This window comes from Nonomuraea sp. NPDC049419 (assembly GCF_040676995.1).
Classification (GTDB): domain Bacteria; phylum Actinomycetota; class Actinomycetes; order Streptosporangiales; family Streptosporangiaceae; genus Nonomuraea; species Nonomuraea salmonea.
Window position 1 is genome coordinate 1 of record NZ_JBFAQB010000023.1, and the last position, 53,905, is coordinate 53,905.

At 72.7% G+C, this 53,905-nt stretch carries 58 protein-coding genes (1 of these 58 cut by a window edge); 28 read left to right on the forward strand and 30 right to left on the reverse strand.

What is annotated here, in order from left to right; all coding sequences use genetic code 11:
* The first annotated feature begins 225 nt into the window (after positions 1-225).
* Entirely contained in the window at positions 226-1,641 is a 1,416-nt protein-coding gene (locus AB0K12_RS40990; RefSeq protein ID WP_364573346.1) for a serine/threonine-protein kinase, read from the forward strand.
* A 7-nt stretch (positions 1,642-1,648) separates the two neighbouring features.
* Here AB0K12_RS40990 and AB0K12_RS40995 read toward each other — a convergent pair whose 3' ends face one another.
* On the reverse strand, positions 1,649-2,413 hold the full coding sequence (locus AB0K12_RS40995) for an SDR family NAD(P)-dependent oxidoreductase (protein ID WP_364573348.1): 765 nt from the start codon (positions 2,411-2,413) through the stop codon (positions 1,649-1,651).
* Positions 2,414-2,513: 100 nt separating this feature from the next.
* Between AB0K12_RS40995 and AB0K12_RS41000 the strand changes: the two genes are divergently transcribed.
* Positions 2,514-3,359: a helix-turn-helix transcriptional regulator gene (locus AB0K12_RS41000; RefSeq protein WP_364573350.1), complete on the forward strand. Its 846-nt coding sequence runs from the start codon at positions 2,514-2,516 to the stop codon at positions 3,357-3,359.
* A 48-nt stretch (positions 3,360-3,407) separates the two neighbouring features.
* Here the strand turns inward: AB0K12_RS41000 and AB0K12_RS41005 are convergent, their stop codons facing one another.
* The gene (locus AB0K12_RS41005) at positions 3,408-3,863 is read right to left on the reverse strand and encodes an ester cyclase (protein WP_364573352.1); all 456 of its coding nucleotides are present in this window, start codon (positions 3,861-3,863) and stop codon (positions 3,408-3,410) included.
* Between the two features lie 215 nt (positions 3,864-4,078).
* On the opposite strand from AB0K12_RS41005, the gene AB0K12_RS41010 reads away from it, so the two are divergent.
* Both AB0K12_RS41010 and AB0K12_RS41015 read left to right on the forward strand, forming a co-directional pair.
* On the forward strand, positions 4,079-4,447 hold the full coding sequence (locus AB0K12_RS41010; protein ID WP_364573354.1) for a hypothetical protein: 369 nt from the start codon (positions 4,079-4,081) through the stop codon (positions 4,445-4,447).
* A 79-nt stretch (positions 4,448-4,526) separates the two neighbouring features.
* On the forward strand, positions 4,527-5,018 hold the full coding sequence (locus tag AB0K12_RS41015) for a DUF6789 family protein (RefSeq protein WP_364573356.1): 492 nt from the start codon (positions 4,527-4,529) through the stop codon (positions 5,016-5,018).
* A gap of 108 nt (positions 5,019-5,126) precedes the next feature.
* Here the strand turns inward: AB0K12_RS41015 and AB0K12_RS41020 are convergent, their stop codons facing one another.
* From AB0K12_RS41020 to AB0K12_RS41030, 3 genes are all read right to left on the reverse strand, one after another.
* Positions 5,127-6,746: a RecQ family ATP-dependent DNA helicase gene (locus AB0K12_RS41020; RefSeq protein WP_364573358.1), complete on the reverse strand. Its 1,620-nt coding sequence runs from the start codon at positions 6,744-6,746 to the stop codon at positions 5,127-5,129.
* Between the two features lie 82 nt (positions 6,747-6,828).
* Positions 6,829-7,272, reverse strand: coding sequence for a DUF4383 domain-containing protein (locus tag AB0K12_RS41025; RefSeq protein ID WP_364573360.1), 444 nt, complete (start codon positions 7,270-7,272; stop codon positions 6,829-6,831).
* Positions 7,273-7,343: 71 nt separating this feature from the next.
* Entirely contained in the window at positions 7,344-8,690 is a 1,347-nt protein-coding gene (locus tag AB0K12_RS41030; protein WP_364573362.1) for a potassium transporter TrkG, read from the reverse strand.
* A 184-nt stretch (positions 8,691-8,874) separates the two neighbouring features.
* On the opposite strand from AB0K12_RS41030, the gene AB0K12_RS41035 reads away from it, so the two are divergent.
* Positions 8,875-9,396 carry a hypothetical protein gene (locus AB0K12_RS41035; protein ID WP_364573364.1) on the forward strand — a complete coding sequence of 174 codons (522 nt, stop codon included), beginning with the start codon at positions 8,875-8,877 and terminating at the stop codon, positions 9,394-9,396.
* A 16-nt stretch (positions 9,397-9,412) separates the two neighbouring features.
* On the opposite strand, the gene AB0K12_RS41040 is transcribed toward AB0K12_RS41035, so the two are convergent.
* Positions 9,413-9,868: an Lrp/AsnC family transcriptional regulator gene (locus tag AB0K12_RS41040; protein ID WP_364573366.1), complete on the reverse strand. Its 456-nt coding sequence runs from the start codon at positions 9,866-9,868 to the stop codon at positions 9,413-9,415.
* A 111-nt stretch (positions 9,869-9,979) separates the two neighbouring features.
* Between AB0K12_RS41040 and AB0K12_RS41045 the strand changes: the two genes are divergently transcribed.
* A complete protein-coding gene (locus tag AB0K12_RS41045) occupies positions 9,980-10,453 on the forward strand; it encodes a DUF2000 domain-containing protein (RefSeq protein ID WP_364573368.1) in 474 nt (157 codons plus the stop codon).
* A 4-nt stretch (positions 10,454-10,457) separates the two neighbouring features.
* Here the strand turns inward: AB0K12_RS41045 and AB0K12_RS41050 are convergent, their stop codons facing one another.
* Positions 10,458-11,318 (reverse strand): helix-turn-helix transcriptional regulator, encoded by an 861-nt coding sequence (locus tag AB0K12_RS41050; protein ID WP_364573370.1) that lies wholly within the window; start codon positions 11,316-11,318, stop codon positions 10,458-10,460.
* Between the two features lie 187 nt (positions 11,319-11,505).
* Between AB0K12_RS41050 and AB0K12_RS41055 the strand changes: the two genes are divergently transcribed.
* Entirely contained in the window at positions 11,506-12,534 is a 1,029-nt protein-coding gene (locus tag AB0K12_RS41055; RefSeq protein ID WP_364573372.1) for an alcohol dehydrogenase, read from the forward strand.
* Between the two features lie 82 nt (positions 12,535-12,616).
* A complete protein-coding gene (locus AB0K12_RS41060; protein ID WP_364573374.1) occupies positions 12,617-13,501 on the forward strand; it encodes a hypothetical protein in 885 nt (294 codons plus the stop codon).
* Here AB0K12_RS41060 and AB0K12_RS41065 read toward each other — a convergent pair.
* Genes AB0K12_RS41065 through AB0K12_RS41090 form a run of 6 tightly spaced genes read right to left on the reverse strand, consistent with a single transcriptional unit; the run spans position 13,441 to position 18,728 of the window.
* Positions 13,441-14,352 (reverse strand): hypothetical protein, encoded by a 912-nt coding sequence (locus AB0K12_RS41065; protein ID WP_364573376.1) that lies wholly within the window; start codon positions 14,350-14,352, stop codon positions 13,441-13,443. The genes AB0K12_RS41060 and AB0K12_RS41065 overlap by 61 nt on opposite strands.
* Positions 14,349-14,822, reverse strand: coding sequence for a hypothetical protein (locus AB0K12_RS41070; RefSeq protein WP_364573378.1), 474 nt, complete (start codon positions 14,820-14,822; stop codon positions 14,349-14,351). The genes AB0K12_RS41065 and AB0K12_RS41070 overlap by 4 nt, the downstream gene beginning before the upstream one ends.
* Before the next feature lie 3 nt (positions 14,823-14,825).
* On the reverse strand, positions 14,826-16,037 hold the full coding sequence (locus AB0K12_RS41075; RefSeq protein ID WP_364573380.1) for a macrolide family glycosyltransferase: 1,212 nt from the start codon (positions 16,035-16,037) through the stop codon (positions 14,826-14,828).
* The gene (locus tag AB0K12_RS41080; protein ID WP_364573384.1) at positions 16,034-17,044 is read right to left on the reverse strand and encodes a patatin-like phospholipase family protein; all 1,011 of its coding nucleotides are present in this window, start codon (positions 17,042-17,044) and stop codon (positions 16,034-16,036) included. Before AB0K12_RS41080 ends, AB0K12_RS41075 begins: the two co-directional genes overlap by 4 nt.
* 48 nt (positions 17,045-17,092) lie before the next feature.
* The gene (locus AB0K12_RS41085; protein WP_364573386.1) at positions 17,093-17,932 is read right to left on the reverse strand and encodes an aldo/keto reductase; all 840 of its coding nucleotides are present in this window, start codon (positions 17,930-17,932) and stop codon (positions 17,093-17,095) included.
* Complete coding sequence (locus AB0K12_RS41090) at positions 17,904-18,728, reverse strand: nitroreductase (RefSeq protein WP_364573388.1); 825 nt, start codon at positions 18,726-18,728, stop codon at positions 17,904-17,906. Before AB0K12_RS41090 ends, AB0K12_RS41085 begins: the two co-directional genes overlap by 29 nt.
* Before the next feature lie 138 nt (positions 18,729-18,866).
* On the opposite strand from AB0K12_RS41090, the gene AB0K12_RS41095 reads away from it, so the two are divergent.
* From AB0K12_RS41095 to AB0K12_RS41105, 3 genes are all read left to right on the forward strand, one after another.
* Positions 18,867-19,340, forward strand: coding sequence for a MarR family winged helix-turn-helix transcriptional regulator (locus AB0K12_RS41095; RefSeq protein WP_345385348.1), 474 nt, complete (start codon positions 18,867-18,869; stop codon positions 19,338-19,340).
* A gap of 76 nt (positions 19,341-19,416) precedes the next feature.
* On the forward strand, positions 19,417-19,617 hold the full coding sequence (locus AB0K12_RS41100) for a hypothetical protein (protein ID WP_364573391.1): 201 nt from the start codon (positions 19,417-19,419) through the stop codon (positions 19,615-19,617).
* A gap of 427 nt (positions 19,618-20,044) precedes the next feature.
* Positions 20,045-20,602, forward strand: a complete 558-nt coding sequence (locus AB0K12_RS41105; protein ID WP_364573393.1) for a hypothetical protein — start codon at positions 20,045-20,047, stop codon at positions 20,600-20,602.
* A gap of 27 nt (positions 20,603-20,629) precedes the next feature.
* Here AB0K12_RS41105 and AB0K12_RS41110 read toward each other — a convergent pair whose 3' ends face one another.
* Positions 20,630-21,964, reverse strand: coding sequence for a cytochrome b N-terminal domain-containing protein (locus AB0K12_RS41110; protein WP_364573395.1), 1,335 nt, complete (start codon positions 21,962-21,964; stop codon positions 20,630-20,632).
* A gap of 205 nt (positions 21,965-22,169) precedes the next feature.
* Here AB0K12_RS41110 and AB0K12_RS41115 point away from each other — a divergent pair, with 205 nt between their 5' ends.
* Positions 22,170-24,050 carry an ABC transporter ATP-binding protein gene (locus tag AB0K12_RS41115; RefSeq protein ID WP_364573397.1) on the forward strand — a complete coding sequence of 627 codons (1,881 nt, stop codon included), beginning with the start codon at positions 22,170-22,172 and terminating at the stop codon, positions 24,048-24,050.
* Here AB0K12_RS41115 and AB0K12_RS41120 read toward each other — a convergent pair.
* Both AB0K12_RS41120 and AB0K12_RS41125 read right to left on the reverse strand, forming a co-directional pair.
* A complete protein-coding gene (locus AB0K12_RS41120) occupies positions 23,996-24,268 on the reverse strand; it encodes a hypothetical protein (RefSeq protein ID WP_364573399.1) in 273 nt (90 codons plus the stop codon). The genes AB0K12_RS41115 and AB0K12_RS41120 overlap by 55 nt on opposite strands.
* Positions 24,269-24,276: 8 nt before the next feature.
* Positions 24,277-25,302, reverse strand: a complete 1,026-nt coding sequence (locus AB0K12_RS41125) for a hypothetical protein (RefSeq protein ID WP_364573401.1) — start codon at positions 25,300-25,302, stop codon at positions 24,277-24,279.
* Between the two features lie 97 nt (positions 25,303-25,399).
* On the opposite strand from AB0K12_RS41125, the gene AB0K12_RS41130 reads away from it, so the two are divergent.
* The 4 genes from AB0K12_RS41130 to AB0K12_RS41145 all read left to right on the forward strand — a co-directional run bounded on the left by AB0K12_RS41130 (position 25,400) and on the right by AB0K12_RS41145 (position 29,415).
* A complete protein-coding gene (locus AB0K12_RS41130) occupies positions 25,400-26,011 on the forward strand; it encodes a helix-turn-helix domain-containing protein (RefSeq protein ID WP_364573403.1) in 612 nt (203 codons plus the stop codon).
* Positions 26,012-26,188: 177 nt separating this feature from the next.
* On the forward strand, positions 26,189-27,100 hold the full coding sequence (locus AB0K12_RS41135; RefSeq protein ID WP_364573405.1) for a sugar ABC transporter permease: 912 nt from the start codon (positions 26,189-26,191) through the stop codon (positions 27,098-27,100).
* Positions 27,101-27,112: 12 nt separating this feature from the next.
* Entirely contained in the window at positions 27,113-28,054 is a 942-nt protein-coding gene (locus tag AB0K12_RS41140; protein ID WP_364573407.1) for a carbohydrate ABC transporter permease, read from the forward strand.
* On the forward strand, positions 28,054-29,415 hold the full coding sequence (locus AB0K12_RS41145) for a sugar ABC transporter substrate-binding protein (protein WP_364573409.1): 1,362 nt from the start codon (positions 28,054-28,056) through the stop codon (positions 29,413-29,415). The genes AB0K12_RS41140 and AB0K12_RS41145 overlap by 1 nt, the downstream gene beginning before the upstream one ends.
* A 13-nt stretch (positions 29,416-29,428) precedes the next feature.
* Here the strand turns inward: AB0K12_RS41145 and AB0K12_RS41150 are convergent, their stop codons facing one another.
* Complete coding sequence (locus AB0K12_RS41150) at positions 29,429-29,755, reverse strand: sensory rhodopsin transducer (protein WP_364573411.1); 327 nt, start codon at positions 29,753-29,755, stop codon at positions 29,429-29,431.
* A gap of 158 nt (positions 29,756-29,913) precedes the next feature.
* On the opposite strand from AB0K12_RS41150, the gene AB0K12_RS41155 reads away from it, so the two are divergent.
* On the forward strand, positions 29,914-30,849 hold the full coding sequence (locus AB0K12_RS41155) for a zinc-binding dehydrogenase (RefSeq protein WP_364573413.1): 936 nt from the start codon (positions 29,914-29,916) through the stop codon (positions 30,847-30,849).
* Positions 30,850-30,897: 48 nt separating this feature from the next.
* Here AB0K12_RS41155 and AB0K12_RS41160 read toward each other — a convergent pair whose 3' ends face one another.
* A complete protein-coding gene (locus AB0K12_RS41160) occupies positions 30,898-31,698 on the reverse strand; it encodes an SDR family NAD(P)-dependent oxidoreductase (protein WP_364573415.1) in 801 nt (266 codons plus the stop codon).
* Positions 31,688-31,951 carry a hypothetical protein gene (locus tag AB0K12_RS41165; protein ID WP_364573417.1) on the reverse strand — a complete coding sequence of 88 codons (264 nt, stop codon included), beginning with the start codon at positions 31,949-31,951 and terminating at the stop codon, positions 31,688-31,690. The genes AB0K12_RS41160 and AB0K12_RS41165 overlap by 11 nt, the downstream gene beginning before the upstream one ends.
* A 109-nt stretch (positions 31,952-32,060) precedes the next feature.
* Here AB0K12_RS41165 and AB0K12_RS41170 point away from each other — a divergent pair, with 109 nt between their 5' ends.
* Positions 32,061-32,468 (forward strand): four-helix bundle copper-binding protein, encoded by a 408-nt coding sequence (locus AB0K12_RS41170; protein ID WP_364573419.1) that lies wholly within the window; start codon positions 32,061-32,063, stop codon positions 32,466-32,468.
* 7 nt (positions 32,469-32,475) lie between these two features.
* On the opposite strand, the gene AB0K12_RS41175 is transcribed toward AB0K12_RS41170, so the two are convergent.
* The gene (locus AB0K12_RS41175) at positions 32,476-32,886 is read right to left on the reverse strand and encodes an ATP-binding protein (RefSeq protein WP_364573604.1); all 411 of its coding nucleotides are present in this window, start codon (positions 32,884-32,886) and stop codon (positions 32,476-32,478) included.
* A 148-nt stretch (positions 32,887-33,034) separates the two neighbouring features.
* The gene (locus AB0K12_RS41180; RefSeq protein WP_364573421.1) at positions 33,035-33,478 is read right to left on the reverse strand and encodes a helix-turn-helix domain-containing protein; all 444 of its coding nucleotides are present in this window, start codon (positions 33,476-33,478) and stop codon (positions 33,035-33,037) included.
* A gap of 62 nt (positions 33,479-33,540) precedes the next feature.
* Here AB0K12_RS41180 and AB0K12_RS41185 point away from each other — a divergent pair, with 62 nt between their 5' ends.
* From AB0K12_RS41185 to AB0K12_RS41195, 3 genes are all read left to right on the forward strand, one after another.
* Positions 33,541-34,782, forward strand: a complete 1,242-nt coding sequence (locus AB0K12_RS41185; protein ID WP_364573423.1) for an MFS transporter — start codon at positions 33,541-33,543, stop codon at positions 34,780-34,782.
* A 26-nt stretch (positions 34,783-34,808) separates the two neighbouring features.
* Complete coding sequence (locus AB0K12_RS41190) at positions 34,809-35,636, forward strand: MEDS domain-containing protein (protein WP_364573425.1); 828 nt, start codon at positions 34,809-34,811, stop codon at positions 35,634-35,636.
* 127 nt (positions 35,637-35,763) lie between these two features.
* Positions 35,764-36,003, forward strand: a complete 240-nt coding sequence (locus AB0K12_RS41195; RefSeq protein WP_364573427.1) for a hypothetical protein — start codon at positions 35,764-35,766, stop codon at positions 36,001-36,003.
* A 4-nt stretch (positions 36,004-36,007) separates the two neighbouring features.
* On the opposite strand, the gene AB0K12_RS41200 is transcribed toward AB0K12_RS41195, so the two are convergent.
* From AB0K12_RS41200 to AB0K12_RS41210, 3 genes are all read right to left on the reverse strand, one after another.
* The gene (locus AB0K12_RS41200; protein ID WP_364573429.1) at positions 36,008-37,201 is read right to left on the reverse strand and encodes an MFS transporter; all 1,194 of its coding nucleotides are present in this window, start codon (positions 37,199-37,201) and stop codon (positions 36,008-36,010) included.
* Between the two features lie 78 nt (positions 37,202-37,279).
* Positions 37,280-37,837 carry an NAD(P)H-dependent oxidoreductase gene (locus AB0K12_RS41205; protein WP_364573431.1) on the reverse strand — a complete coding sequence of 186 codons (558 nt, stop codon included), beginning with the start codon at positions 37,835-37,837 and terminating at the stop codon, positions 37,280-37,282.
* The gene (locus tag AB0K12_RS41210) at positions 37,834-38,886 is read right to left on the reverse strand and encodes an LLM class flavin-dependent oxidoreductase (RefSeq protein WP_364573433.1); all 1,053 of its coding nucleotides are present in this window, start codon (positions 38,884-38,886) and stop codon (positions 37,834-37,836) included. Before AB0K12_RS41210 ends, AB0K12_RS41205 begins: the two co-directional genes overlap by 4 nt.
* A gap of 180 nt (positions 38,887-39,066) precedes the next feature.
* Between AB0K12_RS41210 and AB0K12_RS41215 the strand changes: the two genes are divergently transcribed.
* From AB0K12_RS41215 to AB0K12_RS41225, 3 genes are all read left to right on the forward strand, one after another.
* A complete protein-coding gene (locus AB0K12_RS41215) occupies positions 39,067-39,519 on the forward strand; it encodes a MarR family transcriptional regulator (protein WP_364573435.1) in 453 nt (150 codons plus the stop codon).
* Positions 39,520-39,579: 60 nt separating this feature from the next.
* Complete coding sequence (locus AB0K12_RS41220; RefSeq protein ID WP_364573437.1) at positions 39,580-40,494, forward strand: alpha/beta fold hydrolase; 915 nt, start codon at positions 39,580-39,582, stop codon at positions 40,492-40,494.
* Between the two features lie 165 nt (positions 40,495-40,659).
* Positions 40,660-41,343, forward strand: a complete 684-nt coding sequence (locus AB0K12_RS41225; RefSeq protein WP_364573439.1) for an alpha/beta hydrolase — start codon at positions 40,660-40,662, stop codon at positions 41,341-41,343.
* Here the strand turns inward: AB0K12_RS41225 and AB0K12_RS41230 are convergent.
* From AB0K12_RS41230 to AB0K12_RS41240, 3 genes are all read right to left on the reverse strand, one after another.
* Positions 41,336-41,665, reverse strand: a complete 330-nt coding sequence (locus tag AB0K12_RS41230; protein ID WP_364573441.1) for a DUF3140 domain-containing protein — start codon at positions 41,663-41,665, stop codon at positions 41,336-41,338. The genes AB0K12_RS41225 and AB0K12_RS41230 overlap by 8 nt on opposite strands.
* Positions 41,662-41,895, reverse strand: a complete 234-nt coding sequence (locus tag AB0K12_RS41235) for a DUF2945 domain-containing protein (protein ID WP_345385312.1) — start codon at positions 41,893-41,895, stop codon at positions 41,662-41,664. Before AB0K12_RS41235 ends, AB0K12_RS41230 begins: the two co-directional genes overlap by 4 nt.
* A gap of 90 nt (positions 41,896-41,985) precedes the next feature.
* Positions 41,986-43,470, reverse strand: coding sequence for an aldehyde dehydrogenase family protein (locus AB0K12_RS41240; protein WP_364573444.1), 1,485 nt, complete (start codon positions 43,468-43,470; stop codon positions 41,986-41,988).
* 102 nt (positions 43,471-43,572) lie between these two features.
* Between AB0K12_RS41240 and AB0K12_RS41245 the strand changes: the two genes are divergently transcribed.
* Positions 43,573-44,148 (forward strand): TetR family transcriptional regulator, encoded by a 576-nt coding sequence (locus AB0K12_RS41245; RefSeq protein WP_364573446.1) that lies wholly within the window; start codon positions 43,573-43,575, stop codon positions 44,146-44,148.
* A gap of 99 nt (positions 44,149-44,247) precedes the next feature.
* Here the strand turns inward: AB0K12_RS41245 and AB0K12_RS41250 are convergent, their stop codons facing one another.
* Positions 44,248-45,708: an HEXXH motif-containing putative peptide modification protein gene (locus AB0K12_RS41250; protein WP_364573448.1), complete on the reverse strand. Its 1,461-nt coding sequence runs from the start codon at positions 45,706-45,708 to the stop codon at positions 44,248-44,250.
* Complete coding sequence (locus AB0K12_RS41255) at positions 45,705-46,814, reverse strand: FxsB family cyclophane-forming radical SAM/SPASM peptide maturase (RefSeq protein WP_364573450.1); 1,110 nt, start codon at positions 46,812-46,814, stop codon at positions 45,705-45,707. Before AB0K12_RS41255 ends, AB0K12_RS41250 begins: the two co-directional genes overlap by 4 nt.
* 104 nt (positions 46,815-46,918) lie before the next feature.
* Here AB0K12_RS41255 and fxsA point away from each other — a divergent pair, with 104 nt between their 5' ends.
* From fxsA to AB0K12_RS41270, 3 genes are all read left to right on the forward strand, one after another.
* Entirely contained in the window at positions 46,919-47,101 is a 183-nt protein-coding gene (fxsA, locus tag AB0K12_RS41260) for an FxSxx-COOH cyclophane-containing RiPP peptide (RefSeq protein WP_364573452.1), read from the forward strand.
* Positions 47,102-47,165: 64 nt separating this feature from the next.
* On the forward strand, positions 47,166-50,711 hold the full coding sequence (gene fxsT / locus AB0K12_RS41265) for an FxSxx-COOH system tetratricopeptide repeat protein (RefSeq protein ID WP_364573454.1): 3,546 nt from the start codon (positions 47,166-47,168) through the stop codon (positions 50,709-50,711).
* 16 nt (positions 50,712-50,727) lie between these two features.
* Positions 50,728-51,654, forward strand: a complete 927-nt coding sequence (locus AB0K12_RS41270) for a hypothetical protein (protein ID WP_364573456.1) — start codon at positions 50,728-50,730, stop codon at positions 51,652-51,654.
* Positions 51,655-52,820: 1,166 nt separating this feature from the next.
* On the opposite strand, the gene AB0K12_RS41275 is transcribed toward AB0K12_RS41270, so the two are convergent.
* Positions 52,821-53,905, reverse strand: the 3' portion of a protein-coding gene (locus AB0K12_RS41275; RefSeq protein WP_364573458.1) for a hypothetical protein. It continues 1,069 nt past the right edge of the window; 1,085 of the gene's 2,154 nt are visible here — the last part of the coding sequence; its start codon lies beyond the right edge, outside the window; the stop codon is at positions 52,821-52,823.

Here is a 53,905-nt window from a genome sequence, read left to right on the forward strand (position 1 = left end):
CCCCCTCCGAACGGGTCATCGACGACAACCGCGCCAAGAACGGCCGCGAATACCGGCTGCAGACCGAGGGCGAGCACCCGGTCCACAGCCTCGCCGCCAACCGCTGACCGGCGGCCCCGGGCTCCGCACCACGGCGGGCCCGGGCCCGTGCGCATGACCCGCTCGCTCTGAGATGATCTCTGTCCGTCACAGGACACGACGTGAGGGGTGCCGGCGGTGGAGGGTGTGCGCCAAGAGGACACGCAAGGAGCGGCGGACGGGCGCCTGCTCGCCGGCCGCTACCGGCTGACCGGCCTGCTGGGCCGCGGCGGCATGGGAGCCGTCTGGGCCGCCCGCGACGAGCAGCTCGGCCGCGAGGTGGCGGCCAAGGAGCTGTTCCTGCCCGAGCAGCTCGACGACGCCGAACGGGCGCACTGGATCGCCAGGCTCGACCGCGAGGCGCGCGCCGCCGCGCGGCTCAAGCATCCCGGCATCGTCACCGTGCACGATCACGTCACCGGCGCCGACGGCCGGCCGTGGATCATCATGGAGCTGGTGCGCGGGCGCTCCTTACAGGACCTGCTGGCGGCGCAGGGGCCGCTGCCGCCCGGGCGGGCCGCGCGGATCGGGCTCCAGGTGCTGGACGCCCTGTGCACGGCCCACCAGGCGGGCATCACGCACCGCGACATCAAGCCGGCCAACGTCCTGCTGGAGGGCGAGCGGGTCGTCCTGACAGACTTCGGCATCGCGGCCGTCGAGGGCGACGTCACGCTGACCGGCACGGGCGCGATCCTCGGCACGCCCGCGTACATGGCGCCCGAGCAGGCGCTGGGCCGGCCGGCCACGCCGGTCTCCGACCTGTGGTCGCTCGGCGCGACGCTCTACACCGCCGTGGAGGGGCGTCCCCCGTACGACGGCGCGAGCGCCGGGGCGATCTTCGTCGCCGTCGCCACCCGCGACCCCGCACCACCCGCGAAGGCCGGGCCCCTGGAGCCGGTGCTCATGGCGCTGCTGCGCCGCGACCCCGTGCACCGGCCGGCCGCCCACGACGTCCGCGCGCACCTCGCCGCCGTCGCCGAGGACCGCACGCCACCAGGCCCCGCCACCCTCCGCCTGCCCGCCGACCCGCCGCCGCCCGACGAGCCTGGACGTCCGCCCAGGTCAGGCCGGCGCCGGCTGCTCCGCCGCCTGCTCGTGGGCGCAGGAGCCGCCGTGGCGCTCCTCGCCGCGGTGGCCGCGGCGATCCAGATCCGCGAGGCCCTCCAGGAGAGCCAGGAACGTGAGCGCTACGCCGCCAACATGGACCTGCTGGCGGGCCTCGGCACGATCCCGGGCGAGTCGGTCCACTTCCAGGAGGGGGAGGACAGCACCGTGGAGGTGTCGGCCACCCTGTGCGAGAAGGAGTACGCCACCGAGCAGGACAAGTGCGACGTGGGCGTCCTGGTCGACACCGTCGTCGAATGGCTGCGAACCCGCCCCGCCGTCCGCTCCGTCAACTTCGCCCAGCCCAAGGAGGACTGCGGCGACGACTACGAGGACAATGGGGGCTGCGGACTCACCGTCCTCACCCAGAGCCCTTTGAAGCTGAGCAAAGTCAAGATCGCCAACTTCTCCGACATCGGCGACAAGGACCTGATCGAGCTCAGATTCATCGTCGGATGACTCGTTCTCAGTCGCCGTGCGGGTCGGTGGCGTTCAGGATGGACACCACCTGGTCGTAGTCGCCGCGGACCTCGCTGTAGCGGAGGAACTTGACCCGCTCGACCTGGATCTCCTTCGCGTCCGGCCGGCTCTCCAGCAGCGCCATGGTTTCGGTCACGTACTCGTCCAGCGGCATCGCGTGCTCGTTCTCCTCGTGGCCGGGCAGCAGCGCGGTGCGCACGGCGGGTGGGACGAGCTCCACCACCCGCACGCTCGTGCCCTCCAGCTGCAGCCGGATCGACTCGCTCAGCATGTGGATCGCCGCCTTGGAGGCGTTGTAGCTGGGCGTGACGGTGAGCGGGGTGAACGCCAGACCCGAGGACACGGTGACGATGGTCGCGTCGGGCCGCGTCTGTAGGTGCTCGATGAACGCGGCGATGAGCCGGATCGGCCCGAGCACGTTCGTCGTCACGACGGACTCGGCGGAGGCGAGGAACGACTCGGGCTTGCGCCAGTCCTCGACCCGCATGATGCCGGCCATCGCGATCAGCACGTTCAGGTCGGGGTGCCGGGCGAGCACCTGCCCTGCGGCGGCCTGGATGCCGGCGGGGTCGGCGGTGTCGACGGTGACGGTGTCCACTCCAGGGTGCTCGGCGGCGATCCGCTCCAGCAGTTCGGTACGCCGCCCGCCCACGATCACGGTGTTGCCCTTGTCGCGCAGGGCGAGGGCGAGCGCGAGCCCGATGCCGCTCGTCGCACCGGGGATGAAGATGGTGTTCCCTGAGATCTGCATGCTCCGAGCGTGGCCCGGCGGGCGGCGCGGGTGCAGAGACCGGTCATCGGGGGATCGGCGATCCCTGGTTAGCGCGCCGGCCGTGCACATAATGGGACATATGGATCGTGCAGCCCTGGCGGACTTCCTGCGCCGCCGCCGCGAAGCCCTCCGTCCCGAGGACGTCGGGCTCCCGCCCGGAGCCCGCCGCCGGGCGCCTGGGCTGCGGCGCGAGGAGGTGGCGGCGCTCGCGGTGATGTCCACCGACTACTACACCAGGCTGGAGCAGCAGCGCGGCCCGCAGCCGAGCGTGCAGATGCTCGCCTCGCTGGCGCGGGCGCTGCGGCTGACCGACGACGAGCGCGGTTACCTGTTCCAGATCTGCGGCCACAACGCCCCCGCGTCCCTGTCGGCCGTGACGCACGTCGCGCCGCCGCTGCTGCGGGTGCTGGACCGCCTGTCCGACACGCCGGCCCTCATCGTGTCCGACCTGGGGGAGACGCTGGTGCAGAACCGGATGGCTGAGGCGCTGTTCGGCGACAACTCGCACTACGCGGGCCTGGCCCGCTACGACATCTACCGCTGGTTCACCGACCCCGCCGCGCGGCGCTGCTACCCGGAGAGCGACCACGGCAGGCAGAGCCGTTCCCTGGTCGCGAACCTGCGCGCCGCCCACGGCGTACGGGGGCCGCGCTCGCAGGCGGGCGAGCTGGTGCGGGCGCTGAGCAAGGAGAGCGCCGAGTTCGCCGACCTGTGGGAGCGGCACGAGGTGGCCAAGCGGTTCGAGGATCACAAGGTGCTCGTCCATCCCGAACTCGGCGAGATCGAGGTGGACTGCCAGGTGCTGTTCACCGAGGACCAGGCGCAGGCGCTGCTGGTGCTCACCGCGCCGCCGCGTACCGAAGGGCACGAGAAGCTGCGGCTGCTCGGCGTCGTGGGGCGGCAGCAGTTCGCCGAACGGGCCTGAACCGGTCACGGTGGGGCGGCAGCAGTTCGCCGAACGGGCCTGAACCGGTCACGCGGGCATCCGCTCCCGCTCCAGCAGGCCGAAGCCGAGCTGGCTGTAGAGCTCCAGCTGGTCGTAATACTCCCGGTGCGTACAGATCTTCCCGTCCTTGACGAAGCTGGTGCAGGTCGCCCTCACCGCGACGAAACGGCCCGTCGGCTCGATCTCCCGGCCGCCGGGCATCAGCAGGGTGCCGTTGTGGGTGCCGGTGTACGTCCACTCGGTGACCGCCGGGTTGTCGCAGTCGCCCAGCTCGTACCAGGCCGCCGCGTGCCAGTCGGGAAAGCCCTGGAACGTCTGCTGGTACATCCACTCGATCTGGTCGTGTCCCTCGGCGACGCCGGAGGGCGTGACGTAGACGGCGTCCTGGCTGTAGCAGGTGAGGATGAGCGGCACGTCGTGGGCGTTGACCGCCGTGTTCAGGCGGTGCTTGAGATCCCAGTACATCGACACGGTTACCCCCAAGCCTGGTCACCACGGCCGCCACCGGCCTTGGTGCACCTCCTCCAGTGTCGGCGGGACCCGCGGCACGGCGCTGCCAAGCACCCGCCAAAATCGCCATCCGCGCCGGGCTGCGACTCCAGCGGCCGGTAAACGCCAGGTTCGCGGGTGCCGGGCCGCTGTCCGGGCTCTTTCTGGGTAGGCGTACCGCCTCTGACCTACAGGAGAGGAGCGGTGCCGTGCACGCCTACCAGGAGCCGGTGATCGATCAGGTGCAGTCCGGGATGAAGGTCGTCGACAGCGACGGCAAGGAGCTGGGGACGGTGGAGTTCGTCAAGCTGGGTGACCCGGCGGCCGCGACCACCGAGGGCCAGGAGTCCGACCCGCGGCCCGGTGTCGTGCCGATCCTGGCCGACGTCTTCACCGACCCCGAGCCTGACCTGCCGCCCGCGCTCGCGGCCCGGCTGGTGCGTACGGGTTTCGTCAAGGTGGACGCCAAGGGGCTGTTCTCCCGCGACCTGTACGTCACCCCCGACCAGGTGGCCAGGATCGACGGGAACGTCGTGCACCTCAGCGCGGATCGCGGCGCGCTGGCCAAGGAGAGCTGACCCCGGGGGCGCGCCCGCCTCCCGGCGGGCGTTTCCCCTGCCTTCTGTCGGGCAACCGGCTTGCATGATGCGAGCTCTCATGAAGGGCGCCGTGAGCGGCGTCCTCGCCACCGCCGCGATGAGCGGGGTCATGCTGGCCGGCAGCCGGATGGGCCTCATGCCCGACCAGCCGCCCAAGCGGATCGCCCGCGCGATGCTCCCGGGCCACAAGCACCGGCCGAAGTCCGGCGAGGGCGCCGCGGGCGCGCTCGCCCACTTCGGCTTCGGCGCCGCCGCCGGCTCCCTGTACGGCCTGCTCGCCCGAGGCCAGGCCCCGTCGATCGCCGGCATCGGCTACGGCCTGGCCATCTGGGCCGCCAGCTACCAGGGCTGGGTGCCCGGCATGAACATCCTCCCCGCCGCCACGGAGGACCGCCCCGGCCGCCCGGCCGTCATGATCGCCGGCCACGTGGTGTACGGCATGATGCTCACCAAACTCATGAACCGCCTCAACACCCGCAAGGCTGGTGAAAAGCCCCACGAGCCAACGTACGTCCACGACACCGGCCACCTCGAACCCGCCCTCACTTAGCAGCCGCCGACCAGCCCCGCCGCCGGCCGGTCAGGCCGGCGGCGGTCAGGGCCAGGGGTCGTGTGGGTGGGAGGTGAGCAGCGCCGTGGCCGGTCAGGGGCAGGCCGGTCAGGGGGTTGGGGGTTCGGTGAGGAGGTCTTGGTCGAGGACTGTGTCGAGTTGCAGTTCTCGGTAGCCGGCCGTGTCGAACAGGACCGTCAGACGGTCCTCGCCGCGCTGGATGACCTCGCCGGGCCCCCACGTACGGTGCTCGACCCTGGCGTGGGCGGCGAACGGCCCGCTCTCCTCCTCCACCTGCCGGTCGGCGGTGCCGGCCAGGCAGGTGTCGCAGTTGCCGCACGCGTCGGCGACCTGCTCGCCGAAGTAGCCGAGCAGGAACCGCCGCCGGCAGTCGTCGGTCTCGGCGTAGCGGCGCATCATCTCCAGCCGGGTACGCTCCACGTCCCGCCGCCGCTCGGCCAGCTCCACGGCCAGCCCGGCGGCCTCTTCAGGTGCGGGCGCGCCGGGCGCGGGCTCGACGCGGCGGGTGCCGACGCGTACGGCGCCGGCCCGTTCCAGCAGGTCGAGCAGCGTCGTCAGGCGGCGCGCCGACACGTCGGCCCGCTCACGCAGAGACCGCCGGTCGCAGCCGCCCTCCGCCACGGCCCGTGCCACCCGGGCCAGAACCGCGGCGTCCGGTACGGACCCGGTGAAGTAACGCTGCAAGCCCAGGTTCTCGGGACGGTAGAACAGCGTCGCCGAGGCCCGCTCGCCGTCCCGCCCGGCCCTGCCGATCTCCTGGTAGTAGGCGTCAGGCGACCCGGGCACCTCGGCATGGACGACGAACCGCACGTCCGGCTTGTCGATGCCCATGCCGAACGCGCTGGTCGCCACCACCACGTCCACGTCCCCGGACATGAACCTGCCGTGCACCTCGTCGCGCTCGGAGCGCCGCAGCCCGGCGTGGTAGGCCGCCGCCCGCACCCCGGCCTCGCCGAGCAGCTCGCTCAGGCGGGTGGTCTGCTTGCGTACGGCCGTGTAGACGATGCCGGGCCCGGTCTCGGCCGCGACGGCGGAGACGATCTCGGCGGCGGGGTCGTCCATCATCCTGCGGACGGTGAGCGAGATGTTGGGCCGGTCGAACCCCTGCACGATCTCCACCGGATCCCGCAGCCCCAGCCGCGAGGCGATCTCCGCCCGCACGGGCGGCGCGGCGGTGGCGGTCAGTGCGGCGATCGCCGGCCGGCCGAGGGCCTCAGCGACCTGCCCCAGCCGCAGGTAGTCGGGCCGGAAGTCGTGACCCCACGAGGAGATCAGGTGCGCCTCGTCCACGACCAGCAGCGACGGCTTCGCGGCCGCCAGGTCGCGGACGACGTCGGGCTTGGCGAGCTGCTCCGGAGCACAGAACAGGAACTCCGTCTCCCCGGCGCGCAGCGACTCGAACGCGGTGCGCCGCCGCCCCGCCGAGGTGCCGGCGTCGAGGCTCACCGCCTCCTCGTCCCGCTCGCGCAGCGCCTCGACCTGGTCGCGCTGGAGGGCGATGAGCGGGGAGACCACGACGGTGGGGCCGGGCAGCAGCAGCGCGGGCACCTGGTAGATCGCGGACTTGCCGGCCCCGGTCGGCATCACGACCAGCACGTCCCTGCCGCGCGCCAGCGCGCTCATCGCGCCGAGCTGGCCGGGCCGCAGGTCGCTCAGGCCGAGCGCCTGCCGCGCCACCCGCTCGCACGCCGCGCCCACGTCCTCCATCGAGGCCTCCCGTCTCGTTCTGCCCTGTGCCTTTCAGCAGGGACGGGTCGGCTGCCCGGCGCGTGGCCGGGCAAACGACAGGTCAGCGGGTGACGGCCGTCCGGCGGCTGAGCAGCACGCCCAGGCCGGTCATGCCGATGCCGAGGATGAGGTGCAGCCAGTTGTCGGCGGTGTTCAGCGGCACGAAGTTGGCCGGGCTGTCGTGCGTGATGAGCAGCCCGTACAGCCAGAGCACGAGGTAGATGACGCCGCCGCCGATGAGGAAGGCGCGGGCGCCGCTCCACGTCCTGGCCAGCAGCACGCCCGCGATGCCGAACAGGAGGTGGACGATGTTGTGCAGGATCGAGACCTGGAAGACGCCGAGCAGCATCGCGTCGGAGTGGTGACCGGCGAACTGCAGGTCGTCGTAGTTGGTGGTCACGCCCGGGACGAACCCGAGCACGCCGACCAGCAGGAACACCACGCCGGTGACCAGCGCGGCGAGCTGCAGCGGCGTGCGGTTTGCTGTGGTGCGCGAAGTGTTCATCTGGGGGGCCTTCCTAGGTGGATGGACGCCCCCTCTACCCGTGGAGATGAACGCATTCGTCCCGGCGCCGCTCAGCCGATGATGACGCGCTCCTCAGGCAGCTCGTACCGGCGCGTACGCTGCTTCAACGCGAGCGCCGAGCCCAGCGTGAGCGGCCCGATGCGGCCCACGAACATCAGCAGGCTCAGCAGCACGTGACCGGCCACGGAGGTGTCGGGGGTGATGCCGGTCGACAGGCCGTTGGTGGCGAAGGCCGAGATCACCTCGAACAGCACCCGGTCGAGGTCGTGCCCGCTGATGATGAGCAGCAGCCAGGTGGACAGCGCCACCAGGATGACGCCGAGCAGCGTGATGGACAGCGCCTGCCGCTGGGTGGACGCGGGCAGCCGCCGGTGCCCGATGTTGACATGGGTCTCGCCGCGCAGCTCCGACCAGATCATGAACACCAGGAAGCCGAACGTGGTGACCTTGATGCCGCCCGCCGTGCCCGCGCTGCCGCCGCCGATGAACATCAGGATGTCGGTGACGAGCCAGGAGGACGGGTACATCTGGCTGATGTCGAGCGTGTTGAAGCCGCCCGAGCGCGGCATGACGGCGGCGAAGAACGCGGAGAGCAGCTTGCCCGAGTCGTCGAGCGGGCCCATCGTGGCCGGGTTGCGCCACTCGGTCATCAGGAAAGCGAGCGTGCCCCCGCCGATGAGCAGCACGCTCAGGCCGACCGTGACGCGGGTCAGCACCGACCAGCGGCGCGGCTGCCGCCACGTGCGCAGCAGCTCGAAGACGACCGGATAGCCGAGACCGCCGACGATGACCGCGGCGGCGATGGTCAGGCAGATCCACGGATCGGTGACGAACCGGATCAGGTTGTCCGGCCACAGGGCGAAGCCGGCGTTGTTGAACGCCGACACGCCGTGGAAGACGCCGAGCCACAGCGCCCTGCCGAGCGGCTCGCCGTAGCCGGTGACGAACCGTACGGTGAGGACCGCGGCGACCGCCGCCTCGCACACCAGCGTGAACATCACCACCTTGGCCAGCACTTGACGCAGGTCGGCGGCCACCACCGACTTGGTCTCCAGTTGCGCCGACAGCCGCGCCCGCAGCCCGATGCGGCCGGAGAGGATCACCATGACGAGCGTGGCGAGGGTCATGATGCCGAGCCCGCCCACCTGGAAGAGCACGGTGATCACCACCTGGCCGAACGCCGACCAGTGCGAGGCGGTGTCGACCACCACCAGCCCGGTCAGGCAGACGGCCGAGGTGGCGGTGAAGAACGCGGTGAGCCAGTCGCCCTCGCCCGAGGCCGTCGCCATCGGCGTGGCGAGCAGCGCGGTGCCGATCAGCACCGCCGAGCCGAACCCGGCCGCGATCACCACCGCGGGATGCCGGCCACGGCCCGCCACCGCAGGCCGGCGCGTCATGAGGCCACCCCGCCTTCGCGGCCGCCGTAGTCGTCGTGCATGGGAGTGCCTCCGTCGGGCTCACGCGGCCGGAGATTTCGCCGGCCAGGCGTTCCGGCACTTCGAGGCCCTACGCTAGCGCAGTGGGGCCGTGGCGCCCCCCCTTCTCGATCATTTGTCACAGCCGCCGCGTACCGTGCTCACCATGACGAACGTGCACACACCACTCGACGGCGAGCGCTGGGAGCCCGGTGACCTCGTGGTCGACGCCGATGGCCGCCTGTTCAGCCGGGCGGGTGCGGACGACCAGGCCAGGGGGTTGCCCTGGGCGCGTCCGCGTGACGTGGCGCGCCGCGACGACGGCGGCGTGCTCGTGCCGGACGGCGAGGTGGGGGAGCAGGCGCCGGCCAGGCCGCTGACGTTGTTGCTGCGCGACGGCCGGCCGGTGCTGCCCGCCGTGCCCGCCGACCCCGCCGCCGTGCTCGGCACGCAGGCTCGCCAGACCGCCTCCGCGGCGGGCGTGGGCGGCCTCTATCTCGCGGCCACCGCCTTCGACCCCGACGGCGCGGGCGACACCAGGGCCGCCAAGCTCCGTGCCGACCTGCTCGATCACGTGGTGGTGGCGGTCAGCGCCGAGGAGTTGAGCGCGATGTTCGGCGGCGCCGCCGACGGGTTGCTGGTCGCGCTGGCGGAGTGGCACGAGCGCAGCGTGGGGGAGAGCGCCTGACCCGTCAGACGGCGGGTCAGTTCGCTGGGGCGATCCGGTTGTTGCGGATGTGCTCGTAGACGATCGAGGTGCGCACGTCGGCCACCTCGGGCCGCTCGGTGAGCTTGTCGATGACGAACGCGTACAGGCTGTTGTTGTCGGGCACCGCCACGTGCAGGATGAAGTCCTCCGTCCCGGCCGTCACATAGACGCCGAGCGTGTCGGGCAGGCGGCTGACCCAGTTGCGGAAGCCCTCGATGTTGCGCCGGGACGGCGGGCGTACCCGGATGGCGATGAGGGCCTGCACCGGGCGGCCGATCGCGGCGAGGTCGACGTCGAGGAGCGCGCCGCGGATGACCTGCCGCTGGCGCAGCGCCCGCGTGCGGTCGAGCGCCGTGGTCGGCGAGACGCCCACGGCCGCCGCGAGGTCGCGGTTGGTCATCCGTGCATCTGACTGCAGTTCGCGGACAATCGCCTTATCAAGTTCGTCCATCGCCGCCGAAAACCCACTTTCTCCGATACATGTACGGACTACTTGCTGCTCTAACGCATGGATGAATACCCTAATCCATCGGCTCCGTACGAACGAACAAGGGATTTCGCCATGTCAGACGGCCGCACCGTCGGCTTCGCGCCGGACGAGATCGACCCCACCGCCCCGACCAGGGCGGCCCGCCTGAAGTGGGTGATCGTCGTCAACGACGCCCTGCCCGCCGGCCGGGCCGTCAACGCGGCCGTGTGCGTCGCGGCGGCCACCTCATCGGCGGTCACCGGCCTGCTGGGCGACGACGCGATCGACGCGAGCGGCGCCGCCCACCCCGGCCTGCCCTGGGCGGGCTGCTCGGTGCTGGCCGCCGACGTGGCCACGCTGCGCACGATCAGGGCCAAGGCCGCCGCCGCCGAAACCTGCCACGTGGCCGACATGCCGGCCGCGGCCCAGCACACCCGCGTCTACGCCGACTACCTCGCCACCGTGAAGGAGACCGCGCCCGAGGACATCGAGTATTACGCGGTCAGCGTCGTCGGCCCGCGCAACAAGGTCGACAAGATCGTCGGCCGCCTCCCGCTGCTCCCCTGAGCGGTCAGCGGGCGCCGGACCGGCCCGCCTCCGGGGCGGCCCAGCTGCTCAGCAGGCGCAGCGCGTCGGCGGTGGGGGAGCCGGGCTCGACGTTGTAGACGCACAGCATCTGGTCGGCGTCGCCGGGCGGCATGAAGCTCTCGTACGAGAAGTGCAGCTCGCCTACCTCCGGATGGTGGTAGACCTTGCTGCCATGGGTGCGGCGCAGCACCCGGTGGTCGTTCCACCAGGTCGTGAACTCGGGCGAGCGCAGCGTCAGCTCACCCACCAGGTCGGCCAGCCGCCGGTCGTTGGGGTAGCGGCCGGCCTCGAGCCGGAGCATCGCCACCGTCTCCGACGCGATCCGCTCCCAGTCGCCCACCCGCTCGCGGGCGGCGGGGTCGAGCAGGTAGTAGCGGGCGAGGTTGCGCTGCGGCGCGGGCAGCGCCTCGAAGTCGGTCAGCACCTGCCGGGCCAGGAAGTTGGCGGCCAGCACGTCGGTGCGCCGCCCGATGACGAACGCCGGCACGTGCTCCAGCGTCTGCAGCGTGAGGTGCAGGCCCGGCCTGACCCGCTGCGGCGCCACCGGGGCGTGCCGCGCCGGCGTGGGCCTGGCCAGCAGGTCGAGCAGGTGCTCGCGCTCGGCGGGATCGAGCTGCAGGGCGCGGGCGAGCGACTCGACCACCTCAGGGGACGGCGTGCCGACCCGGCCCTGCTCGAGCCGGGTGTAGTACTCGGTGCTCATGCCGGCCAGCCGGGCCACCTCGTCGCGGCGCAACCCCGGCACCCTGCGGGCCCGGCCGTCCGCCGGCAGCCCCGCCTCGTCAGGGCTGAGGCGGGCGCGCCGGGAACGGAGAAAGCCGGCGAGTTCGCTCCTACGGTCCATGGCTCAAGTGTGATCCGCGCGCGGGCGGCGCGGCCGCCCGAAGGTGGCCCTGTCAGTACCTGCCTTGTCGTTACCTGCCCGCGAAGGGCCTGCTCAGGCCCCCTGAGGCCGGTCCTGGAGTGGTGTGCTTGACGTGGGCCGGCGAGCCGGTCCCCACCACGTTCGTTCTCCGCTCAAGGGGTACCTGATGTCCATGACCACTCTCTACCGCGCCGCCCAGGTCAACGAGGCCGGCGGACCGTTCAACCTGGTCGAGCGCGAGCTCACCGAGCCGGGCCCCGGCCAGGTCCGCGTGGCCGTCGAGGCGTGCGGCGTGTGCCGCTCCGACGCCGGGTTCGTCAACGCGGGCTTCCCGAACGTGTCGTTCCCGCTCGTCACCGGCCACGAGATCGCCGGTCGCGTGGACGCGGTCGGCGACGGCGTCGAGGACTGGAACGTCGGCGACCGCGTGGCCGTCGGCTGGTTCGGCGGCAACTGCGGCACCTGCCGGTCCTGCCGCGAGGGCGACTTCATCCACTGCGCCCGCATGCAGGTGCCCGGCTGGGCCTACCCCGGCGGGTACGCCGAGTACACCACCGTGCCCGTCTCCGCGCTCGCCCGCGTCCCCGACGAGATCAGCGCCGTCGAGGCCGCGCCCATGGGTTGCGCGGGCGTCACCACGTTCAACTCGCTGCGGCGCAGCGCCGCACGGCCAGGCGACCTCGTCGCGATCCTCGGCCTCGGCGGGCTTGGCCATCTCGGCGTGCAGTTCGCCAACAAGCTGGGCTTCGAGACCGTCGCCGTCGCGCGCGGCGCCGACAAGGCCGACACCGCCAAGCACCTCGGCGCCCATCACTACGTCGACTCCACCGCGGGCGACGTGGCAGGGCAGCTCCAGGCGCTCGGCGGCGCGAGGGTCGTGCTGGCCACCGCAGCGAGCTCCGAGGCGATGAGCGCCGCCATCGACGGCCTCGGCGACAACGGCGAGCTGGTCGTGCTCGGCGCCACGCCCGAGCCCATCCAGGTCAGCCCGTTCCAGCTCATCACCAACAGCAGGACCGTGCACGGCCACCCGTCGGGCACCGCCCGCGAGGTCGAGGAGACGCTGCGCTTCGCCGCGCTGACCGGCGTGCGGGCGCTCACCGAGACCCGCCCGCTGGAGGAGGTCGCGGCCGCCTACGGCCGGATGCTGTCCGGCGAGGCCCGCTACCGCATGGTCCTCACCACCGGCCACTGACGGCGGGGCGAGAGCGGCACGCGGGCGCGGACGGCACTGATCTGATCACCCGTACGATCGTCCGACCTGACGGGGGACCGCCGTGACCGTCCATCGCGCGCCCGATCACCTGTGGGTCGGGGACCACAGGGTCCTCGACCGGCTGGGCAAGGGCGGCCAGGGCACGGTCTACCTGGCGGAGTCGCCGGCCGGCGCCCGGGTGGCGATCAAGGTGCTGCACGCCTCGTCGGTGCCGGGGGTGCTGCACGCGGTCCTGCACGGCGAGCCCGACCTGTCGGGGGTGCCGGAGCCGCTGCGGTCGCTGGTGGCGGCCTGCCTGGCGAAGGATCCCGCCGCGCGCCCGTCCGCCCAGCTGGCGCTGCGCCGCCTCACCGGCGGCGAGCAGGGCCCCGAGGCGACGCTGATCGAGCCCGCGCGACGGCTGCCGGGCCGGTGGGCCGCGGGAGTGGCCGTGGCCGTGGCGCTGCTGGTGACGGCGGGCGTGCTGGTGGGGCCGTCGTCATGGGGGAAGAACACCGTGAAGAACACCGTGTTCGCCGCCACCGGGCAGCCCGAGGACAGCGTCTTCACCGGCTGGATCAAGGACTCCGACCACTACATCACCGCTGGTACAACAACACCCGCGGCACCACCGGCTTCGACGTGCGGGTCGGCGGCCAGTTCCGCACCGACGTGCCCGTCCAGATCCCGCACCGCTTCAGCCCGGGGCGACCGGCCGGCCCTGGTGCTGTCGGGCGCCACCATCACCTCCTACGCCGAGCACCAGGGCACGTGGCAGCGCCTGCACAGCGCTCCCATCGCGGGCCTGCTCACCGCCCGACCAGGACAGGCGCGCTTACCGCTACGGCTTCGGCCTGCGCGGCACCACCGGCACGATCGCGATCACCCGCCTGGAGGGCCGGAGCGTCACGGGCTGAGCGGCTCGCGGATGAGGCGGACGACGGTGTCGGCGGTGTGGTCGAGGTAGGTGCGGCCGTCGGGCAGCCGCGCGTCCGGGCTGATGTAGCTGCGCCGCCCCATGTGGGTGGCGGGGTCGAGGCGGTGCGTGGTGACCTTGCCCGCGCGGACGGCCCGGTTCCAGCCGCTGCCCCTGGCCGCCGGCCAGCGCTGCGGGAACAGGATCAGGCACAGGCGCTCGATCCAGTCGGCGTCGCTGGTGAGGCGGTGCAGGTGGCGGGCGTGGGTGAGGTCGTTGGCGCCGTTGTGGAAGCCGCCGAGCGTGATGAGCAGGAGCGGGGCGGCCAGCCTGGCGTGCAGCTCCTTGACCGCGCCGGTGGCGACCTGCGCGCCGCCGCTGTAGCTGAGCAGCACCACCGGGATGCCGCTGCCTGGCCGGTAGCCGGCCAGCCGCAGCTGCCGGGCGATCTGGGTGCCGACCGCCCGGTTGTAGAGCGGGCGGTAGCGGCGGTCGGCGGCGACGAAGATCTGCATGACGTTGTGCAGGAAGAGCAGGATCTGCGCGCGGCGCCGCAGCCACGCCCACACGGGCCGGTCGGCGAGCGGGTCGGCCAGCGGCGAGTACGGCTGCACCTGCCCCAGCACCCGCACCTCAGGCGCCTTGTCGAGCAGCGCCTTGACCAGCCGGCCGCCGTCGCGGGTGTCGGTGAAGCGGCGCTTGCCGATGCCGTCCAGATAGACCAGGTACGCCGCGGGGGGACGGTTCGGATCGGCGCCCCTGGCGTAGGGGAGGCCGTGGGGCAGCTCGCCGGTGGCGGTCCGCCAGCCGGCGGTGTAGACGAGCACCTCGTAGCGGGCCAGCAGCGCCTCGGCGAGCAGGACCATGCCGAGGGCCAGGAAGAGCAGCGGGAACTCGGTCATGCCGGCACCGCCTGGAGCGCGCTGATCCGCACGACCAGCCACCTGACGCCGCCCACGGCCGCGCCCAGCCCCACTCCGGCGACCGCGACGCAGCCGGCGGCGCTCCACCAGCCCAGCCCGGTCGCCGTGGCGAGCGAGCCCGTGAGGTTCGCGCCGACCGCGACGATGAGCAGCGTGTGCAGCAGCGGCCCGAGCAGCGGGAACGCCACGATGGCGGCGAGCAGCAGCGGCGCCGCGAGAGCGGGCGTCCACCCGGGAGCGGCCCCCGTGCGCAGGCTCTGCAGCTCGGCCAGCACGCCCGCCGCCCACGGCCACAGCGCGAACACCACGAACTCCACCACCGCCCCGGTCAGCAGCAGCCGCACCGCGTGCGCCCGCGACACGCCGGGCCGGCGCGCGATCAGCGGCAGGATCCGGCCCGCCGACTCCGACAGCCCGGCGAGCAGCAGGACGACCACGACGGCGGACATCGCTCACCGCCCTCGCGCGTTCGCGGGCACCGGCCTGCTGCCCTGGCCGAGGTGGCGTTCCAGCTCGTCGGCCGCGCGCCGGTAGCCCCCCGCCGCGCGCTGGGCGTCGCGCAGGTCGTACGCCGCGACGCGGAAGCGCGGCTCGCCGAGCAGCAGCCCGGCCCTCACCTGTACGGCCTGCGCGTCCGCCTCGTGCGGCGCCAGGGCGAGGCCGGCGCCCAGATCCGCCACCCGGCGCGCCACCAGCGGCTGGTCCGCGCCCTGCGGGATCACCAGCATGGGGACGCCCGCGTGCAGGGCCTCGTTCACGCTGTTCATGCCGCCGTGGGTGACGAACAGGGCGGCACGGTCGAGCAGCGCCAGCTGCGGGACGAAGCGGCGGGCCAGCACGTTCGGGGGCAGCGGGCCGAGCGCCGCCGGGTCGGTGCGGCCGGTCGAGATGACCACGGTGCCGCCCAGCGGGGCCAGCGCGGCGGCGAACGTCCGCAGCAGCTCCGGGCCTGCGTCGAGCACCGTGCCGGGGGAGGCGTACAGCACCGGGTCCCGCAGCTCGTCCATGGGGAACGACGGGTCCTGCGGGCGCTCGCCCAGGCTCGGGCCGACGAACCGGTACGAGTCGTCGAAGCTCTCCGCGTCCGGCTGGAACGCGCGGGCGGTGAAGACCAGGTTGAGCGGCTGCCGGACGTTCGCGAGGTCGAGCAGCGGCAGCCGGCCCGTGTCGTAGGCCCGGTGCAGCTCCCACCGGGACCGCAGGTAGCCGGTCGCGGCGCCGGGCCTGGCCGCCGCCGAGGCGATCATCGGCCACGAGGCGCGGGTGGGGCTCGGGACGCGGCGGCCGAACGCGAACGTGGTGAACGCCGACACCGCCGGCACCCCCAGCTCCCCGGCAGCGACCGCGCCCCACGGGCAGGCCGAGCCGTGCACGATCAGGTCGGGGCCGATGCGGCGCAGGTCGTCCAGCAGCGCGGGCAGCAGCGCGACGGTCGTGCGCGCGAGCCCGTCCAGCATCGTCAGGGGCGTCGGCCGCTCGGGCAGCGTCAGGTCGCCCCCGGGATACGTGCGCACGGTCGCGCCGGTGGCGGCGACCACCCCGGCGAACGCGGGCGCGACGTGGTAGGTGACCGTGTGCCCCCTGCGGACCAGCTCGGCCACGACCGGCAGCGTCGGGTTGACGTGCCCCTGCAGGGCGATGTTCACGAACGCGAAGGCGCTCACAGCCGGACCCCCGCTCCCTCGTGACCGGCCGCTCGGCCCGCGCCCGGCTCCGGGCCCGCTCTTCGCAGGCCGGCCGTGTCCGGGCCGCGCAACGGCGGCCGCGTTCCCGCGTCCGCCTGGTAGAGGCCGGGGCCGTCTATGTGCAGCGTGTCGAGGAAGTGGCCGGCCGCGGAGGCGGCGGTGTGGATCAGGCGGCGGGACTGGCGGAAGTCCCAAGGGGCCGGCCAGCTCTCGACGCCGGTCGGCAGCACGACGGTCGGGACGCGCTCGGACACCTCGCGCAGGTCGCGGGCGATCTGGTGCTGCAACAGCAGCAGCCCCGCCCTGGCCGCCACCGCGCCCGCCCACCGGGGCGGCGCCGACGGGCGCGGCATGCTCGTCTGTCCTGTCGCCAGCACGACCACGCTGGCCGCACCCGCCTGCAGAGCCGCCCGTACGGGGACGAACGCGATCACGCCGCCGTCCACGAGCGTCCTTCCGCCGCGCACGACCGGCGGCAGGATCCCCGGGATGGCGGCGCTGGCCAGCAGCGCCGACTCCAGGTCACCGTGGTCGAGCAGCGCGGGCGCGCCGGTGGCGAGATCCATGGCCACGGCGGCGAACGGCACGTCGAGCTGCTCGATCCGCGACGGCAGCCCCGCCTGCCCGATCAGCCGGCGCAGGCCGCGGTCGGCGAAGACCCCGGCCCGCGAGGGCAGGCGGCACAGCGGGAACACCTCGCGCCTGCGCACCCGCGTCCACACCCGGTCCAGCCACGGCGCCGCCGCACCAGGGTGGGCGGCCGCGATGGCGCCGTTGAGCGCGCCCACCGAGGTGCCGACGATCAGGTCGGGGACGAAGCCGCGCTGCTCCAGCGCGTACCCGATGCCGACCTGCGCGGCCCCCAGCACCCCGCCGCCGCCGACCGCGACGGCCACCGGCCGGGGCAGCGCCGCCAGCCCCGCAGGGCACCCGTCCGGCAGCCGGCCGGTCTCCTCGGAGGCCAGGAAGCGGTGATGGGTCGTCATGGTCAAGGCCGTCCTTTCTGCATGTACGCCCGGGACCGGCCGCGGGCGTCAGGCGAGATCGCCGAGGTCGTCGCCGGTGAGCGTGATCGAGCGGGCGGCCACGTTCTCCTCGAGATGGGCCAGGGAACCGGTGCCGGGGATGACCACGGTCACCGGCGAGACGGCCAGCAGCCAGGCCAGCGCGACCTGGCGCGGGGTGGCGGCGTGCCGATCGGCGACCTTGAGCAGGCCGGGGTCGTCGAGCCCGCCGCCGGCGGGGAAGAAGGGCACGAAGGCGATGCCCGCCCGCGTGCAGACGTCGAGCACCGCGGTGCCGGCGCGGAGGCCGCGGTGGAAGGCGTTCTGGACGGCCGCGACCGGCGCGATGCCGAGGGCCTCGGCGAGCTGGGCGGCGTCGACGTTGCTGACGCCCAGGTGGCGGATCAGGCCCTCGTCGCGCATCCGGGCGAGCACCTCGAAGCGCTCGGCCAGCGACTCGCCCGGCGCGGGTCCCGTGCCGCCGACGCGCAGATAGACCAGATCGAGCCGGTCGAGGCCGAGGCTCTCGAGGTCGGACTCGACCTGAGCCCGCACCTCGGCGGGGGTGCCGGGCCGCGGACCTCCTGGCCCGAAGACCGGGCCCGCCTTGGTGGCGATGACCAGGCCGTCGGGGTAGGGCGACAGGGCCTCGCGGATCAGCGCGTTGGCGCTGACCGTGCCGTCCTGGCTGCGGTAGAACCCGGCCGTGTCGATGTGGTCAACGCCCAGCTCGACGGCCCTGCGCAGGACGGCGCGGCCCTGCTCGGCGTCGCGGGCGGGCCCGCCCGGGCCGGCCTGGGACAGGCGCATGGCGCCGAACCCGAGCCGGTTGATCGTCAGGTCACCGCCGAGGCGGAACTGGCTGGTCATGTCTCTCCTGATGGGTGGGGGCGCCGGACCCGGTGGGCCGGTCGTCGTCCGGTGTCGGCCGCGGCAGGCGGGCGCGGACCGTGTGACCCCTGCGGCGGGCCGGGCGGCGCCGGCTCCGGCAGGCGGGGGAGGGGCCGCCCACGAAGGTGACGGTCTCCTCCAGGGGCGCCCGGCCCGTACGCGGCTGACTGACCGAGACGTCCTCGAACCCGATCGACATGCCGCAGAACAGCACGAGCCCTTCGGCGGGCCGCACGATCTCGGCGACCGTCCTGCGGTAGACCGACCAGGCCATCTGCGGGCAGCTGTGCAGACCTTCCGCGCGCAGCAGGAGCATGACCGTCTGCAGGTAGATGCCGAGGTCGGCCCACTGCGCCGGGCCCATGTCGCGGTCGATGTAGACGAACAGCGCGGCCGGCGCGCCGAAGCACTGCCAGTTCTCCGCGGCGGCCCGCTGGCGGGCCTCCCAGTCCTCGCGTGCGATGCCGAGCGCGCCGTAACGCTCCCGGCCGAAGGCCGAGCGCCGCTCGCGGTACGGGGACTTCAGCTCGGCCGGGTACATCTCGTACTCGCGCTCGTCCCACGCGTCGCCGGTGGCCACGCGCTCTCCTGCGCGCCTCTTGAGCTCGGCGAGCCGCTCGCCGGTCACCACGTAGACGTGCCAGGGCTGGAGGTTCGATCCGGACGGCGCCCACGCGGCGGCGGCCAGCACCCGCTCCAGCACCTCCTTCGGGACCGGGCGGCCGGTGAAGGCACGCACTGACCTGCGGCTGGTGACGGCTTCGTAGACCTCCATGATTCCTCCCCCGATGGTCGTTACACCTACTACGGTATCACTCGAAATAGTATCAATCAATACGATTTCGGACGTGACGGTGTGAGTTGTTTCACCTGAAACCGTCGTGAATGAGAGCGTTTCGAGTACTATGTCGGTATGACCGCTCCTGAGCCCGCGACGCCCCGCGCGACCGACCGCCCCGGCGACCCCTCGCCCTTCGCCCTGGGTCTGCTCCTGCGCAAGGCCCACTGGCGGGCGGCGAACGTGCTGACCGAGGCGCTGCGGCCGCTCGGCATCGAGCTGCGCCACTTCGCCGTGCTCATCGTGCTGGTCAACCGCGGGCCCACCGTGCAGCGCGACCTGGCGGCGGCCACGGGCACCGACAAGGCGGGCGTCATGCGGGTGGTGGACGACCTGGAGCGGCGCGGCCTGGCCGTCCGCAGGACCGTTCCAGGGGACCGGCGCGTACGCGTCGTGGAGATCACGCCCCAGGGCCTGGAGCTGTTCGACGCCGCCCACGTGAGCGCGGGACCGCTGGCCGAGCGGCTGATCTCCGGCCTGGAGCCCGGCGAGGCCGAGCAGCTCAAGACCCTGCTGACCCGCTTGGCCTACCAGGACGACGCCTCCTGACAGGCGCGTTACAGCGGCCCGCGTACGGGCAGCCAACCGGCACGTATCCGCACACGTTCCGTGCCACGGGGGATCCATGAACGACGAGAAGGACCAGCCGATCGAGCGCGGGGGCAGCGAGGAGGCCGCCGGCGCGCCGCTGACCCCCGCCGAGGAGGAGACGCTCAGGCGCCCCGCGGGCGTCACACCCGGGGTCACCCCCGGGGCCGAGGACGCCGACGAGGAGGACGAGGAGGGCGACCGCCGCATGCGCCTCGGCCCCCACGAACTCGGCTGAATCACCGCGCCCCCGGCGAGCACCGCGACGTCGACGTCCAGGTGGTGGCGGCGCGTCCGGTCGTCCAGCAGCCTGCCGCGCTCGATGAGGACGACCGGCGTGCCGTCCGGCGCCATGCCGACGCGCGGGAGGCGCCAGCCGGGATAGTCGGCCAGCCGGGCCGCGCGGTGCCCGGTCGCGCCGGGTCGGCGCGTACGGTGATCTCCAGGCTCGTGTCGCCGAGCCGGCGGGCGAAGCGCTCGTACTCGACGTGCCCGGCGCGCGGATATGCGGGTAATGGTCAGCGGGCGGACGCCTCCTCGCGCGACACCGGCGTGCCGCCGCCCCCTCCCGGTCACAACGGTGGATGGCCGGAGTGGTGGTGACATTGGGATAGGTTGTGCGATGGATCATGATCGATCTGCGTCGCCGAATGAGGAAGATGAGAGTGACCAATCGTCTGGCGCGTGTCATGGCCGGGTTCCTGATGTCGCCGGTCCTCGTCTCCTGCTCAGCCCCCGTCACCGACCCGCTGCTGAGGGACCCGGCCCAGTGGCCGCTGACCACGCTGCGCGGGCTGGTCGACCACGGTGAGCTGCCCGAGGAGGCCGAGCGTCCGCTCGCGCAGATCAAGGTCGGCACCTACGACATGATCGCCTGGGTCAACTCCGAGGGCCACTGCGGGCTGTCCGGCGCCGACTGGACCCTCGACCTCGACCTCACCCGCAGCCAGGGCCACCCGGCCAGGCAGCAGGGCTTCTCCGGGCCCATGGAGGCGGCGGTGAGCGGTTCGCGGGAGAGCGAGGCCAGCCTGTTCTGCACCCGCACCCGCATGCTGATCAGGGTCGAGGGGCAGACGATCGAGCCCTTCGTCTCCGGCGACGCGGTCGCGCAGATCGTGGACGGCGGGCTCAACGCCGTCGTGGGCCCGCAGGAGGTGCAGCGCGAGTCGCTGCCGCGCGCCGCGATCACCGTCGCGGGCCCAGGAATCGGCTCAGACCTCTAGCTCAAACCTTCAGCTCAGACCTTCAGCTCAGACCTTCAGCTCAGGCCGCCGCTCGCGGCGGTCGGGCTCCAGGCGCTCGTGGAAGCCGCCGTCGGGGGTCCGCACGATGACACCGCTCTCCACGCCGTGCTCGGCGGCCTCCCGCTCGGCCTGCCGCAGTGCCAGGCAGATCCACCGGGTGACGACGAAGGCGACGACGGGGCCGATGAACACGGCGTACCTGAAGAAGATCGTCACCGACTCGACGGTCAGGTGGAAGCTGTGGGCGAGCTGGTCGTTGGCCGCCGCCGTCCACAGCAGGCCGTAGAACGTGATGCCGGCGACCGCGAGCGCCGTCTTCACCGGCTTCTCGCGCGGCCGGTCGAGCAGGCCGGACGCGCGCACGGGCCGGCCCCGCCGCCTGGCGACGATGCGCTCGGCCACCGGGTACGCGGCCAGCGCGGTGAAGAAGACGCCGGGCACCACCACGGCCGGCACGAGGACCGCCAGGCTCAGCGTGTAGCCGCCGAGCGTCAGCTCCCAGCCCGGCATGATCCGCAGGGCGCCGTCGAGGAAGCCCATGTACCAGTCGGGCACCGAGCCGGCGGAGACCTGCGTCGGCCGGGCGGGGCCGTACAGCCAGATGGGCGCGATCTGGAAGCCGAACCCGAGGATGATCAGCATGCCGGCGGTGGCGCCGGCCATCAGCGGGCGCGCGCCGCGCCGCACCGGCAGCGAGGCGACGAAGCGGGAGTGGCCGTTCCGCCGCACCAGCAGCTCGCGGGCGAGCAGCAGCGCGGCGACGACGAGCGAGAGCAGCAGGTGCCCGCCGTACAGGACCGGGATGACCTGCTCGCCGGGGAAGGCGGAGCCGAACAGCAGGGACGCCGCCCACGTGCCCACCACCGGCACGGACTGCACGACCGAGACCATCAGCCACAGGCTGCCGCCCGACAGCAGGTCGTCGGGCAGGGCGTTGCCGGTCTCGCCGGCCAGCATGCCGAGCCCCAGCAGGGCCACCCAGATCAGCCACTGCCCGGTGCGCGGCCTGCGGAAGGCGCCGGTGAGGAACATGCGCAGCAGCTGGAGCACGACCGCCGCCACGAACACCAGCGCCGACCAGTGGTGGATCTGCCGGATGAGCAGGCCGCCGCGCACCTCCAGGCTGAGCTGCATGGTCGAGTCGAACGCCTGGCTGACCAGCGCCCCGCGCAGCGGCGCGTACGGGCCGTCGTAGGTCACCTGGGTCATGCCGGGGTCGTAGAACACCATGAGCACGGCTCCGGTCACCGCCAGCACGACGAACGACCAGAGGGCGATCTCGGCGAACATGAACGACCAGTGAGAGAGCTGGAATGAGCGCCTGGCCTGTGCCGTACGCATGTGGGCCTCCCCCTGAAGGTGGTTTCACCCTGGAGACGGAATCGGGCTGGGATATGTGACGGAAAGCGAGGCTTTGGTAGCGGTGATGCGTATCACTTACGCACCTAGCTGGGAGAACGTCCGATAGGCCGGGAAAAAATCATTCGCTTGTCCGGGTCCCGGACGGCACCATGTCGTGGGCTGCGTCGGCGATCGGGGAGGGCGGATGAGCGTGCCGGAAGTCGCTTCGGACCAAGAGACGGAGACCGGGCAGAGCTCCGCACCGCGAGCCACCCAGGCGGCCGACACGGGCGAGAGGTCCGTACGCAGGTCCGCGGTCGGGCTGGCGCTGCGCCACTACCTCGGCGAGCTGCGCAGGCTGTGGCCGGTCGCGGCGCCCGCGCTGCTGATGCCCGCACTGGGCAATATCTGCCTGTTCTACGTCGCGCCGCTCGGCGTGGCCGGGCTCGTCGGCCACCTGGCGGGCGGCGGCGACGGCACGCTGCCCGCGCTGCTGCCCTACGTGCTCGGCTTCGGCGCCGTGCTGCTGGCCGGCGAGACCCTGTGGCGGATCGGCCTGCACTTCATCAACCGCACCGACGCGCGCGGCGTCGAACGCCTGGCCATCATCGGCATGGACGAGCTGCTGGCCAAGGACGCCGCGTTCTTCCACGACAACTTCGCCGGCGCGCTGACCAAACGGGTGCTCGGCTTCGCCGCCAGGTTCGAGGAGTTCGTCGACACGCTGACGTTCTCCGTCATGGCCAAGGTCGTGCCGCTGGTCTTCGCCTGCGTGGTCCTGTGGCACTATCACCCGCTGCTGGTGGTCGTGCTCGTCGGGCTGCTGGCCGTCACCGGTTTCCTCGTCGCGCCGCTCATCCGCCGCCGCCAGAAGCTGGTGGACGCGCGCGAGGCCGCCCGGGTGCACGTCTCGGGCCACGTCGCCGACGTGCTGTCCAACATGGACACCGTACGCGCCTTCGCCGCCGAGCGCCGCGAGGCCGCCGAGCACCGGGTCAAGCTGGCCGAGCAGCAGCGGCTCGCGCTGCGCTCATGGGATTACGGCAACCTGCGGGTCGACACCGTCGTCGCCCCGCTGTCGGTGCTCGGCAGCTCGCTCGGCCTGCTGCTCGCCGTGGCGCTGCGGGGTGGGCTCGGTGTCGAGGCGATCGTGGTGACGTTCACCTACTACACCAACGCCATCGGCATCATGTTCGAGTTCAACCAGATCTACCGGCGCATCGAGAGCGTGATCACCGAGGCCGCGCAGTTCACCGAGCTGCTGCTGACGCCGCCGAAGGTGGTCGACCCGCCCGACCCGCTGCCGCTGCGGCCCGCCGACGCGTCGGTGCGCTTCGACCGGGTGACGTTCTCGTACAAGAGCGGGCTGCCGTTGTTCCAGGACCTCGATCTGGACATTCCGGCGGGCGCGAAGATCGGGCTGGTCGGCCAGTCGGGCGGCGGCAAGACCACGCTGACCCGGCTGCTGCTGCGGCTCATGGACATCGACGCGGGCCGCATCCTCATCGGCGGCCAGGACATCTCCCGGCTGCGCCAGGCCGACCTGCGCGGCCTCATCGCGTACGTCCCGCAGGAGCCCGCCATGTTCCACCGCAGCGTGCGCGACAACATCGCCTTCGCCCGGCCCGGCGCCACCGAGGCCGAGATCCTGGCCGCGGCCGAGGCGGCGCACGTCATGGAGTTCGCCGACGCGCTGCCCGACGGCCTCGGCACGCTGGTCGGCGAGCGCGGCGTCAAGCTCTCCGGCGGCCAGCGGCAGCGCATCGCGCTGGCCCGCGCGATCCTGCGCGACGCGCCGCTCCTGCTGCTCGACGAGGCCACCAGCGCGCTCGACTCCGAGAGCGAGCTCCTCGTGCAGGAGGCGCTGTGGCGGCTCATGCAGGACCGCACCGCGGTCGTGGTCGCCCACCGGCTCAGCACGGTCGTCCGCATGGACCGCCTGGTCGTGCTCAACAAGGGTGTCATCGTCGAGCAGGGCACCCACGGCGAGCTGATCGAGGCCGACGGCGCCTACGCCCGCCTCTGGCGCCATCAGTCAGGCGGCTTCCTGGTGGACGACGACGAGGCCGGCATGGTGTCGCGCTGATCGCCGACCAGCTCGCGCCGGTAGGCGTCGAGGACGAGACCGTGGAGGTGGTGCACCGCGTGCTCCGACAGCCCCCGGCCGCCCGGGCCGTACACGATCTTGCCCTGGGTGAAGGCCGGGGTGCGCATGCCCCGCTGCACGCTCTCCACCAGCCCGCCCGCCGGTCGATCTCGTGCCAGCGCGGATCGGTGTACGCGTCGGCGAGAGGGGAGCGGCATGTCGCCCCTCACCTCGCCGGGGACTTCTCGTAGCAGGCCGCCACCGTGGCGAACGCGGCCTTGGGGTCCCAGGGCAGGCCGGGGTACGTGCCGCCCTCGCGGTCCTCGTACACCTTGACCACGCCGAGGCTGGCCAGGTCGAGGTCGTCGCGGGGGTCGCCGCCGGGGCGGTGCGGCAGGTCGGGGAGGGCGAAGGTGTGGACGAAGGCGGCGTCCACGCGCTCGGCCTCGAAGATCTCCAGCAGTTCCCGCAGGTACGCGGCCTGCCCGTCCTCGTCGCGCGCGTACTCCCCGTCGAGGCGCACGGGGGAGCCGGTGGCCTGATCGTACTCGATGATCTCCATGCTGCGGGGCGCCACGTCGGGCGCGCCGCGCCAGGTCGCCGTGCCGAACCCGGTGATCGCCACCGGCCTGCCCTGGGCGACGAGGGCGCGCACGCCGTCCTGGAACCGGTCGGCGACCTCGGCCGAGCGGATCAGCTCGATCGTCATGATGTCGAAGAGCGACCAGTCCACGGGCTCGAACGGGATCGCCGCGTACGTGACCTTGCCGCCGAACCGCGCGCGCACCACGGCCGCGGCCTCGGCCAGGAACGCGGCCACCCGCTGCCCTGCCTCCGCGACCAGCTCGCGCCGGTTCATCAGCGCGCCGACCCGCTCCTGGAGCGTGTCGCCGGGCAGGAAGCCGCGGTCCATCAGGGTCAGCTCGCACCCCGCCACGAACACGACCTCCGCGCCACCCCGCCTGACCCGCTCCGCCCGTTCGGCGCAGTCGGCGAACAGCGCCAGCATCTCCTCGGCGGCCAGCTCCAGCGGGTACGGCGTGAACCACACCTCAAGACCCAGCTCGGCGGCCAGGCCGGCGGCGAGCTCCAGCCGCTCGGGGTCGCCGCCGACGAGCTGGACGGCGGTGCAGTGCAGGTCGTCCCTGATGATCGTCAGCTCGCGCCGGACCACGGCGGGGTCGAAGGGCCCGGATGCGCGGGTCCCGCCGGTGACGAAGCCGGTGTCGTAACTGATGCCCTTGGCTCGCATGGGCTCGTCCTTTCGCTTGGGTGGCCCTCAGCGTAGAAACAAAAGTTGCGTGCGCGCAAGTTTGCGTGGGCGCAACTTCTCTGCCACAGTGAGGGGCATGGCGGGGTTGCGTGAGCAGAAGAAGCAGGCCACCCGGCAGGCGCTGCGCGAGGCGGCGCTGCGCCTGGCGCTCGAACGCGGGCCCGACAACGTCCGCGTGGACGACATCGCCGAGGCCGCCGGCGTCTCGCCGAGGACGTACAACAACTACTTCGCCAGCCGCGAGCAGGCGATCGTCGCCGCCGTCACCGCCGAGCGGGAGACCCGCGTGGCGCAGGCGGTCGCGGCCAGGCCGCCGTCCGCCCGCCTGGCCGAGGCCGTCATCGACGCGATCGTGGAGCAGTACACCGACCCGGCCGAGCACCACGCCGCCGCGCTGCTGATGATCACCACCCGGCCCGCACTCAGGGAGGCGTTCGTGGCGGCTCCTGCCTCGATGGAGCTCCCTCTGGCCGAGGCGATCGCCCCCCGTGTGGCCGGCGAGGACACCGCCAGGGTCCTGGCGGCGGCCGTGGCCGCCGCCGTCCGGGTCGCTCTCGACCGCTGGGTGGGCGGCACGTCGGCGGGCGGTCTCGTCGTGCCGTCCGGCTCGCTCCCCGATCGGCTCCGCGCCGCCCTCGAGCCCCTCGTCCCGGCCCTGGACGAGGCCGAACGCCGGGGGGCGCGATAGGTGATTTCGATCGCAGCGAGCCGCTCACCGTGTCCGATAAGACGTAGTTAGGAAGTCTTGACACGGGATGTCATTGGGAAAGAGACTCTCCGCTAACCGTTTGGCGCGTCGGGTTGACGTGCAGAGAGGGTAGACGCGGCCCAGCGCCGATCAGCCGGTGACGGCGTAGGAGAGACCATGGCCACCCCCACCAGGCCGGCGACGACCGGCACCGCCAAGCGACCGCGCGACGACACGCGACTGGCACTCCTGTTCATCCTCCCCGCGCTCATCGGCTTCCTGGTCTTCCTGCTCTGGCCCACGCTGCGCGGCATCTACCTGAGCTTCACCAAGTTCAACCTGCTCACGCCCTCCCGGTGGACCGGGCTGGACAACTACGTGCGCATGGTCGAGGACCCCGTCTTCTGGAACGCGCTGGGCGTGACCGTCTACTACGTGGTCGTCAACATCGGCGTCCAGACGGTGCTGGCGCTGGTCATCGCGGTGCTGATGCAGCGGCTGACCCGCAGGACGTGGCTGCGCGGGCTGGTGCTGACGCCCTATCTCGTCTCGAACGTGGTCGCGGCGCTGGTCTTCCTGTGGATCCTCGACTACCAGCTCGGCATCGGCAACAAGGTGCTGGAGCTGCTCGGGCTCGACAGGATCGCGTTCCTCGCCGACTCCGCCTGGGTGATCCCGACCGTCGCGCTCATCAACGTCTGGCGGCACGTCGGCTACACCGCCCTGCTGATCTTCGCCGGCCTGCAGACCATCCCCCCGACCCTGTACGAGGCCGGCCGCATGGACGGCGCCTCCGAGCTGCGCATGTTCAGAAGCATCACGCTGCCGCTGCTGCGGCCCGTCACCGCCGTCGTGCTGATCATCAGCGTGGTCGGCTCGTTCCAGGTGTTCGACACCATCGCGATCGCGACCAGGGGCGGCCCGGTCAACTCCTCGAACGTGCTGCAGTACTACATCTACGAGGCCGCGTTCAGCCGCTTCCAGTTCGGCTACGCCTCGGCGATGTCCGTGGCGCTGCTGATCGTCCTGATGATCATCACGTTCCTGCAATACCGGCTCACCCGGGCCGGCAGCTCCGACCTGGCCTAGGGAGAGTGTGACATGGCGACCGTCATGGCCCCCGCCCCGAGCGACGCCCCCGCCGCCGGCCAGGAGCCGCAGCGCAAACCCCGGCCCGGCATCGGCCGGATCATCGCCTGGACGCTCATGGTCCTGGTGATCATCGGCAGCCTGTTCCCGTTCTACTGGGTGCTGCGCACCGCGCTGTCCGACAACAACGCGCTCTACGCGGGCGGCGACAGCCTGCTGCCGGTGCGGTTCTCGTGGGGCGGCTTCGAGCGCGTCTTCGGCCTGCAGACCGGGCAGGAGGCCATCGACGCGGGCGGATCGGGACAGCCCATCGCGTTCTGGCGCTACCTGCTCAACTCGGTGCTGGTCGCGACCATGGTCACGGCCGGGCAGGTGTTCTTCTCCTCGATGGCCGCCTACGCCTTCGCCCGGCTGCGCTGGCGCTATCGCGAGCAGGTGTTCGCGGTCTTCCTGGCCGGCCTGATGGTCCCGGCGATCTTCACGCTGCTGCCGAATTTCGTGCTCATCAAGGAGCTCGGCCTCGTCGACACCGTGCTCGGCATCGCGCTGCCGACGATGCTCATGACCCCGTTCGCGGTGTTCTTCCTGCGGCAGTTCTTCCTCGGCATCTCCCGCGAGGTGGAGGAGGCCGCGCTGGTGGAGGGCGCGTCGAAGACGCGCATCTTCTTCCGGCTCATCCTGCCGATCTCGGCCGCGCCCATCTCGACGCTGTCGATCCTCACCTACATCACCTCCTGGAACGAGTACTTCTGGCCGCTCATGGTGAGCTACACCGACAAGTCGCGCGTGCTCACCGTGGCGCTCGGCGTGTTCAAGTCGCAGAAGCCACAGGCCGGCCCCGACTGGGCGGGACTGATGGCGGCCACGCTGGTGGCGGCGCTGCCGATGTTGCTGCTCTTCTTCGTCTTCGCCCGCCGCATCGTCAACTCCATCGGCTTCAGCGGGATCAAGTGATGCTCAGAAGAATCCTCCTGTCCGCGCTTCTGCTGACCACCACCGCCTGCGGGGCGGGCGGCACCGGCGGCGCCAACGGCACCATCGAGTACTGGCTGTGGGACTCCGCCCAGCAGCCCGGCTACCAGAAGTGCGCCGACGCCTTCGAGAAGCAGAACCCCGGCCTGCGCATCAACATCTCCCAGTACGGCTGGGAGGACTACTGGTCCAAGCTGACCGCCAGCTTCATCGCCGACACCGCCCCCGACGTCTTCACCGACCACCTGACCAAGTTCCCCCAGTTCGTGGACCTGCAGGTGCTGCGCCCCCTGGACGACCTCGGCCCCACCAGCGACATCAAGGACTCCGACTACCAGGCCGGCCTGGCCGAGCTGTGGAAGGGCAAGGACGGCAAGCGGTACGGCGCCCCGAAGGACTGGGACACCATCGCGATGTTCTACAACGCCACCGCGCTCAAGGACGCCGGCATCTCCCCGGAGACGCTCGACGACCTGACCTGGAATCCCCGCGACGGCGGCACGTTCGAGAAGACGATCGCGCACCTGACCATCGACCAGAACGGCGTGCGCGGCGACGAGCCAGGCTTCGACAAGACCAAGGTCAAGACGTACGGGCTCGCGGCCAACGGCGCCGGCGGCGACAACTGGGGCCAGACGCAGTGGTCGGCCTTCACCGGCAGCGCCGGCTGGCAGCCCACCGACAGGAACCCCTGGGGCACCCGCTTCAAGCTCGACGACCCGGTGCTGCAGGAGACCCTCGACTGGTACTTCGGGCTCGTGAAGAAGGGGTACATGGCGAGCTACGCGGCGATCGGCGGCAGCAACGCCATCACCGCCGACAAGCAGATCCAGTCGGGCATCGCCGCGATGGGCTTCGACGGCTCGTGGACGATCTCGTCGTTCACCAAGCTCACCGACGCCGACGGCAAGAAGCTGGACATCGGCGTCGCGCCCAACCCGATCGGGCCGTCGGGGAAGCGGGCCTCGATGTTCAACGGGCTCGCCGACTCCGTCACCACGTTCTCCAAGCAGCCGGAGAACGCCGCCAAGTGGGTCAAGTTCCTGTCCGGCGAGGAGTGCCAGAACATCATCGGCCGCTCCGGCGTGGTCTTCCCCGCCCGGCCGTCGGGGACCGAGCTGGCCATCGAGTACAACAAGAAGGAACGCGGGCTCGACGTGTCGGCCTTCACCGGCCACATCGAGAACCACACCACGTTCCCGCTGCCGGTGACCTCCAACGCGGCCGACATCGCGGCGCTCTCCCAGCCCGCCTTCGACGCCGTCTACTTGGGCCAGGCCCCCGCCAGCTCGCTCACCCGCCTCAACGACCAGCTGAACGAGCTGTTCAAGGTGGCCGGCTGACCCGCGTGCGGCGCTAGGCCGCCGGGCGCGTCAGCTCGGGCGCCTGCCGGCCCGCCTGGTGCGGCTGCACGAGCACCGGCGCGTCCGACACCACCACGACGGTGTACGCCGGCCCCGGCGCCATGTTCTCCGCCTCGTCCATCAGGTCCTCCACCGCGGACGACCGCGTGCGCCGGGGCGGGATGGTCAGCGGGATCGGGCCGCGCGGCCGGTCGCCCTCCGCGCACAGCGTCACCTCGACGTGGGCGGGGCCGGGGCTGAGGTTGAGCAGGCTCAGCCGGTCTCCCGGCCGGCATCCGTCGGTGATCGTCATCTTCCAGCTTCCCGCCATGGTGCTCATGCGTGCTCCCGTCCTCCTGCTGCGGCAGGAGAGCCGCTACCCAGGCGTGGCCCGAACTATCACCCCCGTCGCATGGCCCGGGCGGCACGCGGGCAGAGGACCTCAAGCGACCCGCCTGACCAGGGCAGACGTCTTCTGACGGAAGGACGACCCGCCGCATGAGAGCCGCCGTACTGCACGATCACAGCGCGCCGCCGCGTTACGGCGAGTTCGACGACCCGCGCCCGTCGGGCGACGCCGTCGTCGTCGACGTCGAGGCGGCCGGCCTCAACCACCTCGACCTGGCCAAGGCGTCAGGCACCTTCTACACCGGGCCGCCGCCCCTGCCGTCGGTCGTCGGGAGCGACGGGGTCGGCCGCCTGCCGGACGGGCGCCGGGTGTTCTTCGACACGGTCGTCCCGCCGTACGGGGCGCTGGCCGAACGCGTCCTGGTGCCGTCCGGCGCGCTGTTCGACGTCGCCGACGGCCTCGACGGCACGCTCGCCGCGGCGCTCGGCAACAGCGGCCTGGCCGCGTGGCTGGCCCTGGAGTGGCGCGCCGGCCTTCGGCCGGGGGAGACCGTCCTCGTGCTGGGCGCGACCGGCACGGTGGGCGCCGCCGCGGTGCAGATCGCCCGCGCCCTCGGCGCCGGCCGCGTGATCGCCGCCGCCCGCTCCAGCGCCCGCCTCCACCACCTGAACGCGGACGCCCACGTCGATCTCACCGGCGACGCGGGCGACGTGTCCGCTGCCCTGCGTGAGGCCGCAGGCGGCGGCGTGGACGTCATCATCGACCCGCTGTGGGGGCCGCCGGCGCTGGCGGCGATGGGCGCGGCCCGGCACGGCGCCCGGTTCGTCCAGCTCGGGCAGCAGGCCGCCACCGCGATCGAGCTGCCCGCCCCGCTCGTCCGCTCGGCCGCGCTCGACATCAGGGGCTTCGCGATCTTCCATGCGCCCACTGACGTCCGGCGCGACGCCTACCTGCGGATGACCGAGCTGGCCGCGTCCGGCGGCCTCACCATGGACGTGCAGGTCGTCCCGCTCAAGGACATCGCCGCCGCCTGGGAACGCCAGCGCACCGGCGCCGGCGTCAAGCTCGTCATCACCTGCCACTGAGCCGGCCACTCTGCCTGCCGGCCACTGAGCCGGCGACCACCGCGACCGTCAGTCGTTGCCGGAGCCCGGCTCCGACAGGTGGCGGTGGGCCTTGGCCTTGGCCGTCTCCGGCATGAGCTTGGCGGCGCCGGCCATCACCTTGTTCGTGGGAGACCCGGCCACCACGTGGTCCTTGCCGCTCATCAGCGCCTCGTACGCCTGCTCGGCCACCCGCGCCGGGTCGTCCTTCTTCGAGCTGCCGAGCCGGGTGTCCTCGAGACCGGCGCGTTCGAAGAACTCGGTCTCGGTGGGCCCCGGCATCAGCGCGGTCACGGTGACGCCGTGGTCCTTCAGCTCCTCGCGCAGCGCCTCGGAGAACGACAGCAGGAACGCCTTCGACGCCGCGTACGTGGCCTCGAAGGGCCCTGGCTGGGTGGCGGCGATCGACGAGGTGAACAGCACCCGCCCCTGCCGCCGCGCCGCCATGTCGCGTACGCACAGCTTGGCCAGATGGACGGCGGACCGCACGTTCAGGTCGACCAGCCGCAGGTCGTCGGCGAGCTCCGTCTCGGTGAACGGCCCGCCGACCCCGACCCCCGCGTTGATCGCGAGCACCTGGAGCGGACGGCCGTCGTCCACGACGGCCGCGTAGAGCCGTTCGACGCCGTTGTGCGTGGCGAGATCGGCCTGTACGCCCTGCACGGACGCCCCCGGCCGGCGCAGTTCCGAGGCCGTGTCGGCGATGCCGGGATCCTCGGCGTTGATGATCAGGTCGAAGCCGTGGCCGGCGAACTGCCTGGCCAGCTCGTACCCGATGCCGCTGGACGCTCCGGTGACCAGCGCGAGCGGCCGGCCCGCGTCAACGCTCATGATGACGGATCCTCTCGTGCGTGCTCTGGCACCGCCTGCCCAGCACGGGGACGCTCACTCCTCTCGACAGCCGGGCCCGCACCAGCCGCGCGGCGACGACGGCGCCGCACGCTCCGGCGAGCAGCGCGGCCACGACGGCCGGAGCCGGTGCGCGGCGCCCGGTCACGCTTCCCGTGATGACGGCGGCGGTCTCGGCGGCGGCCTGCCGATCGAGCCCGCGTGTGCGCTCGTCCTCGCCCTGATGATGTGTCATCCCATGACCCCCTTCGTTACGCGTTCGACAGCCCGCCATACCCGGACCGGGCCGGGTTAGCGGGCCGCGCAAGCTGGGTAGCTGCGGTGGCTCGCGAACGGGAGGCGACATGACTTCACAGGTGGCGGAGATGCTCTCCGCGTATCCGCAGGACCTCGGCCGCGTCGACCAGGACAGGCTCATCAGGTGCATCGAGCAGTGCATGAGCTGCGCTCAGGCGTGTACGGCGTGCGCCGACGCCTGCCTGAGCGAGCCCGAGGTCGCGGAGCTGGCCAAGTGCGTCCGCACCGACCTCGACTGCGCCGACCTGTGCGAGGCGACGGCCCGGGTCCTGTCGCGCCACACCGGCTACGACGCCAACCTGACCAGGGCCGTCCTGGAGGCGTGTGCCCAGGCGTGTAAGGCGTGCGGGGACGAGTGCGCCCGCCACGACCACCACCCGCACTGCGTGACGTGCGCCCAGGCGTGCCGCGACTGCGAGCAGGCGTGCCGCGAGCTGATGACCGCTTTGGGGTGAGCGCGGCTCAGAAGCGCTGGAACAGGGCGTCGTCGGGGCCGAAGCGCATGAACAGCTCCAGCCGCGACCGCCCGCCGGGATGGTCGAGCACCACGCGGTCGCAGACCCGCTGGATGACGAACAGGCCCAGGCCGCGACGGGGCGGCCAGGGCGGGGTGCGTTGGAGGTGTTCGTGGGTTAACGAGCCGCGCTCGTCCACGACGTGCACGGTGACGCCGTCGAGGTCGCGGCGGGCGCTCACCGTGCCCGCCGTCTGAGCGTGTTCGAGCACGTTGCTGGCCGCCTCGCTGACCGCGAGGACGAGCGCCTCCGTGCGGTGCTTGCTCAGGCCGGCCTTCAGGGCGAACGTGCCCACCAGTTCGCGGAGCAGAGCGAGATTGTCGTCGATCGGTACGTGCAGGCCGTAGGACTCGCCCATGGTCACCGCCTGATCCATCCCATCGGCCGCTCTTGTGGTAAGTGCACTGCACAAAATCCTAAGCGCGGTTGTGCGGCGGTCGTTCGCCTATTCACGGAAAGGTCTCCGGTGAGCGCGCCTAACATGAGCCGCCGGACAGGGTGCGCCGCTATCCGGCCTTCCGCACGCGGGTGGTGCCGGTGTCCAGAATGCTGCCGTCGGCGCCGATCGGCGTCAGCTCGGGCACGGGGTCGCCGTGCTGATCCACCAGCGTGGAGTGGGCCTCGCCCGGCTCGAAGGCGTGGCGTTCGCCCCACTGCCGCAGGGTGACGATGACGGGGAAGAGGTCGCGGCCCGCGTCGGTGAGCACGTATTCCTGACGGCGGCCCGACGGCGTCGCGCGGCGGGCGAGCAGGCCGTGAGCGGTCAGCCTGCGCAGGCGGTCGGTGAGGATGTTGCGGGCGATGCCGGTGCGGCGCTGGAACTCGGTGAACGAGCGCGCCCCGTCCATCGCGTCCCTGATGACGAGCAGGCTCCACCGGTCGCCGACCAGGTCGAGCGTGCGGGCGACGGGGCAGCTCGGGTCGGTCCAGCCGGGGTCCGTGGCGCTCATGTCACCTTCCTATCGGTTGCTAATTGAAACCATTATGCCCTACGGTCAGGATTGGTTTCGATATGCAACTGATTGGGGGGATGGCGATGGACGGGTGGCGGCGGGCGCTGCTCGCGGTGGTGTGCGGCGTCGCGGTGGCGGGCGTCTACGCCGCCCAGCCGGTGCTGGAGCAGATGGGACGCGACCTCGGCGTGCCGGCGGAGCGCGCCGGGTGGATCGTCGCCATCGGCCAGATCGGCTATCTCGCCGGGCTGGTGCTGCTGGTGCCGCTCGGCGACGTGCTCGACAGGCGCCGGCTCATCGCCGCCCACCTGGTGCTCACCGGCACCGGCACGGCCCTGACCTCTCTGGCGCAGGCCGGGTGGGTGGCGTTCGCCGGGCTCGCGACGGCCGGCCTGTTCGCGGTCGTGGTGCAGACCACGGTGGCGTACGTGGCCGCGGTCGCACCGCCCGCCGAACGCGGACGCAGCATCGGCGTCGTCACCTCGGGCGTGGTGGCCGGCATCCTCGGCGCGCGGGTGGTAACCGGCGTGCTCGCCGAGATGTGGGGCTGGCGCAGCGTCTACGCCGCACTCGCGGCGCTGTCACTCATCCTCGCCGCCCTCGTCCGCACCGCCCTCCCACCCGACGACCGCCCAGGCCGGGGCGTGGCCACGGGGCGGCTCCGCCGGGGCGAGGTCGTGACGCGGGTGCCGTTCGGGGAGCGGCTGTTTCTGACGCGGGGGATCATCACGTTCTTTCTGTTCGCCTCGTTCGGCACGTTGTGGAGTGGGCTGGCCCTGCCGCTGGCGGGCGACCCCTGGCGGCTGGAGGAGGGCCAGATCGGGATGTTCGGCGTCGCCGGGATCGCCGGCGCCCTGGGCGCGGCCCGGGCGGGACGCTGGGCCGACGCGGGACGCGCCGCGCCCGTCACCGGCATCGCACTCGCCCTGCTCATCGGCTCGTGGGCGGCGATCGGCCAGCTGCGCTGGTCACTGTGGCTGCTCATCGCCGGGATCGTGGTGCTGGACTTCGCCGTCCAGGTGGTCCACGTGAGCAACCAGCACCGGCTCACCGCCGCCTACCCCGGCAGGACCAGCGGCGTCGTCGGCGGCTACATGATCTTCTACTCGCTCGGCTCCGCGCTCGGCGCGGCCACGACCACCGCCGTCTTCGCCGCCCACGGCTGGACGGGCGCAAGCCTCCTCGGCGCCGGCTTCGCGGCCTTCGCCCTGGCCGTCTGGGCGGTCGATCGCCGCCTCGTACCGGAAAGGGCACGTTCCAGGAAGACACCCTCGGCGGCGCGAGGCCGCGGCCTAGGATGAGGGAACCTGGGTGGGGAGGCAGCACGATGCCGGTGCAGGCCACAGTGCGCGCGGGAGACCATGTCGCTGCCCGTTTCGGCTCCGACGCCGCCTTCGCCGACCTGGCCGTGGAGTTCGCGTGCAACGGCGTGACCGCGCGGGGTCAGGTGCTGCTCTTCGTGCCCCGCCGGCTGCGCCGCCTGATCGGCGACCGGCTCGCCGCCTCTGCTCCGCTGCGGGCGGCGGCCCGCGACGGTCACGTGCGCGTCGTCGACCCACGCGATGTCCAGCTCGCCGGGGGTTTCGACGCCGCACGCCTGCACACCGCCTACCACGACGCCACCCAGGCCGCGCTGATCGCCGGTTACCCGGGATTGTGGGTGGTGGTGGACATGAGCTGGGCCCGTCCGAGCGTCGTGGACCCCGAGGCGCTCGTCGCGTTCGAGGCCGCCTCGATCACCCTGTTCACCGAGGCCACGCTCACCGCGCTGTGCGCGTTCGACACCCGCGTCTTCACCGCCAAGCAGGTGTTCCGCGTCTGCCAGGCGCACCCGGTCGCCGACGCGGCCGGCTTCGGGCACCGCGCCACCCCCGACGGGTGCGGGCTGGCCCTCTCCGGCGAGACCGACCGCTCCAACGCGCTGGCCTGGAAGGCGCTGCTCGCCGCGCTCGCCCCTGACCACCACGTCGTGGACATCAGCGGCATGTCCTTCCTCAGCGTCCGGGCGATGGCGGACCTGGGCGCCGCCGCCCGCGTCCTCCTCCGCCCGCTGACCGTCCGCGCCACCCGCGCCCAGGCCACCCACCTCCGCCTGCTCCACTTGGACGACCTCATCACCATCGACGTCTTACCGCCCCAGACGACCCCCGTCTGACCCCGCTCAGCCGTTCACCGGTCAGGGCGAGCAGGACCAGCGGGCGGCGCCGCCCACCCACCGCCCGTCACGCTACAGCGCGTCATGAGCGCCCTCTCGTGGGCGGCGAGCCCGGTATGGTGCTGCGGTGAATGGGGACGCTTCACTCGATTCCACGCGCCGCCGACGAGCGACGACCGCGCCCTGCGCATCTACGCCACCCCGCACGCCAGCCACCACCGCCAAGATCCACACGCTGCTGCACGACCCGCGGTACCGGGTGGCGCCGGCCTGGCAGAACACCGCCTACAACCAGCCGCCGCACCCGAGCTTCTTCATCGTCGCCGGCATGAGCACGCCGCCCAGGCCCGACGTGTACGTACGCTGAGCCGCTACGACGCCTCGCCGCCCACCGCAGCGGGGGTGGCGCGGCGGGTGTCGACGGCGGAGGCGAGGAAGGCGGCACAGGCGACGAACGCGAGCACGACCAGCATCGCCGGCCGCAGCCCCCAGTGATCGCCGAGGAAGCCGAGACCGGGTGGCCCGACGAGGAAGGCCACGTAGCCGATGGTGGCGACCAGGCTGACGCGGGCGGTCTCGTCGGGCCCGGTCTCGCCCGCCGCCGACAGCGCGACGGGGAAGCCGAGCGACGCGCCGAGCCCCCAGAACAGCACCGCGGCCCCGGCCAGCACCGCGCTGTCGGAGAAGATCACCAGCAGCAGGCCGACCGCGCCCGACACGGCGCTCGCGCGGACCACGAGGGTGCGGCCGAACCGGTCGAGCACGTACGTGCCGCAGAACCGGCCGATCGTCATCGCGGCGGCGAACCCCGTGTAGACGAGCGACCCTGACGCGGCGTCGACGCCGTGCCCGTCCACCATGAGCAGCGGCAGCCAGTCGTTGGCAGCACCCTCGGCCAGAGCCATCGCGAGCACGATCGCGCCGATCATGAGCAGCTTGGCGTCCTTCCACAGCTTCGGCCGCTCGCGGGGCCCGCCGTCCTGCGCGGCGGCGCGGCCGGTGCCGGCGGGGATGGCGCGGACGGCGTACAGCATCAGCACGACGGCGATCACCGTGACGGCGGCCAGGTGCCAGTGCACCGGCAGCCGGGCGGCGGTGGCCGCGATGCCGGCCCCGGCGCCGGCCACCGTGCCCAGGCTGAAGCAGCCGTGCAGCATGGGCATGGTGGTCCGGCCGGTGGCGCGCTCGATGTCGGTGGCGTCGACGTTCACCGCGACCTCGCCGGCGCCCACCCCCACCCCGAACGTGAACAGCCCCGCCACCACCAGCGGCACCGACGACAGGAGGGTGCCGCCGCTCAGCATGGCCAGCGCGGCGACGAGCAGGGCGGTGCCCACTGCGATGACCGGGCGGGTGCCGAAGCGGGAGGTGAGCCGCCCCGAGCAGAGGATGCCCGCCATCGAGCCCAGCGACAGGCCGAACAGGATCCACCCCATCTCGCCGGTGGACGCCTCCAGCCGGTCACGGATGTCGGGGGTGCGGGTCACCCACGACGACAGGGCGATCCCGGGGAGGAAGAAGAGCAGGAAGAGGGCCTGCCGGCGCCGGCGGGTGGCGAGGTCCATGCAGCGAGATCTCCTGTTCGTGGCCGGGGTACCCCTGCATGCTAAGGGTGATCTCTTTGGACAAACTGGGCGGGGTGGTCAGGATGGCGCTGCCGGACTCGCCGCGCGCGCTCGCAGCAGATCCGCCACGTCCGCCAGGGCGAGTTCGACACGTCCATGCACGCGCGGGTTGAGGAGGAGCGTGCCGTCGAAGTCGCCGGCCGACGCGAAGATCGCCACCGGCACGGTCAGCGCCTGGAAGAAGCCGAACAACGGGCGCAGCGCGTGCTCCAGCATCAGCGCGTGGTGCTCGCCGCCGCCCGTCGCGGCCAGCAGCACCGGCTTGCCGGCCAGCGCGTACTGCTCCACGAGGTCGAAGAAGTGCTTGAACATCCCCGGGTACGAGCCCCTGAACACCGGCGCCGCCGCCACCAGCAGGCCGGCGCCCTCGGCCAGCCGCAGCGCGGACTCGACCTCCGGCGTGACGTCGTCGCGCTCGACCGCGCCGGTGAAGCCGGGGCCGAGCCGGTAGACGTCGATCCGCGCCACCTCGATCGGCATCATGCCGTCCAGCGTGGCGAGGATGACGTCCACCAGCCCCATCGTCTTGGACGGCTCGTTCGGGCTGCCGTTCACCACTGCGACGCGCACGGTCATGCCGCGCTCCGCTCGACCCCGCGGCGCACCAGGGGAGCCACCTCGGTGCCGAGGCGTTCGATGGCGGCCAGGTGCTCCTTCTGCGGCATGCCGCCGAAGCCCATCTGGATGATGGCCCGCGTCACCCCGTACAGCTCGTGGTAGGCGAGCAGCTTGTCGGCGACCTCCTGCGCGCTGCCGACCAGCAGCCCGGCCGCGGGCGTCGCCTGCGCGTCGAAGACCGGTCTCGACAGCGGGAAACCGGCCCCGCGCTGGTGGTTGTTGTCCAGCATGCCCCTGGCGAAGTAGGGGTACATGGTGTCGCGGGCGGCCTGGCTGGTGCGGCCGACGTACCCGTGGGCGTTGATGCTGACGGGCAGCGCGGCGGCGTCATGGCCGGCCTCCGCCGCGGCGGCCCGGTAGAGCCGTACGGTCTCCTCGTGCGTCGTCATCGGCCCGAGCAGCAGGGCCAGCGCCATCGGCAGGCCGAGCCTGCCGGTGCTGATCGCCGACGCCGGTGACCCGCCGACCCCCACCCAGATCGGGATCGTGCCGCCGTCGGCGCGCGGCGCGACGTCCGCCTCGTACAGGGGTGGACGGAAGCGGCCCCGCCAGGTGAGCGGGTTGCGGTCGCGGATGGCGAGCAGCAGGCCGAGCTTCTCGCGGAACAGCTCCGCGTAGTCCTTCAGGTCGTAGCCGAACAGCGGGAACGACTCCGTGTACGAGCCGCGCCCCGCGATGATCTCCGCCCGGCCGGCCGACAGCAGGTCGATCGTGGCGAACTGCTCCCACACGCGTACCGGGTCCTCCGAGCTGAGCACGGTGACCGCGCTGGTCAGCCTGATCCGCTCGGTGCGCTCGGCGGCGGCGGCCAGCAGGATCGACGGCGCCGAACCGACGAAGTCGGACCTGTGGTGCTCGCCCACGCCGAAGACGTCGAGGCCCACCTGGTCGGCCAGCTGCGCCTGCTCGATCGTCTCGCGGACGCGCTGCCTGGGGGAGGGGAGCCGTCCCGTCGCGGGGTCCTCCGTCAGCTCGCCGAACGTCATGATGCCGATCTCGAACGACATGTCGTTCTCCTAGTCTCTGGGTTCGGTCATTCTGCTTCAATCTGCTTGCGCAAGCAATTATTTCGGGAGATTCCGCTGGTGGTTGCTTGGGCCGGTGGTGGGTCTCCTTGGTTGAGCTTTGCTGTGCAGGCAGGCAGGTGCGGCTGGCGCGGCCGTACGCGGGCCGATACGGTGCTGCCCATGGCGACGGAGAGGCTGTCAGAGCTTGAGGACGCGGCGTGGCGCGGGTTCCTGGTCACCCACGACCGCATCTGGCGCGAGATCGAGGCCGGGCTCGCGCCCCTCGGGGTGAGCATGGCCGAATACAGCGTGCTCGCGCTGCTCGGCGAGGCGGGCCGCAAGGGCATGCGCATGTCGGAGCTGGCCCAGCAGCGGCTGATGTCGAGCGGCGGGTTCACCAGGCTCGCCGACCGGCTGGAGCGGCGCGGCCTCATCGAGCGGCGGCGCTCGGCCGACGACGGGCGCGGCTTCGAGGTCTATCTGACCAAGGAGGGCCGCGCCCTGACGCGCAAGGCATGGCGCCGCCAGCACAGCGACCTGCGCCGGCTCTTCTTCGACCGGCTCAACGACGACGACCTCGAAACCCTCGCCGCCATCTGGACCCGCCTCACCCCGCCGGACGACGCCCGGTAACGCCGGCGGGGGGAACATTCGTCCAATACGCCGCCACCCGGCCGACGCCACAGTGGCGGCATGACTGTTTCCGACAGCGGGCCGCGCGTGCCGAGCGGCGGCCCCACCGAGAGATACACGCCGTCACAGGACGACGGCGCCAGCGATAGGCATGCGCCGTCACAGGACGACGGCGCCACCGAGAGCCGCACGCTGTCGCTGGACGACGGGGACATCCACGTCTGCCAGGACGGACCGCGCGACGCGCCCGCGCTCCTGCTCGTCCACGGCTCGGCCTCCTCGCTCCGCTCGTGGGACGCGATGGTCCCGCTGCTGGCGGGGCGGCACCACGTCATCAGGATCGACCTGCTCGGACACGGCAGGTCAGGCAAGCCGGACGACCGCAGTTACGCGACGCCCGACCAGGCCCGCCGCGTCGGCGAGGCACTCGACCGGCTCGGCATAGAGCACGCCGTCGTGGCCGGCCACTCCAGCGGCGGCGTGGTGGCCACGGCCCTCGCCGAGCTGCGGCCCGGCCTGGTGGACGCGCTCGCACTCATCAACACAGGGCCGAGCCTGGAGGCGTACATCCCGCAGGAACCTCTGCCCCTGGACCCGGCGCGGTGGCCACCCGAGGACGAGCAGATCCTCCGCTTCGGCCGCACCGCCTTCAGCCGTCCCGACTTCGAGGTGCCCCGGGAGCTCGTGGACGAGGTACGCCTGATGACCTTCCACACCCTCACCACGACGATGCGGGAGACCACGGAGTACCTGCGGCAGCGCGCACTCCCCGAAAGGCTGGCGAGCCTGGGCAAACCGCTGCTGGTGCTGTTCGGCGCGGACGACGGCAGGTGGCGCTCATCCTCCGCCGCCGACTACAAGGTCGTGCCGGACGCCAGGGTCGAGCTCCTGCCCGGCCTCGGCCACACCCCCATCCTGGAGGACCCCCACCACACCGCCACCCTGCTGCTGGACTTCACCACGCGGAGGCGATGACCGGGGCCATGCCAGCGCGGATCCCGCGTCACGCGTCCGCCTGACCGTGTCACCGGCCCGTACCACCTGCGCGGCGTTGTACCCGCCGGTCAGCGGCTCCTCGGTCATGCATTCCATGATGGGCGACGCCGATGAGTTTCGGCGGCGGCGCGAGTCCGTACGGGCATGACGACCTTCGCACTCATCCACGGCGGCGGTGGCAGCGCGTACGACTGGCACCTGCTCGAACCCGAGCTGCGCGCCCGCGGCCACGGCACCGTCGCCGTCACCCTGCCCATGTCCGACCCCGAGGCGGACCTGTGGACCTACGCCGACACCGTCGTCGAGGCGGTCGGTGAGCGGCGGCCGCTGGTCGTGGTCGCGCACTCGTGGGGCGGCTTCGTGGGGCCGCTGGTCTGCGAACGCCTCGAAGTTGCCGCGCTGGTGCTGGTCACCGCCATGATCCCGAGTCCGGGGGAGTCGCCCGAGGACTGGTGGGAGCGCAGCGGCCGGCCCGCGTCCGGCACCGACGACGAGTACGAGCTGTTCTGGAACGACGTCCCGCGTGACCTGGCCGACCGGGTGACCGCCGAGGACGCGGCGGCGGCCGGCGACCTCAGCATGGACCGGGCCACCGGCTCGCCGTGGCCGCTGCCCGCCTGGCCGGACGTCCCCACCCGGTACGCGCTCTGCCGCGACGACCGCCTCTTCACCCCCGACTTCGTCCGCCGGCACGTCAAGGAACGGCTCGGCATCGTGCCCGACGAGCTGCCCGGCGGCCACATGGTGATGGTGTCCCGCCCGCGCGAGCTGGCCGACTACCTGGCCCAGGTCAGTGGCGAGCCGGGTCGCCCGGTGAGCGTCACTTGAGCGGGTCGTGGCCCCAGTTCATCAGCGAGTAGCGCCACTTGGTGTCCTTGACGTCCCCCGAGGGCCGCTGCGCCAGGTGCCGGTGGACGTAGCCGACCACCTTGCGCATGTGCGCGTAGTCGTCATCCGTCAGGTCCGGCTTCTTGGCGCGCAGCAACTGGACGATCCGCCGGCCCGACTCGTGGCCGGTGGACTCGCCGCCGCCGTCCTTCTGCCCGACGGCCTTGGAGTCGTCGCTGTCCAGCCAGTGCTCCAGCTCCTTGGCGGTCATGTTCACCGCCTCGCCGAACTCCTTCGCGACCGTCTCGTGGTCCTCGCTCACCGCGACCCCTTGCCCTTGCGCAGCGCCGACGGCTTGTGCACCGCCTTCTTGCCGCTCTTCTCGCTGCGAACGACGTACTGGGGTTCGTCGGGCGAGGCGGCGACCGTGCGGCCCGCCTCCTCCTGCCTGCCGGTGACCTTCTTCTCGACCTTGCCGTGGGCGGTGGAGCCGTGGCTCTTCCAGGTGACCTCGTCGCCGACGGACGGCTCCTGCTTCCGCTTCTTCGTCATGAGCTGCGCCCTACCCGGCCATGCCTGCGCAGGCCCCACGGCGGGCACGGATACCTGCAAGGCGAGGTCAAGCCCCCCTCAGAGCGGGACTCAGAGCCGGACCATGACGGTCTTGGTCTCGGTGTAGGCGTCCAGGACCTCGAGGCCGTGCTCGCGGCCCAGCCCCGACTGCTTGAACCCGCCGAACGGCAGGCTCCCCGCGCTCATCTCGCCGAAGGTGTTGATCCACACGGTGCCGGCGCGCAGGCGGGCGGCGGCGCGGTGGGCGCGGCCGAGGTCCCTGGTCCACACCGACGCCGACAGGCCGTAGACCGTGTCGTTGCCCTGGGCGACGGCGTCGTCGAGGTCGGTGAAGGTCAGCAGCGCCGCGACGGGGCCGAAGATCTCCTCCCGTACGACGCGGGCGCCGGGACCGGCCTGCTCGACCAGCGTGGGCGGCATGTAGAGGCCGTGGCCGAGCTCGCCGGCGGTGTGCAGGACGCCGCCCTCCTCCCTGGCCACGTCCAGGTACGCCGCCACCCGGTCGAAGTGCTCCCGCGTGGCGAGCGGCCCGGCCTTGGTCCCGGGATGGAACGGGTCGCCCAGCGCGTACGAGCGCATCTCCCGTACGAGCAGCTCCCGGAACCGCTCACGGACCGGCTCCTGCACGAAGATGCGGCTGCCCGCCACGCAGCCCTGGCCGCTGCCCTGCGCGAACCCCGCCACCGCGCCCCTCGCCGCCGCCTCCAGGTCGGCGTCGTCGAAGACGATGGTCGGCGACTTGCCGCCCAGCTCCAGCGTGACGCGCTTGAGGTCCCTGCTGGAGACCTCCAGGATGCGCCGGCCCACGGCAAGCGAGCCGGTGAAGGAGATCTTGTCGACGTCCGGGTGGCCGGTCATGGCCTCTCCCGTCGGGGCGCCGCCGGTGACGATGTTCACCACGCCGGCCGGCAGCCCGGTCTCCGCCAGCAGCTCGCCGACGCGCAGCGCGGACAGCGGCGACCAGGCGGCGGGCTTGGCGACGACCGTGTTGCCGGTCGCCAGCGCGGGGGCCAGCTTCCAGGCGAGCTGCAGGATCGGGCCGTTCCACGCGGTGATGGCGGCGACCACGCCGAGCGGCTGGCGGACGGTGTAGGCGAGGGTCGAGGGGTCGGACGGCCCGGACCGTCCGTAGATCTTCGTCGGCCAGCCCGCGTAGTGGCGGAACACCTCCACCGCGTGCTCCACCATCCAGCGCGTCAGCCACAGCGGCCCGCCCATGTCGAGCGAGTCGAGCACGGCCAGCTCCTCGGTGTGCGCCTCGATCACGTCGGCGATGCGCAGCAGCACCTTGCTGCGCTCGTACGGGGTGATGTCCGCCCACGAGGGCTCCTCGAAGGCGCGGCGGGCGGCGGCCACGGCGGCGGCGACGTCGTCGGGGCCGGCGGCGGACACGTCGGCCAGCACCTGACCGGTGGCCGGGTCGCGGGTCTCGAACGTCTCGCCCGACCGCGCGGGCGCCCAGGCGCCGCCGATCAGCAGCCGCTTGGGGGTGCCGTCAGCGAGGAAGGCGGGCGCGGGACGCTCGGAGGAGTTCAAGGTGAGGGGAGCAGTCATGAGAGTTCTCTCCAAAACGAACTAGTTTGTTCTGATGCGACCGACCGTAACCCGATCCGCGCGGTTCGCGCAAACGAACCAGTTCGTTCTAGAATCGCGCCCATGGGGAGAGGAGAGGCCAGCAGGCGGCGCCTCCTCGACGCCGCCGCCGCCGAGTTCGCCGCCCACGGCATCGCCGGCGCCCGCGTCGATCGCATCGCCGCCGAGGCCAAGGTCAGCAAGGCCGTCATGTACGCCAAGTACGGCAGCAAGGAGGACCTGTTCGACGCCGTGCTGGCCGACCAGGTCCAGGGCGTGCTCGACGTCGCGCCGCTGACCCCCGACGACCTGCCCGGCTACGCCGTCCGGCTCTACGACGCCTACCTCGACCGGCCGCAGCTCGTCCGCCTGGCCACCTGGGCCAGGCTCGAACGCACCCCGACCGGCTACCTGTTCTCCGAGGCCGATGAGGTGCCCAAGGCCGGCGCCATCGCCGAGGCCCAGGCCGCCGGCCACATCGACCCCGCGTTCGACCCCGCCGACGTGCACGCCATGGTCATCGCCCTGGCCATGACCTGGTCACCGGCCGGCATCATCTACACCGCGACAGAAGACGACCCCGAGGCGGAACACGACCGCCGCCGCGCCGGCCTCGCCGCCGCCGTCCACCGCGCCTTCGCCCATACCAAGAGGCCCTGACCCGCACCCCCCGCCGTGCCTTCGCTTCCGCCGGGAGGCCCTGACCCGCACCCCCGCCGTGCCTTCGCTCCCACCGAGGTGCCCTGGCCCGCAGATGGATCAGGTGCCGTGGCGGGCGGCCCACTGGAGGCGGTGGCGGGCGGCGGCGCGACGGGCCAGCGCCGACGCCTCCGCGGGGACGCGTTCCGCTCGCCAGACCGCGAGCGTCTCCAGCATGCCCTCGACGAAACGCCGGCCGAGCGCCGTGACCGTGCCGCTGGTGAGCAGGGTCAGGCACGCCTCGTGCGCCGCGTCCCGCCAGCGGGCGAACTCGCTGTGCGCCACCTCGGGGTCGGCCGCAACGTGGCGCTCGGCCCGCCAGAACCCGGCCACCCCCATGTGCGCGTACGCCCCTTGCAGCAGCGCCGCCGCCGGCCTCGGGTCGTCGCGCCAGGGCGCGTAGTAGTGGCCCCGCGCGCCCGGACGTACCAGGTCGAACAGGTCCATCAGCATCGTCAGCTTGGCGTGCTGCACCTCGTGGGCCAGCGTGAGCGCCGCCGACCGCGCGTCGTGCGGCCACGACATCGCCACACTCCCGTACGCGGTGCGCGCCGTCGCACTCCGCGTGCCCGCCTCAGGCGGCGCGATCGGCACGACGACCTTGGTGGTGCCTTCCAGCGCCCGCGCCACCCCCGGATGCCGGGCCTTGAGCACTCCCCGGGCCTGATCGAGCACCGCCCCCCAATCCTCCGCCTCGACGTCGGTGAGCCGTCCCAACGGCGGAATCGGCCCAGGAAACCGCCAGGGGTCCACATCATCGAGCAGAAACCCGACGTCCCGCACCCCTTCCCACCGCGCCCCACCGACCGCCACGGTCGCGCGCATGTCATGGGGGAGAGGGAAGCGCTCACCGGCCACCTCAAGGTAGGCGGAGGCCGGACCGACCGGCCCGCCGATGGCGCTCGGCTGGTGGGCGGGGGCGGGATCGACCGGTCCGCCGATGGCGCTCGGCTGGTGGGCGGGGGCGGGTCTGGCCGGCCCGCCAGCGGCGACCCCCGCCTGGTGGTGAGGGGTTGGGCTGACCGGGGAGCCTGTGGCGGCGCGTGGCGGACCCGGGGCGGCGATGATCAGGGTGACGGGTTCGTCGGCGGGGACTCCTGGGAGGAGGAGGCGGCCGAGGCCGGGGAGTTCGGCCATTTCCGTGCTTGTGGTGAAGGGGGCTGTGACGGGGAGGCCTGCCATGAGGGCAGCGGTGGCGGCCAGGGCGGCGAGGCGTTGGGGGGTCGCGTCTTCTCCGCGGTCCAGGGCCGCCACTGTGGTTGAGGCCCAGGTGCCCAGCAGCGGGTAGCCCAGGGCTTCCGCCGCTGCAGAAGGGGCGGTTTGCTGGATGCGGGCCAGGAGCCGGTAAGCGTCCGCGGTGGCCGGGGCGCCTGGGTGGCCCACGGCGCGGCTGCGGGCGACGACCGCGTGCAGGAGCAGGATGTTCTTGCCGCGCTCCATCGCGGCCGGGTCGCCGGGGACCGGGCCGCCGCGTGCCAGGTCGTCGAGTGCGGCCGGGGAGAGGGCGAAGCCGCTGATCATCCGCCGAGCCGGGCGAGGTCGCCGGTCACCCTGGAGCCGATGTGCCCGATCAGCCGGTACAGGTCGGGGCAGTAGACGCTGGGCCGGTCGAAGCCGGCCCCGTCGCGGTAGCGGTGCGCGACGTGCCCGCCGCCGCACACCCGTACGCGCGGGCAGGCCAGGCAGGCGGACGGAGGCGGCCGGCGGACGGCCACCCCGGGCAGGCCGAAGACGGCGTCGAAGGGGTCGGTGGCGACGTGCAGCCCGGTGGAGGCGGCCCCGTGATAGGCGGACTTGAGCGCGTCGCTCTGCTCGATCGACCCGTCGCTCTCCACGACCACGACGGCCGCGGGCTCGGGCCCGATGCCCTCGGTGCCCGATCGGCCGCCCAGGTGCAGCACGAGGATCCCTTCCAGGACGCGTACGGAGGTCTCCGGCGGGACCGCGCCGTACCAGCGGTCGAAGACGGCGATCAGCCAGTCCGCGTACGGGGTCCCGCCCCCGGTCACCCGTCCGGGCGGCGGCTGCGACCAGTTGCCGTGCGGCAGCAGGAAGTCGACGGCGGGCGGCCGGAGAGAGATGAGCTCCTCGTACACCTCGATGGGGTCGTTGCGCAGGTCGATCGTGCACAGCAGCCCGGCGAAGCGCCCCTCACGGGCGGCCAGCATCTCGACGGCGGCCCTGACCCGGTCGTAGCTGCCGTGTCCGGCGCGCGTCCTGCGGTGCCGGTCGTGGGCGGTGCGCCCGCCGTCCATGCTGACGCCGACCCGGACGCGGAACTCGTCGAAGAGGTCGAGGAAGGCGGGCCCGAGCCGCAGCCCATTGGTCTGGACGGTGAGGTGGGCGCGGACGGACATCCCGGCGAAGGCGGCGAGCAGGGTGCGCAGGTGGGCGGGCCCGCAGAGCAGCGGCTCCCCGCCGTGCAGGACGACGTTGACCGTGCGCAGCCGGTGGGCCGCCGCGTGCTCCTCGATGCGGGCCGCCGTCGCCGCCGCGGTGCGGGCGCTCATCATGAGGGGACGATCACGCCAGCTCTGGTCAGCGGATTCGTAAATGTAACAGTGGTCGCAGGCCAGATCGCACCGGCTGTGGACTTTGAGAACGAACGTGCGAAAACTCTCCGGCATGGCTGCGGGAAATAACGGCACTGCTGTCCAATGCTCCGGGAAACGCTCAACGGATAATATCCGAGTAACCGGAAATTGACTACGATTTCGGTCCTGGGGGACAGGTGGATGAGATTCTCCGTTCAGAGCTGCCGGACCTGTCGGGCCTCGACCTGGAAGCGGTGGCGCAGCTGCCCGACAGCGCACTGAGCCGCGCCGTACGCAGACTGCTGGCGGACGCGGACGATCCATCGGAAACTTATTTCCTCGGCCACGACACGTGCCTGCCCGGCGCAGGTAAGGATTAGGTCCGTGGGTGCGATGTCGGCATAGAGCGAAGGCGCGGCGGTGGACACGATGACGAATGCTCGTGTGATCGGTTTTTTCTCGACCCGGGCCGGCCTCGGCCGCACCATGGCGCTGTGCAACTGCGCGCTCCTTCTCGCCGAGGCGGGAAAACGCGTCCTCGTGCTCGACGAGGAGCCGCAGGCGCCGGCATTGCGCCATTACCTGAGCCGTTTCCTGCCGGAACGCCCAGGTGAGCCGCGTACGGCGGGCCCCGGCGACTGGTCGGGCCTGGAGATCGCCGTCGACCTCCCCGGCCAGGTCGTGCGGCACGCGGTGCTGACCGGCGAGGAGATCGACGCCGCCGCCCCCTACGACTACGTGCTGGTCAACCTGCGGCCAGGCGCGGAGCCGTCGCCGGTGATCCGGTCCTGCGACAGCGCCGTGGTGTGCTTCTGGCTCAGCCCGTACGGCATCGACGAGGCCGCGGCCACGGCCCGCCAGATGCGCGCGGCCGGCACCCCGGTCGTGCCGCTGCCCACGATGGTCTCCCACGAGGGCGAGGACCTGCTGCGCACCGCCAGACAGCGGGCCACGGCCGGCTTCGGCACGGACATCGCCGTCGAGGTGCCCTACGACAGCGCCGCCTACTTCTCCGACGACCTCGCCGTCCTCACCGAGCCGCCGGGCTCGGGCGGCACCCAGCGGGCCGCGTACGAACGCCTGGTCGAGCTGCTGAGCGGCGGCGCGGTCACGACGCTGCGCCACGTCTCCATCGTGTACGTCCCCGGCTACGACGTGTGGGCCGAGTGGATCGCCGCCCAGCTCGACCTGTGGGGCGTCAGGGCCGACAGCCTCACCAAGGCCGACTACCTCTCGCGCACCCCGGTCGACCTGCTGGCCGGCGACGCGCACACGGCCGTGCTGGTCGTCGGCCCGCCAGGCGAGCCGTCGGGCCTCGACTGGCAGCGCAGGGGAGGCCGGGCCGCGCCGCTGCCGGGCCGCGGCCTGATCCGCGTGCTGGTCGACGGCAAGGGCGCAGGCGCCGCACCGGCGGGCGAGGTGGAGCTGGACCTGCGCGGCCTGCACGAGGCGGAGGCCGCCGCCGAGCTGCAGGCCACGCTCGGGGTCGGCGGCGCGTACGTGGCCGGCGGCGAGGGCACGGGCACCGCCCGCTTCCCCGGCCGCGGCCCCGCCCTGTCGGAGCTGCCGCAGCGCGACGAGGGCTTCACCGGCCGCCAGGCGCTGCTGACCCAGCTGCGCGCCCAGCTCGGGCCCCGGTGGGACGGCAGCGGACGCTGCGTGGTCACGGGCCCGGCCGGTCGCGGCAAGAGCGCGCTGGCCCTGGAGTACGCCCACCGCTTCCGCGGCGCGTACGACGTCGTGCACTGGCTGCACGCCGAGGACGTCTACTCCGCCCGCGAAGGGCTGCGCAGGCTGGGCCAGGAGCTGGGCCTGCCGCCCCGCGAGGACGCGGTGACCGTGCTGAAGGAGCACCTGGCGAGCCCCGAGTCCGGGCGCTGGCTGCTGGTGTTCGACGAGGCCGACCGCCCCGACGCCATCGCCGGCCTCGTCCCGCAGGGCCCGTACGGCCACGTCATCGTCACCTCCCGCGCGGCCGGCTGGCCCGGCGACTTCAGCCCCGTCGAGGTCGGCAAGCTCGCCGCCGCCGACGCCGTCGAGCTGATGACCTCGGGTGACGAGCTGCTCAGCGAGAGCGGCGCGGCCAAGGTCGCCGCCACCGTCGAACACCTGCCGCTGGCCCTGTCCATGGCCAGGGCGTGGATGGAACGCGAGCTGACCAGCGCGCAGCGCCCCCGCCGCACGTTCGACGACCTGCGGACGGTCACCGTCGACCGCTTCCTGTTCACCTACCAGCGGATCAGGCGCGACCTGCGCGAGCAGGGCCGCCCCGACGACGTGCACGCCGTCATGGTGGAGCTGATGCTCGACCTGCTGCGCGGCGTGCCGGGCGGCGAGGGAGCCCCGTGGCTGCTGGAGGCGCTGACGTTCGTCTCCTCCGACGGCGTCCCGCTGAGCCTGGCCCACTCCACCGCCTCGCGCGACTACGCGGTCGCGCTGATCGGCGAGTACGGCGACGGCCTCATGGTGGACGCCCTGCTGCGCCTGCTGCACGAGCACGCTCTGGCCAGGGCCGAGCCCGGCCCCGGCGGGCGGCTGCGCGTGCACCGCGTGACCGCGAGCCTGGTCCGCGCCCGCATGCCGGCCGCGCAGGTCGAGGAGCGCCGCCGCCAGGTGCTCACGCTGCTGGCCCGGCACGCGCCCGCCGACACCGAGGGCCCCGACGCCGGGATGTACCTGGAGCTGGGCAGGCACGTGTTCCCGTCGGGCGCGATCGAGTGCGGCGAGGAGATGGTCAGGCGCTGGATCATCGGGCAGGTCCGCTTCCTGTTCCTGCTCGGCGACCGCAGCGCCTGGGACAAGGCGGTCGCCATCGGTGACCGCGCGCTGCGCAGCTGGACCGCGCCCGGCGCGGAGGCCAGGCCCGACCTGGTCAACCGGCTGCGCATGGAGCTGGCCAACGTCCACCGCGTGCTCGACCGGCCCGAGACCGCCTACGCGCTGTCCGGGCAGGCGCTCCAGGAGCTCAGCGGCGACCGGCGCGGCCATCCCCTCCGGTACATCGCCGCCCAGGTCCACGCGGCCGACCTGCGCGCCGTCGGCGACTTCGACGAGGCCTACCACTGGGACTCGGTGGCATACGAGGGCATGCACCGGGTGTTCGGGCCCGACCACGAGTGGACGAGCAAGGTGCTCAACAGCCTGGCGCTGTCGGCCTCGCTCAACGGCCGGCCGCACCGGGCGTACGAGCTGGCCAGGCAGCGCATGGACCGGCGGCGGGCGCTGTTCGGCGAGAGCGACCTCGGGCTGTGGCGCACCGCGCTGACCGCCGGGGTGCTGCTGCGCGACCTCGGCCGCTACCAGGAGTCGTACGACCTGCTCCGCGCCGGGCTCGACCAGCTGGCGAGCAGGAGCGCCAAGGGCGACCCGCGCACCCTGCTCATGCTGCGCATGCAGAGCAGCCTCGCCGCCGCGGAACGCATGCTCGGCCGCTCCTTCGAGGCGCTGGCCCGCGATCGCGAGACGCTGGAGGAGCTGCGCTCGCTGGTCGGCGGCCGGCACCTGTACGCGCTGCTCTGCCAGGCCGGCTTCGCCGCCGACCTGCACGCGCGCGGCGAGCACGCGGAGGCGGCGGGCAACGCGCGGCACGTGGCCGACGGCCTGGCCGCCATGCAGGCCGAGCACCCCTTCACCCACGCCGCCCGGGTCAACCTGGCCACCTACCTGGCCGCCGCGGGGGCCGGCGCCGAGGCGCTGGAGCTGGCCCGGCAGGCGCACGAGGCGCTGCGCAGGCGGCTCGGGGCGCGGCATCCGTACACGCTGGCCGCCGCCGCGACGCTGGCCGGCCGGCTGGTGGCGCACGAGCCGGCCGAGGCCCTGGTGCTGGAGGAACCCGCGTGGGACTGCCTGGCCAGGACCTTCGGCCCCGAGCATCCGCGCACGCTGGCCGTGCAGGAGAACCTGACCAACACCCGGCGCCGCCTGGTCGGCCACCCGGGGGCCGAGGCCGGCGTCAGGCACGCCGTCGAGATCGAGATCCTCGGGAACTGACATGCGGGAGGCGGACTTGAGGACGACTCGCTCGCCCTTCGCCCACATCGGGCACGAACGACTGGTCACGCTCTGCGAGGAGGCGCTGCCCGGCCTGCCGGACGTCGAGGTGCTCGCCTTCTACGACCGCGGCTTCCACGTGTTCACGATCGCCGAGGGCGACGACGAGGAGCGCAGATCGCTCGAGCGGGCCTTCCGCCAGCTCGTCACCGAGAACGTCCGCCTCGACGGCCTGGTCCGCGACTTCGGCACCGGCGAGCTGATGCGGACGCTCGTCATGACCGAGGACGCGGTCGTGCAGTGCGGGCACGTCTTCGAGGAGGAGTTCCTCATCGGCATGACCCGCGACCTCGCCGCCGCCGAGGAGATGGACGAGCAGGTCGCCCGGCTCGTCACCCGCATCAGGACCGAGGTCTACCTGCAGGCCGACCAGCTGCCCGGCGGGCGGCGCAGCCCGCGCGAGACGCCCGGCATCGAGCCGGCGGTGCTCAGGACGACGGCGGGCGAGGCGGCCGACCCCACGCTGGTCGCCGACCTGGTGAGCTGCCTCGGCTCGCTCGTGGACGTCAACGACCTGCACTACGTGGCCGTCTACCGCGACTGGCGCTTCCTGTGCGCGGCCGACGTCTTCGACAGCCCGGCGCTCGCGCCCTGGTTCGGCGGCGCCGAGGGCGGCGAGGGCGCCCGCAAGCTGTACCAGGACTTCGCCGCCCGGCTCCGCTCCGACCTGCCGGAGCTGGCGTACTCGCTGCGGCAGTTGTCGGAGGCGCCGATCAGGCGGCTGGTCCTCGACGTCGTCTCCGGCGCGATCTACGTCTACCCGCTGCCCGGCGCCAGGGGGTTCGCGGTCGGTCTCACGGTCTTCCAGCCGGAGGTGTTCGTCGCCGAGAACCGGCTGCGTGAAGGGCTGGCCAGGCTGTCGGAGCTGCTGGGGACGGGCTGATGTGGCGGCCCGGCTCATGGCCCGATGATCGGCAGGGGCTTATCGTCGTGTACGACAGCCACCGTGCCCATCAGTGTGGGGAGGGGCCGTGCGTCCGTTGCTGACCGACCCTGCCGCCGACCGGCTGGCCAAGGGCGTCGGCGTGGCGCTGGCCGGCTGGGCCGTCGCCGCGCTGGGCCTCGGCAGCCCAGGCGGCCACCCGATCTTCCTGTACGGCGTGACGGCGCTGCTCTGCGTCGGCCTGTACGGCAGCGTGCACGGCATCAACAAGGAGTCGGTCTCCGGCGACGTCAGGACGGTCGTCCTCGCCGTCACCGTGGGCGTGCTGCTGAAGACGGCGCTGATCGCGGGCGTGATGTGGCTGTTCTTCGGCCATCCCGCGGTCATCCTGCTGGCACTGGCGGTGGCCCAGATCGACCCGCTGTCGGTGGGCGCGCTGATCGGCCGGGCCCGGATGTCGCCGCGCGCCAAGTCCCTGCTGCTGGCCTGGGCCTCCTTCGACGACCCGATCACCGCCCTGCTGACGGTCTACCTGTCCTCGCTCGTGCTGGGCACGACGGGCGGGGGCTACGCCGGCTACCTGACGAACCTGGGGCTCAACCTGGTCTTCGCCGGCGCGGTGCTGGCCGCCGTCCTGCTGGCCAGGCGCTGGGGCGCCGGTCACCAGGTGCAGCCCGGCATGGTGCGGGCCGGCATGCGGGCCGGCATGCGGACCGGCATGGTGCGGACCGGCTCGCTGCTGCTGCTCATCGCGTTGCTGGCGGTCGCCACGGCGCAGTTCCTCGTCCTCGGGATGGCCCTCATCGGGCTGTTCTTCCGCCCCGAGCTGGGCAGGCTGCTGGACGGCGCGCTCACCGGCGCCTTCTACCTGGCGACGTTCGCGATGGGCACGCTGCTGGTCGCCGGCATCGAGCCGGCCATGGCGCTGGTGCTGGGCGTGGCGGCGTTCGCGGCGCAGGCCGTGGTCGGCGGCTTGCTGATCACCCGCGGCCTGCCGGTGCGCGACCGGGTGAGTCTCGCGCTCGGCCAGCAGAACGGCATCACCGCGATCCTGCTGGCACTTGCCCTGGCCCCGGCCTATCCGCAGGCGGTGGCGGTGATCGCGCCGGCCGTGCTCGTGGTCAACGTGCTGCACGTGGCCGCCAACACCGGCTGGCAGCGCGTGCTCACGGGCGGACTGCGGAGACCACTCCGTTCAGCACCCGACGCCCCAGCTCGTCCAGCACCCGGGAGCGTTCGTCCGGCCGTGGCTGATGCGCAGGACCCCGTTCGGGAGCCGCCGCGCTGAGCGGGGCCGACGGCAGCGACTGCACGGTCACCTCGAACGTGCGGCAGATCGCCTGCAGCTCCTCCTCCTGGCCGGGGCTCAGCCGCCCCGCAGGCGTGCCGGCCAGGAACTGCGCCACCCGCTCCTGGAACGCCCGCACCAGCAGCCGCCGCACCATCGCCGCGCCGGCCGCCTCCATCAGGTCACGCGAGGCCAGCCGGCGCCTGGCGCGCAGGCTGTGCTCGCTGCCCGCCGGGTTGTCGAAGACGTCGTGCAGCAGCCGGTCGAGCTCGCCGGTGGCCTCGGTGGCCGCGCCCGCCCGCTGGAACTGCTCGGCCACGGCCGGCGGCAGCACGCTCAGGTCGGGCTCGGCGGCGCCGGACGGCGGGGCCGACCTGATCCCGGCGACCGTCTCGTGGAGCTGGTCGATCATGTTCTGGGTGGCGCTCTGCTGCCTGCTCAGCCGGTCCATCCGGCGGCGCAGCCCTTCGAGGACGTTCTCCTCGGCCGAGGCGGCCAGCCGGTTGAGCGCGACCTCCAGCGTCTGCCTGAAGCGCCCGCCGAAGTCCTGGACGTTGAACAGCAGCGGCTGGCGGCCGAGCAGGCTGGACACGCCGGCCCGCATCGACGTGGTGAGGTGACCGTTGACCACCGCGATCAGCTCGCACGGCACCTGGCTGGCCCGCGCCGCGGTCACCCTGCGCTCCAGCTGGGCGTCGTCGCCCGGGCTGAGCAGCGACCTGGTGACGAGCACGGCGACCGCGGCCCTGCCGTCGGCGTAGCGGACCCAGAAGTCGATCGGGTCGGTGTCGGCGGCGAGCACCACGTCGGTGCGGAAGTCGAGCCCGCTCTCCTCCAGGATGCGCCGCACGGTGGTGCTCACCTCCCACGACTCGAACTCGTGGCGCTGCCTGACGGCCTCCCGGATCGTGGCGGTGGTCACCGGCCTGCCGGTCGGCTCGACGATCGCCTGCGCCCGCCGGA

Bases quoted from the DNA above. Each gene is read 5' to 3' on its own strand.
- AB0K12_RS41030 (WP_364573362.1), bottom strand. From the start codon at position 8,690: ATGACGCGCCGGCCTGCGGTGGCGGGCCGTGGCCGGCATCCCGCGGTG.
- AB0K12_RS41250 (WP_364573448.1), bottom strand. From the start codon at position 45,708: ATGATCAGCGGCTTCGCCCTCTCCCCGGCCGCACTCGACGACCTGGCA.
- AB0K12_RS41000 (WP_364573350.1), top strand. From the start codon at position 2,514: ATGGATCGTGCAGCCCTGGCGGACTTCCTGCGCCGCCGCCGCGAAGCC.
- AB0K12_RS41065 (WP_364573376.1), bottom strand. From the start codon at position 14,352: ATGACCGAGTTCCCGCTGCTCTTCCTGGCCCTCGGCATGGTCCTGCTC.
- AB0K12_RS41115 (WP_364573397.1), top strand. From the start codon at position 22,170: ATGAGCGTGCCGGAAGTCGCTTCGGACCAAGAGACGGAGACCGGGCAG.
- AB0K12_RS41100 (WP_364573391.1), top strand. From the start codon at position 19,417: ATGAACGACGAGAAGGACCAGCCGATCGAGCGCGGGGGCAGCGAGGAG.
- AB0K12_RS41055 (WP_364573372.1), top strand. From the start codon at position 11,506: ATGTCCATGACCACTCTCTACCGCGCCGCCCAGGTCAACGAGGCCGGC.
- AB0K12_RS41015 (WP_364573356.1), top strand. From the start codon at position 4,527: ATGAAGGGCGCCGTGAGCGGCGTCCTCGCCACCGCCGCGATGAGCGGG.
- AB0K12_RS41080 (WP_364573384.1), bottom strand. From the start codon at position 17,044: ATGACGACCCATCACCGCTTCCTGGCCTCCGAGGAGACCGGCCGGCTG.
- AB0K12_RS41185 (WP_364573423.1), top strand. From the start codon at position 33,541: ATGCAACTGATTGGGGGGATGGCGATGGACGGGTGGCGGCGGGCGCTG.
- AB0K12_RS41020 (WP_364573358.1), bottom strand. From the start codon at position 6,746: ATGGAGGACGTGGGCGCGGCGTGCGAGCGGGTGGCGCGGCAGGCGCTC.
- AB0K12_RS41255 (WP_364573450.1), bottom strand. From the start codon at position 46,814: ATGCCGGAGAGTTTTCGCACGTTCGTTCTCAAAGTCCACAGCCGGTGC.
- AB0K12_RS41070 (WP_364573378.1), bottom strand. From the start codon at position 14,822: ATGTCCGCCGTCGTGGTCGTCCTGCTGCTCGCCGGGCTGTCGGAGTCG.
- AB0K12_RS41235 (WP_345385312.1), bottom strand. From the start codon at position 41,895: ATGACGAAGAAGCGGAAGCAGGAGCCGTCCGTCGGCGACGAGGTCACC.
- AB0K12_RS41110 (WP_364573395.1), bottom strand. From the start codon at position 21,964: ATGCGTACGGCACAGGCCAGGCGCTCATTCCAGCTCTCTCACTGGTCG.
- AB0K12_RS41145 (WP_364573409.1), top strand. From the start codon at position 28,054: ATGCTCAGAAGAATCCTCCTGTCCGCGCTTCTGCTGACCACCACCGCC.
- AB0K12_RS41135 (WP_364573405.1), top strand. From the start codon at position 26,189: ATGGCCACCCCCACCAGGCCGGCGACGACCGGCACCGCCAAGCGACCG.
- AB0K12_RS41245 (WP_364573446.1), top strand. From the start codon at position 43,573: ATGGGGAGAGGAGAGGCCAGCAGGCGGCGCCTCCTCGACGCCGCCGCC.
- AB0K12_RS41050 (WP_364573370.1), bottom strand. From the start codon at position 11,318: ATGGACCGTAGGAGCGAACTCGCCGGCTTTCTCCGTTCCCGGCGCGCC.
- AB0K12_RS41175 (WP_364573604.1), bottom strand. From the start codon at position 32,886: ATGGGCGAGTCCTACGGCCTGCACGTACCGATCGACGACAATCTCGCT.
- AB0K12_RS41215 (WP_364573435.1), top strand. From the start codon at position 39,067: ATGGCGACGGAGAGGCTGTCAGAGCTTGAGGACGCGGCGTGGCGCGGG.
- AB0K12_RS41190 (WP_364573425.1), top strand. From the start codon at position 34,809: ATGCCGGTGCAGGCCACAGTGCGCGCGGGAGACCATGTCGCTGCCCGT.
- AB0K12_RS40995 (WP_364573348.1), bottom strand. From the start codon at position 2,413: ATGCAGATCTCAGGGAACACCATCTTCATCCCCGGTGCGACGAGCGGC.
- AB0K12_RS41220 (WP_364573437.1), top strand. From the start codon at position 39,580: ATGACTGTTTCCGACAGCGGGCCGCGCGTGCCGAGCGGCGGCCCCACC.
- AB0K12_RS41155 (WP_364573413.1), top strand. From the start codon at position 29,914: ATGAGAGCCGCCGTACTGCACGATCACAGCGCGCCGCCGCGTTACGGC.
- AB0K12_RS41170 (WP_364573419.1), top strand. From the start codon at position 32,061: ATGACTTCACAGGTGGCGGAGATGCTCTCCGCGTATCCGCAGGACCTC.
- AB0K12_RS41130 (WP_364573403.1), top strand. From the start codon at position 25,400: ATGGCGGGGTTGCGTGAGCAGAAGAAGCAGGCCACCCGGCAGGCGCTG.
- AB0K12_RS41210 (WP_364573433.1), bottom strand. From the start codon at position 38,886: ATGTCGTTCGAGATCGGCATCATGACGTTCGGCGAGCTGACGGAGGAC.
- AB0K12_RS41205 (WP_364573431.1), bottom strand. From the start codon at position 37,837: ATGACCGTGCGCGTCGCAGTGGTGAACGGCAGCCCGAACGAGCCGTCC.
- AB0K12_RS41240 (WP_364573444.1), bottom strand. From the start codon at position 43,470: ATGACTGCTCCCCTCACCTTGAACTCCTCCGAGCGTCCCGCGCCCGCC.
- AB0K12_RS41225 (WP_364573439.1), top strand. From the start codon at position 40,660: ATGACGACCTTCGCACTCATCCACGGCGGCGGTGGCAGCGCGTACGAC.
- AB0K12_RS41150 (WP_364573411.1), bottom strand. From the start codon at position 29,755: ATGAGCACCATGGCGGGAAGCTGGAAGATGACGATCACCGACGGATGC.
- AB0K12_RS41165 (WP_364573417.1), bottom strand. From the start codon at position 31,951: ATGACACATCATCAGGGCGAGGACGAGCGCACACGCGGGCTCGATCGG.
- AB0K12_RS41095 (WP_345385348.1), top strand. From the start codon at position 18,867: ATGACCGCTCCTGAGCCCGCGACGCCCCGCGCGACCGACCGCCCCGGC.
- AB0K12_RS41085 (WP_364573386.1), bottom strand. From the start codon at position 17,932: ATGACCAGCCAGTTCCGCCTCGGCGGTGACCTGACGATCAACCGGCTC.
- AB0K12_RS41090 (WP_364573388.1), bottom strand. From the start codon at position 18,728: ATGGAGGTCTACGAAGCCGTCACCAGCCGCAGGTCAGTGCGTGCCTTC.
- AB0K12_RS41025 (WP_364573360.1), bottom strand. From the start codon at position 7,272: ATGAACACTTCGCGCACCACAGCAAACCGCACGCCGCTGCAGCTCGCC.
- AB0K12_RS41140 (WP_364573407.1), top strand. From the start codon at position 27,113: ATGGCGACCGTCATGGCCCCCGCCCCGAGCGACGCCCCCGCCGCCGGC.
- AB0K12_RS41035 (WP_364573364.1), top strand. From the start codon at position 8,875: ATGACGAACGTGCACACACCACTCGACGGCGAGCGCTGGGAGCCCGGT.
- AB0K12_RS41160 (WP_364573415.1), bottom strand. From the start codon at position 31,698: ATGAGCGTTGACGCGGGCCGGCCGCTCGCGCTGGTCACCGGAGCGTCC.
- AB0K12_RS41040 (WP_364573366.1), bottom strand. From the start codon at position 9,868: ATGGACGAACTTGATAAGGCGATTGTCCGCGAACTGCAGTCAGATGCA.
- AB0K12_RS41125 (WP_364573401.1), bottom strand. From the start codon at position 25,302: ATGCGAGCCAAGGGCATCAGTTACGACACCGGCTTCGTCACCGGCGGG.
- AB0K12_RS41120 (WP_364573399.1), bottom strand. From the start codon at position 24,268: ATGCCGCTCCCCTCTCGCCGACGCGTACACCGATCCGCGCTGGCACGA.
- AB0K12_RS41045 (WP_364573368.1), top strand. From the start codon at position 9,980: ATGTCAGACGGCCGCACCGTCGGCTTCGCGCCGGACGAGATCGACCCC.
- AB0K12_RS41180 (WP_364573421.1), bottom strand. From the start codon at position 33,478: ATGAGCGCCACGGACCCCGGCTGGACCGACCCGAGCTGCCCCGTCGCC.
- AB0K12_RS41200 (WP_364573429.1), bottom strand. From the start codon at position 37,201: ATGGACCTCGCCACCCGCCGGCGCCGGCAGGCCCTCTTCCTGCTCTTC.